This window comes from Rossellomorea sp. DUT-2 (genome assembly GCF_052665285.1).
This window is the reverse complement of the sequence record NZ_JBQPEO010000003.1, coordinates 801,344-859,014: the sequence shown is the minus strand read 5'-3', so window position 1 is coordinate 859,014 and position 57,671 is coordinate 801,344. Positions and strand designations below refer to the sequence as shown.

Here is a 57,671-nt window from a genome sequence, read left to right as displayed (position 1 = left end):
GGGACAGCCCGGTGACTACTAAGGTACAGGCGATCGACCAGGAAGCTGTTGCTTCAGCTTCTATAGGAGAAGTCTATAAGGCGACGCTGTCAGATGGTAAGCAAGCGGCTATCAAGGTGCAGCGCCCTGAGATTCCTTCCCTCGTGAAAACGGATTTCCGCTCCCTTGCCATCATTATTTGGTTTGCCAGACATTTCGCACCTGTTCCAAAAGGGTTCATTGATTTCAAAATGCTTTATCAGGAATTGAAGCAAGTCATCGAACAAGAGCTCGACTTTTCAAAGGAAATGAACACGGCTATTTCATTCAAGCAGCGGTTCAAGGCCCATCCTAACGTGAAGATTCCTGCTATGTACCCTGAACTTTGTACAGATAAAGTATTGGTGATGGAGTGGGTGGGTGGCGTTCGATTGAATGACAGAAAAGCGTTTGATTCTTATGGGTTGGACGGGCAGAAGTTAGCTCAGGAATTGTTTCGCCTCTTCCTTCCCCAATGGCTCGAGCCGGGCATCTTTCATGCCGACCCACATGCAGGGAATATACTTCTTCAGCCGAATGGTACCTTTGTTCTCCTGGATTACGGAATGATCGGGGAAATTTCCAAGAGAGATTCAACTCACTTTCAAGATCTTCTGGAAGGAATCCTCTTAAAAAATTTCCGGAAAGCAGCAGAAGCTCTGGCTCAATTAGGGTTCTTGCTTCCTGATGCCAGTCCGAAGACGATAGAACCCGTGCTGAAAGAATTTTTCACACTCGATATGGAGCACTTCAAACAGATGGATCTGATATCAGTGAAGAAAGAAATAAATGATATGGTGAAATCATTGCCTGTACAAGTCCCTACACGCTTCATCTTTTTAGGGCGCTCTTTTGCAACCATAGAGGGGCTTGTTCATACATTGAGTCCCGATGAGGAGACCCTCGATGTCATCAAACCAGCCTTCATGGATTGGGTAAAGGAGAGTAACACAAACAAGTGGGAGCTTCTTTTGAAATGGATAAGTGCTCAGCCGCTGTTTCAAACGGTGCAAAAATTCCGTCAGCTCCTGGACCTACCGGAAAAAGCACTCGAGCAAAAGGATCATCATCAGCAAAATGAGTTTCAGTTTGGGATTTTTGAAAACCAAAAGAAGCAGTCCTTCATCCTTCTACTCTCCGGTGGCGTTGGCGCGTTTACAGGATTGGGATTCGACGTGGATTTCATTTGGCAAAGTAGTTTCGTGGTATCTGGATTAAGTTTAGTTGGTTATTTGTTTATCAGCTCCCGACAAAAGCGTTGGCTGAAGAGACTGAGGAATGGACAGCTGAATTAACAAAAAAGGCAACCTTGAACAGGTTGCCTTTTTTACCATCATTGTATGTGTTCAGGCAAATACCGATACTCCTCTAACTCGATCCGATTGTTCCCTATAAAATCAACCCCTTCAGCCTCCAAAGATAGCCTTTGGGTCATCGCTTGCTCTTCATCCCCGAAGCCAATTTCCCCTTTGCTATTTAAAACCCGGTGCCAGGGAAGTTTATACTTTTCACTCATGGAATGAAGAATCCGTACGACCTGCCTTGCAGCTCTCGGACTGCCTGCCAGTGAAGCGATTTGACCGTACGTCATCACTTGTCCAGGAGGAATGCTCTGTATGATTTTCACCACTCGTTCAGTAAAAGGTTTCATGTTAGTTCACTTCCCTCATCAGGATGCTCCCCTATCCTTAACTGCTGTCTCGCAAAGTCACGGTATAAAGCATGGGATGTAAACAACTCCTCATGTGTACCGACTCCAGTCACCCTTCCTTTTTCTAAAAAGACGATTTGATCGGCATCCACGATAGTGGATAAGCGATGGGCAATCACGAGGGTGGTTCGTCCCTTCATTAAGTTCTTCAAGGCTTCCTGAACGACAATTTCCGATTGACTATCAAGGCTTGAAGTGGCTTCATCCAGCATTAGGATATCAGGGTCCCTCAATAGCGCTCTTGCAATGGCAAGTCGTTGTCGCTGACCACCTGAAAGCTTGATTCCTCTTTCTCCTACTTCTGTTTGATAACCGTTAGGGAGGTCCTTGATAAATTCATGGGCATAAGCCATTTTTGAAGCGGCTATCATCTTTTCCTCTGATATATCCCCATGGAGGCCGTAAGAGATATTGTCCCCGATCGTTCCCGAATAGATCGGACTATCCTGGGAGACGTAGCCAAGAAGTTCCCTCCATGATTTTAGCGAGTATGAACTGATCGTCTCTTCCCCCAATAGAATCTCTCCTTGCTGTGGCCTATAGAACTGCTCAATTAATGAAAATAGTGTCGTTTTCCCACTTCCACTCGGACCAACGATGGCCGTCACCTTCCCTTTTTCTGCCGTTATCGTCACATCCTTTAACACTTTCTCCCCCTCTTCATACCCAAACGTCACCCCATCAAGGACCAGGGAACGATCTGTTTGAGGGACGGACCTTCCATCCTCAAGGTTTTCTTCGTCTAAATTGAGAATCGATAACACTTTCTCTGTTGCTCCCACTGTTTTCTGGAATTGAGTTACAAATACGATGATCTGGGTGATCGGCATGATAATCTGAAAGAGGTAGATAAAGAAAGCAACAAGCTCCCCGGCCGTCATGGCTCCAGAGGTCACTCGAATACCGCCGAATCCAATAATGAGTACAAGCACGATGATAATTAAAGATGAAACGACCGGAGACATTAACGCTTGAATGATCCCTTCCTTTATTCCGAGGGCATAGAGCTTCTTGATTCCTGTTTGTCCTTTTTGAAATTCAATCTCTTCCGCATTGGATGACTTCACGAGACGGATTTCCGAAAGGACTCTCGTTAAGATAGCCGAAAAGCTTGCAGTCTCTGTTTGCAATCCCCTTGAGATGTCAGCCATCTTTTTGCCAATCGGAATAAGAAACAAGAGTGACAGTGGTATGATTGAAAACATCACCAGGGTAAGTGGCCAATCTAAATAAAACAGTACGATGATAGCACCTATTACAGAGATGATCCCTGTAATAAAGCCTGTCAGGTGCTCGGTGATCAGGTTTTTGATCACTCCCGTATCACTAGTCATACGGCTGACCGAGTCACCCGTTTCATGTGAATCATAATAAGGAACGGGCAGAACCAGCAACTTTCTCCAAAGCTTCTCTCTCAATGAGGCGATCACATGCTGCCCGACCCTCGCCAATATGTAAACAGACACTCCTCCTGCAATCGCTTGAACAAAAAAGGCAGCGATCATCCCTATGATGACCCCTTTGCTTAACGAATCTAAACTGAAGTCATCGATCAACTTACTTGTTAATAATGGTATAGCAAGTCCCGCAATCGTTGTAAGCAGGCTCAAGAATAAAGAAATGCCAAACAGGGTTTTCGGTGGATTGGTTTCCTTTATTAAAGTAATAAGCTGCTTCCACTTACCCTTTTCATATGTAGACTCCATTGTTCTCTTCCTCTCAAATATATACTCTTTTCTATTGTAATATGAAGTTCAGTACTTAGGAAATAATACCTTCATCAAGCCAGGTTCCTAGAAGATTTGCTCGAATTATATTACACTGGATATGAATGAATAGAAGGACGTGATAGGTAAAATGGATATTAAATTAATTGCCCTGGATATGGATGGAACACTGGTCAATCACGAAGGAGAAGTTTCTCCTGAAAACGCACTGGCCATTCAGCACGCAAAGGAGAAAGGTATTCATGTGGTGTTAAGTACTGGCCGCTCCCTTTTCACATGCCGGGACATTTCAGATGAGCTTGGGCGTTCATCTTACCTGGTGACCGTGAATGGCGGGGAAATTTACGATCATGAATATAATCTGGTAGATAGCATCCCACTTGATCTTGATCTTGTGAAACAGCTTTGGAAATTAAAAGAAGAGCATGATGTGTACTTCTGGTCTTCTACTTCCCAAGGACTTTTCAATACGAATAAGCCTTTTGATCAAGATATCGGTACCTATAACTGGTTGAAATTTGGTTTCGATATTCAGGATGATGACGTCCGCAAAGTCATGATGGACGAGCTGGTGAAAAATGAAGCTTTGGAAATCACTAACTCTTCGCCGACGAATATTGAAATCAATCCTGCAGGGGTCAATAAGGCAGCGGCTTTAGTGAAGGTATGCCAATGGCTGGACCTTTCCATGGATCAAGTCATGTCGGTCGGGGACAGTATGAATGATATAGCCATGATTCGTGAAGCCGGTTTCGGAGTGGCGATGGGTAACGCCCAGGAAGCTGTGAAAGAAGCCGCTGACTGGGTCACTGGTATCAATACAGATCATGGTGTTGCCCAAGCGATTGATAAAGTGCTGTCAGAAATGGAATAGATCCTCCAATTAAAGTGCCTGATTCAATGAGAATCAGGCACTTTATCTGTCCAGAATGTCTATTCTTTTTCTGTTACGTCCATACTGAATAACAAAAACAAGGATTGTTCCCATATGTACCTAATACTGGTAGTGGTTGTTTACCTGATTTTCGCCAAGCTTTTTATCGATTGGAACCGCTGGAGAGAGTATTATCCAACGGTTCAATACTATATTATTTGTAATCTCACATATAATTTTATTTTTTACAACCATACATTATGGGAGTACAGGGCTGTAACGGTAGACTGGCTCAATCATACCCTTATTGAACTTGTCTTCACTTTCTTCATCCTTCCGATTGTCATCATGATTTTTCTTCGTTATTTTCCATATCGAAAAAGGAAGTGGCTGTATCTTACGTGCTGGATTGCCTATTTCACGTTATTGGAATACTTATTTCATAAAAAAGGATTGTTCCTTTACGAAAATGACTGGAATTTAGGATGGTCTGCTATTTTTAATGTCATCATGTTTTCAATCTTAGGATTGCACCATAAAAGGCCGTTACTTGCCATCATTATTTCCTTACCTATCATTGCGATCCTATTATTCATTTTCCATCCATCTTTACAAGATTTAAAGTGAGGGTGTTTCTATGATTTCCTTTTCTACCCCTGTATTTATTGTCTTAGTTTTAGGCGTTTATTTAGCTATGGCAGTATATATCACTTTTTTGAAGAGGAAAGAATAGAAAAAGAAGCACCTCTAAGGATGCTTCTTTGCTTCTTTTCTTATTTGACGATGATTTCATCGTTTTCGAGTGAAATGACTACGTCGGTTATACCATCTTCATCAAGAAGGAAATCAGCGATTTTATCTTCCACTCTTTCCTGGATCACACGACGTAATGGTCGTGCACCGAATTCAGGATGATGTCCCAGTTCAACGAGTTTACTCTTCGCATCTTCATGGATGGTGACAGTAATCCCCTGCTCTTTAAGTTCAACCTGCAATTCGTTCAGCATAAGGTCAAGAATTTGAAGAAGCTCTTCTTTTTCAAGAGATTCAAATTCAATGATGCTGTCAAAACGGTTCAGGAACTCAGGCTTAAAGTAGGCACCCAGTGATTGAAGAATATTCGTTTCTTTAATAGCATCTGTGCCACCTGTGTTAAAACCGACCACTGCTTCCTTCTTGTCCGTCACCCCTGCGTTACTTGTCATGATAATCACAGTCTCTTTAAAGCTGACCGTTCTTCCATGACTATCGGTGAGACGTCCATCTTCAAGAATTTGAAGGAACATGTGCTGAACATCGGGATGGGCTTTCTCGATTTCATCCAGGAGTATGATTGAATAAGGGTTCCTTCTTACCTTTTCAGTCAATTGTCCGGATTCCTCATGACCTACATAGCCTGGAGGTGAACCGATCAGTTTAGATACTGAGTGTTTTTCCATGTACTCACTCATGTCTAATCGAAGCATCGAATCTTTAGATCCGAACAACTCTTCTGCCAGTGTTTTCGTTAATTCTGTTTTACCTACACCAGTTGGTCCTACAAAGAGGAATGTACCGATTGGACGGTGCTTCGCCTTCAATCCTGCACGGCTGCGGCGAATCGCTTTCGCTACTTTCTTTACTGCCTCTTCCTGTCCGATTACTTTACCCGCCAGGTTTTCTTCCAGTGCTTTCATTCGCTTACGATCATCGCTTTGCAGCTTCCCGACAGGAATACCCGTTTTCGATTCAACGATCGTCTGGATCAGTTCTTTTTCTACAAGTGCTTTGGAATCTGACCCACCTTCACCAACTTGTCTTTCTAATTCTGCTTCTTGATCGCGAAGGATGGCAGCTTGTTCATAGTTCTCTTCTTTTGTTGCCAGTTCCTTCTTCTCTCTTACATCGTTCAATTTTTTTAGGATGGCCGTCTTGTCTTTGCCCTCTGACTGAAGATTGACTTTAGAACCTGCTTCATCCATTAAATCAATGGCTTTATCAGGTAAGAATCGATCCTGAATATATCGATGGGATAGTTTCACACAAGCTTCAATGGCCTCGTCGGTAAACTCGACTTCATGATAGTCTTCATATTTATCTTTTAATCCTCTAAGGATTTCGATGGCTTCTTCAGGTGTCGGCTCATTGACCATCACCTGCTGAAAACGCCGCTCCAGTGCTGCATCTTTTTCAATTTGGCGGTACTCCTTCAATGTGGTAGCCCCGATCACTTGCAGTTCACCCCGGGCTAAAGCTGGTTTTAGAATGTTCCCTGCGTCCATAGAGCCTTCAGCAGAACCGGCACCAACCAGTTGATGGATTTCATCAATAAATAACATCACGTCTGGTCGATTCTGAAGTTCGTTGATGATGGCTTTTAAACGTTCTTCAAAAGAACCGCGAACCCCTGTACCGGCAGTTAGTGAAGCAACATCCATTACATACACTTCTTTATTTAATAACTTGGATGGAACATCACCTGCTACAATTTTAAGGGCCAGCCCTTCAGCGATAGCCGTTTTACCCACACCGGGCTCACCGATGAGTACCGGGTTATTCTTATTACGGCGATTTAAAATTTCAATGACGCGATTCACTTCTTTGTCCCTTCCGATAACAGGGTCAATCAATCCAGCTTTGGCCGCTCCAGTCACATTGCGTCCAAACTGATCGAGAACGCCATTTCCTCCATTTCCGCCTTGGGTTTGAGGAGATGATTGCTGATTGTGGAAGCCATCATTTGGATTTCCTCCCATGCTCATCCCTTTAAACAACTCATCAAACGGAAATCCTCCGTGTGTTCCAGAAGGCGTTTGTTGCTTTTGAAAGCAGGCTGAACACATCTTCATACTGGATTTATGACCATTGACTTGCTTATACACTTCAACCGTTGCTTGGTTGTGTTGACATACTTGGCATTTCATTAAACATGACCTCCTGTAGCAGAGTTTTTATATAAATATTTTTGTAGATTGTATTATGGATAAGGTCAGTCTGTCTGGTATTCACTTAGTTTGACTTTGACTTTCTTTGACCTTATAACCATAGTATACTTTGACCTTTTTTGACTTTCAAGATTTTTGTTTATGGGAATTTTTTCATTTTCAATGGCTGTTTGGCCTGTTGATGGAAAGAGTATAGTAGGTGCAGCGATGATTTGAACGATGTAAAAGTGGAATCTGGCTTGAGTTTCCACCGGATTGGGATTCAATGATTAAAAAAATGCCAGACCGTTCAATCAGGTCTGGCACTTCTCATATAGAAGAGAGAGTATTGTTCCCCTGTCTTCCTATTAAAATATATTTATACTAATTCGCGATCCCAATGACGATGTGCTGCGATAGCTTCTGTAAATTCTTTTGCAAATGACTTCATGTCTTCCCCGGTCACCACTCCAGAGCCACTGACACCTGCTTCTTCCAGCCAGTGGGTCCCTTCATGAGTGGCACCTATTGGTTTGAAGTGAGAATACGCTTCTTTGACAAAGTAGGTTGTATCTTGAGAGAACTTTTTATCTACATTCTCTCCGCCTACTACGTAAAGGCTATCAAATAATACAGATTCCCCTGTTAAGAAGGTATGGTCCACTTCAAGCTCCGTACCGTCATCCCCTTTTCTCATCCCCAGCTTGTCACTGATGATTTCCGGTTGGATGCCATCCTCTTTAAGAGCCGAAAGAACCATTTTCACTTCTTCCCCTTTAAAGCCGTTTCCTACGATGACCCCTACTTTACGAGTAGCAGGTTTCTTAATCGTATTTTCCTGGCTTAGGGCTGGAGAAGATTTGGTTACCTTCGATCCTTCACCACTAGGGACTTCCACATCAATTGCTTCGGCAAATCCTTTTGCCAGCTCCATGCTTACGTTTGCAAACATATCGACGACCTGCTTCTGAACAGATTTGCTCTTCACTTTTCCAAGCTCGAAACTGAAGGCTTGGATGATATGCTCTTTCTCAGGCTCACTCATGCTGTTCCAGAAAAGAGTCGCTTGTGAGAAGTGATCTTTGAAGCTTTCACTTCTTGAACGGACTTTACGCCCCTCCATTTTCTCCTGATAATGAGTGTAGCCTCCTTCTTCCTGACTAGCAGGAGCTGGTGTATTTTTAGCCAGTGAGTTGTTATGGTAGCTCACCTGGCCCTTGTTTATTGTATGACGGCCGTATCCATCACGCTGATTATTGTGAAATGGGCACACCGGTCGGTTAATAGGAAGCTCATGGAAGTTGGGTCCACCAAGGCGGATCAATTGTGTATCAGTATAGGAGAATAAGCGTCCTTGTAATAACGGATCATTTGAGAAATCGATCCCGGGAACAACGGAACCAGGATGGAAAGCCGCTTGCTCCGTTTCTGCAAACACATTGTCCACATTGCGATTAAGGGTCATCTTCCCAACGATTTTCACAGGGATTTCTTCTTCAGGCCATAGCTTGGTAGGATCAAGAACATCAAAGTCAAAGTTAAACTCATCTTCTTCCTTAATGAGCTGAACACCCAGTTCGTACTCTGGATAATCGCCATTTTCGATGGATTCATACAAATCACGGCGGTGGAAATCCGGGTCTTTCCCGTTGATCTTCTGAGCCTCATCCCAAACGAGAGAGTGAGTCCCCAATACCGGCTTCCAGTGGAACTTCACAAAATGGGCCTTCCCCTCCGCGTTTACCAGTCGGAATGTATGAACACCGAATCCTTCCATCATACGGAGACTGCGTGGAATGGCCCGATCGGACATTGCCCACATGACCATATGGGCAGACTCCTGGTTATTCGCTATAAAATCCCAGAACGTATCGTGGGCAGAAGCTGCTTGAGGCATTTCATTATGGGGTTCCGGTTTAAGAGCATGAACAAGATCCGGGAATTTAATCGCATCTTGAATGAAGAAAACAGGAATATTGTTTCCTACAAGATCATAATTGCCTTCTTCGGTATAAAATTTCGTAGCAAATCCCCGTGCATCACGCACGGTCTCAGCAGAACCCTTGGATCCGGCGACAGTAGAAAAGCGTACAAATACAGGGGTTTTCGTTGATGTGTCCTGAAGAAATTTAGCTCGAGTAAATTCTTTCATTGAATCATAGAGTTCGAACTCTCCATGTGCAGCAAAACCCCGGGCGTGAACAATCCTCTCCGGTATACGCTCATGGTCAAAGTGAGTCATTTTCTCACGGAAGTGGAAATCTTCCATTAAGGTAGGTCCGCGTTCTCCGGCTTTCAAGGAAAATTCATCTTCTGATACCTTCAATCCTTGATTGGTTGTAAGATGCTTACCTTCGTCCTCTACGCGATACTGTTCAAGCTGTTCATCCTTGCTTTTCTCATTCACTTTTGTACGACGGTCGTCTCCCATTCTTTCATCCCTCTCAACGCTTATTAATGTTTACTATGTAAAACATTTCTGTTTCTTTAGTACCCTTGATCCCCGCCTTCAAACATTTTCAGCCGGTTTGGAATGGGTCATTTTTAAAAATTTTCCAATAACCCCTTTACTAACGTAACATTGTTCTGTTAAACTAACTTTAAAGTAACGTAACAATGTTTTGTTACAGATAAGAGGTGATCCCTCATTGGAAACAGATCTTATTTCTAAGAAGGAAGTATTGGAACGGACCGGAATTTCGTATGGTCAGCTCTACCGTTGGAAACGAAAGAACATTATTCCTGAGAGTTGGTTTATTAAGAAAGCCAGCTTCACGGGTCAGGAAACGTTCTTCCCCAGGGAAAAAATGCTCTCACGTATCGATACAATCAAAGAGATGAAGGATGATTATTCACTGGATGAACTATCCGATTTCTTTTCACCAAATCCAACTAAGATGGAAGTCCCTGCAGATGAATTGCCTTCGTACAACATTCTATCGGAAGATACCTTATCCTTCTGTACAACACTTCTACCGGTAAGAAAGGTATTTGAGTTTCCAGATATATTAAATATGTTGATTATTGAGAAGGCGAAAAGGATACAAGTCCCAAGGGAAGAACTGCACACTTTATTTCTCTTTCTTCATGAGAAGTTCACTCCACTGAAAGATTCTGCCCTTGAACTTGTTGGTCTTCGTAAAGGAGAGGAATATATATGGATGCTCCTTCCTCTTCATTCCGAATTGCTTGTTGACCATTTAGCACAGGCAGTATTGAAATTCGATTTACAACAGATGATGGAAGAATTGAAAATCACGTTCACGAATACAAAAGGGGTATGACGTCCCTGAACTGGAGGAGAAAAGAATGAACACAGTGGAAAACAAAGAACTGCATGACTTGAAGATCAGTGGGTCCGGAACGTCCGGCGGAGGGAAATTCGATGCAGTAAAAATCAGTGGAAGTGGAAAGATCGTTGGCGACATCGACTGCCATGAGCTTAAAATTTCAGGTTCCGGTACGATTTCAGGTGACGTAAAAGCGGGATACATTAAAACGAGCGGTTCTTCCACCATTAAAGGGGATACAAAAGCAGAAACAATTACAACAAGTGGAAGCTCCAAAAATGAAGGCTCTGTAATGGCTGCTGAAATGAACACAAGTGGTTCCAGCATTGTTTTGAAAGACCTTATCTTTAAAACATTCAAGGTGAGCGGATCGTGTAAGGTTGGAGGAAGGATCCAAGGCGGATCGATTAAAGCAAGCGGATCTTTACGAGTAGAAAAGGATTGTGAGGTCGAAACCTTCACTTCTTCAGGCTCTGTCCATATCGAAGGGCTGTTGAATGCTGACCGTATTCAGATTGAAATCAATCATGAATCCTCCATTAAAGAAATCGGAGGCGAAACGATTTCAGTGAAACACCACAACTCGAACGGACTGATCAAACAAATGGTCAACTTCTTTCTCCAAAAGGAAGACTACTTATTTTCAGAACTGATCGAAGGTGATGAGGTTTACCTTGAGAACACGAAGGCGAAGCTGGTCCGTGGTAAAAATGTTGTAATCGGCGAGAATTGTGACATTGATACGGTTGAATATTCAGGCAGCCTGGATGTGAAGCAAGATAGTCGAATCGGGGAAAAAGTGAAGATTTAAAATATAGCTCAACTAAGGGCAGGGATGGGATACCATCTCTGTTTTTTTATATGTCTCTTCCTTCTTTACGGTCCCTTAACGTCAGCATAATCGAAATTTCATATTTTTATTCTGAATGTTCTGCTATATTAATAGGTATATAGTACAATCCTACGCGAAAGCTGGAGGCCATTATGACTCGACTTACAGATTACCTGATTGTCATATCTTTCGATTGTTTATCCGCTTTGGATTACCCCATTTTAAAAGGTCTTCCTCACTTTCAAGAACTGCTTGCCCATGGATCTTTTTGCAAAAATGTTGAGACCATTTATCCTTCTGTGACCTATCCCTGTCACACCACCATTGTCACCGGTAAGCTTCCTAATCGTCACGGTGTTGTGAATAATACACTCATTCAGCCTGGCCGGGTTTCTCCGGATTGGTATTGGCATCGACGACATGTCAAGAGTACTACATTGTATGACGAAGCCAAGAATGCAGGTATGACCACAGCCGCTTTACTCTGGCCTGTGACTGCTAAAGCAGACATTGATTACAACATGCCCGAGATCTTCGCGAATCGGCCGTGGCATAATCAAATCCTTGTTTCCCTTTTCAATGGAAGTCCTCTCTACCAATTACACATGAATCGTCTCTTTGGTCACATACGGAAAGGTCTGAATCAACCTGAACTTGATGATTTCGTTCTGGAATCCACCGTTGAAACGATCAAAAAGAAGCCAAACCTATTGCTTGTGCACTTTACCGATCTTGATACACAGCGTCATTACCATGGGTTTTCTTCCGAAGAAGCACATGCGGCCATACGCCGCCATGATGCCCGGTTGGGAAGAATCATTAATGCCTTGAAGGGTAACGGCATCTATGAAGAATCCACTATTGTCGCTCTTGGGGATCATAGTGCACTGGATGAATCAAAGGCTATTCAGCTAAACATTCTTTTAAAGGATAATGGGTTGATCACAGTGAATGACCATGGAAAAGTCATCGACTGGAAAGCATACTGCAATGGATGTGATGGTTCGGCCTATGTGTACGTGAAGGATTCTGAAACGAAACAAGCAGTTCAATCCCTATTGGAGCAATTGCAGATGGATCCTTCAAATGGAATTGAAGAGATACTCACAGGTGAAGAAGCCGGAAGAAAAGGGGCCGATGAATACTGTACCTTTATGCTCGAAGCAAGAATCGGTTTTTATTTTAAAGATACTCTTAAAGGATCCTTTATTCATACGATCACCCAGGAGGATGTAAAGGAAAAGCGTTATACGTATGGGTCTCACGGATATTCTCCTGAAAAAGAAGACTACTCCACGATCTTCATGTCTTCCGGGAAAGGGATCAGGTCAAATGTTGAAATTCCATTTATGCATTTAACAGATGAAGGTCCGACACTAGCACGCCTGCTCGGCCATAGCCTGGGGGCAACTGATGGAAAAGTGATCGAAGAAATGCTGGATATATAAAGAAGAGATTTTGTATCCTTAGGGGGAAAAACAATGAAGCGTTTTTCAAAGGAAGAAAGCAGCTGGATCTTTTATGACTGGGCAAATTCAGCCTATTCCATTATCATTTCGACCGCAGTCTTTCCGCTATTCTATAAGGCTGCCGCTACTAACGCGGGGGTCAGTGCCGCTAATTCCACTGCTTATTTAGGGTACACCATCGCGATTGCCACCTTTATCCTGGCTATGATTGGCCCGATTCTCGGAACGATTGCCGATTATGAAGGCTACAAGAAGAAATTCTTTACTTTCTTCTTTGCCCTCGGAGTTACATTCACTGCCCTCCTCGCTTTCGTTCCCAGTGATCAGTGGCTGCTCCTCTTAATTTTTTATACAGTGGCAGCCGTCGGTTCAGCTGGTTCTAATGTTTTCTATGATGCCTTTTTAACCGACGTAACGACAGAAGAACGGATGAATCGGGTGTCATCCCGTGGTTTTGGATTCGGGTACATCGGAAGCACGATTCCGTTTATCATAAGCATCGCCATCATCATATTATCTCAAAATGGGGTACTTCCCTTCTCCGTTACCATCGCCAGTAAAATTGCGTTCGTCATTACCGCTTTATGGTGGGGACTATTCTCCATCCCATTACTAAAAAATGTCCATCAGCGCTACTTTATCGAGCGTGAGAAGAACCCTGTTGCCAATAGCTTTAAGCGCCTTGGTAAAACGGTGAAAGAAATCCGGAAATACCGTGCATTATTTTTGTTTCTTCTTGCTTACTTCTTTTATATCGACGGAGTCGGCACCATCATTACGATGTCTACGGCTTACGGATCAGATCTTGGGATCACCTCCACTAACCTCTTGATCATCCTGTTTGTGACTCAGGTTGTGGCTGGACCGTTTGCTATTCTATACGGAAGATTGGCGGAGAAATTCACGGGGAAAAGGATGCTGTATGTAGGAATTTGCGTTTATATCATCGTTTGCATTTACGCTTATTTCCTGGAGACCACAATGGACTTCTGGATCCTCGCCATGTTGGTTGCTTCTTCCCAAGGAGGCATCCAGGCATTGAGTCGGGCATACTTTGCAAAATTAATTCCGAAGAAGAACGCCAATGAATTCTTCGGTTTTTACAATATCTTCGGTAAATTCGCCTCGATCCTCGGACCTTTGTTAGTCGCCGTCACCGCCCAAGTGACAGGCGAGTCTAATAGCGGTGTTTTCAGTCTCGTCGCCCTCTTTATCATCGGACTTGTCATTCTGGCTTTCGTCCCTGAGCCGAAAGGAAATGAGATGGAGAAGCCTGCCGTTTTATAAAAAGAGAGCCTGAACGCATATGTTCAGGCTCTTCTTAGTGGTTTAAAAGGTATGAGCAGCATCCTTCGCTCTTGCAATGGCATTCTCTTTAATCTCCTGGGCTTTTTCAGGCATCGCAGCATGTCCTTCCACAAATACACCCTCGAAGGAAGGGACACCGAAAAACTGCATGATGATGTCCAGGTAACGATGCCCCATTTCCATGCCGGCTGCAGGTCCCTCTGAGTAAATGCCACCTCGTGCCTGGATATGGATAGCTTTCTTGTCCGTCAGTAATCCAACCGGTCCCTGCTCTGTATACTTAAACGACTTACCGGCAACTGCTACAGAGTCAATATACGCTTTCATCACCGGTGGGAAGGAGAAGTTCCATAATGGTGTAACGAACACATACTTATCAGCAGAAATAAACTGTTCTGATAATTCATTGAGGCGATTCACTTTCGACTTTTCTTCCGATGAAAGCTCCTCAAACCCTTTTCCCGTTTGAAGCTTCCCCCATCCACTAAACACATCAGCGTCAATATGGGGAATATGCTCACGGTACAGATCAATGTGAACCACTTGATCGTCAGGGTTCACTTCTTTATACGTATCCATAAATGCTTTCGCCACCGCCATGCTGTACGATAGTGTATCATCATGGGGATGAGCTGTAATATATAATACTTGCGCCATTTTTCATCCATCCTTCACTCATATTTTCCGCTGTATTATTTTGTGAAAAAATGCTGGAATTATCCAAGGTTTGGTCATCTCAGAAAAAAAGAATGCTGTCACATAGACAACATCCGATTGTTCATAGATTTAGATCGATTCTTACTCTTCCTCCCCGGAAGCTTCAAAAGGGTTCCCCCCGATATTCTTTCTCATTTCGTCTGTTAGTTCAAATGAAGTGTTCTCTTGTGCTTCCCCTGTTGCGAAATAGTGACTGCCATCATAGTGAAATGGTTTACCTTCCAATGTTGACACCTCCGTTTTTACTGTAGTATTGCCTTTATGTACAGGTCTATTCAGTTCGTCCTGAGCATTCCGAGAACAGACCTTTTACCTAGTAGTATCTGCTTATTATATTATTTTTTCTTCCAGAAGATATCCTTTTTCCCAATTTTATATTGATATTTTTCATTTTCCAACACAACTACCTGCTCATGGGAAGCTTTGGCCACTTGTTTCGTTTCCGTAACGAGATAATAGATGAGATCGTGACATTGCTGTGCCCCTTTTACGAGAAGAGGAACGCCTATAGAATCGATTCCCAGCTCCCTGGACAGGAACCCCCCGGCTGTCATGAGGGGAGGAACAGTCGGCGAGGTGTTGGAAATGATGATTTTCTCCCTTTCTCCATATCTACTAAGCAGGATGTTACTCAAATCAGTTAGTGCAGGAACGACATACTTTGAAGATCTCCTTCCTATCGTATACACCGGGTTATTCTCTTCGTCCATCCCGCGAAAAAGGATTTGTCCTGCCTCTTTTTTCGTCAGCTGGTTAAAGTAAGGAATATTGAGGATGTCGTTCTTAGTTAATGGGCTGTGTGAAGGCTTTAGAATATGCAGGTGATATGCTGCTGCAAGAGATGTTGTATGAGTCCCACCAAAGTCATTGTAAATGTAAATCATCGCACCACCCCACCTTAGACTACTTTTCCTTTAAGTATGGGCAGAAAGAAAGAGGACTATCCGCAATGCCATTTGCAGGTCGTTTTATATTCCATTATGTCTACCGTATAAAAAAAACAGAGGCATCTACATCAGATGTCTCTGTTTTTCTTTTAGGAATCTCTTTTGTTTTCTTCTGATGACGATTTCTTCAAGCGTACCTGATCCGCATACTACTCCCAACACGATGAACACCAATCCGATCAGGTGATAGAACGTCACGGTTTCATTAAGAAAAATGGCGGCTCCTACGAGGGAGAAAAAGGTATTGAGATTCAGGAAAATCGATGTTTCGGCGGCTCCAATTTTCCCGATCGAATGATTGTATATCATGTGCCCTACGGCCGTTGCTAAAATGGCAGAAGCAAAGAACAGAAGCCAAATGGAACTTGAGGCATTTCCCAGTTCTTTTATTGCCCCCGGCTCTGTGAACAGACTAATCGCAAACAAGACAACGGAACCGAACACCAGCATATACCCCGTAAGTAATCGGGGGTCCAACGTTTTGGCTGCCCTACTGATGATAATGAAGCTTAAGGCTTGTGAAAAAATGGAGATAAAGATAAACAGATCCCCGGTCTTCAGTCCGCCTAATCCCTCTCCGCCTGACAAAACAATGATCACAACCCCTACACTACCAGACAGAAACCCGATGATTTTAATCACTGTCGGCCGGTTTCGCAGGATGATCGTCGCCATTAAAGCCGTCAACAATGGACCGGTTCCCAGGATCAGTCCCCCGTTAGTCGACGACGTTCCGGTCAGCCCAACTGATAAAAAATAATGATGACTGACGACATTCAATAAGCCACCCGAGATAATGAACAATAACTCTTTAGCCGTCGGTTTTCTTATTTTCCCCATGATACCAAGAATGATAAATACGGTAATCCCCGCCGTGAAGATGCGGAGGGATGTAATCGTTACTGGCGTAAATTCACTCACCAAAACCTTTAATGCAGGAACATTAAAGCCCCAAATCAACATGATGAACACAAGTATCAGATACGTTTGCCACTTTTTCAATTCTCCCTGAGGCCTTCTTTCTATATTTAGTATTCCCCCATCATAGCACCAGGTGGCGTTCCCTGCCAGAAAATGAATTCGATTCGTGAAACAATTTTAGTGTTTAAAACGTTACATAGATATAAGAGAAGAGGAGGTATTTATTAATGAGAAACTCAAGGGTGATGGCCCGGGTATTCTCTTTGGCTTCTTCGGAATTAGAACATCCGAAAACAAATGAAAGGGAAAGGATACCAATCATAACCCCATTACAATATATTACTTTACCTTCTCCGCCGATCAATTCAATGGCTTCTTCTAGTTCCATCCCTTTTGTCACACCGTTAAATTCGGGAAGAGCGGAAAAAAAGGAACCCCTTCCTACCAAATCGATATGGTGTGGGACGGTGAAACCGGTAACTCATTCGGACAGATTTCCTTTCAGAATAATAAAATGATGACGAAAATGCAGAAAGGATTGCAGTAGGGACGCAAATAAGTCCATTCTTTTACCAACCAAAGAATGGACTCACCTCTTACAATTGATCAATGCTGTTCAGAAAAGCATCTAATTCCTTTTCAGAAATAAACTTAAACGAGTATCCATATTGGATAGGCTGCTGTCCTGTATGCTGCTTCTTCGGAAATAACGTAAAAGCTGTACTATGGGTGATACCATTACTCCTATTTCGCAAGGGTTTACTATTCTCTACACGTTTTGGGTGGATGACGGCACATAAATCCTTCGTAGGCAGCAAATAAATGATATCTTCCTCTTTCTTGAATTCCACTGCTTTACTGTTTTCTTTCGATAGTATGTATTCATTTTGTATAAAGATTTTCTTTAGGTTTTCCATTTCACTACTCCCCTCAAAGATCTTTTCTTATTTTATCATGAGGGAATACCTGGGCATACTACTTCTTCGGTGCGCTCCTTGAAAGCAAAATATACTGATCAACATTCTTCCTTAACCCAGACTATGCTATAGTAAAGGTCGAAAGGGGTTTTTAAAATGACCAATCAACAACTGCCGCCAAAAACGTGTACGATCGACCGTCTGGTAACTAAAGCTAAGGACGTCGAGAAAGTGCTTAATGGTGAGAAAACGGCGACCCGCAGAAACGGACGATACGCTGATATTGGAGAAATCATGGAGCTTCAGGGAAAGAAATACATAGTAGAAAACGTCTACTCCCAATCACTTGGTGATCTAACAGATGATCATGCCAAGCAGGAAGGGTTTCATACTGTGGAGGAATATAAAGAAGCCATCCTCTCATATCACCCAGGCATGCCATGGCACCCTAGCATGAAAGTATGGGTGCACGAATTCACATTAGTGAACGAATAGAGTACGACGGATGGAGTATTTATTATACAGAACGCTTATCTATCTTCATGTGATCAGCGTCGTGGCCTCTATCGGCCCATTTTTCATACTATTGCCGCTGATGAAAAAATTACGGATCGCTTCTGAGTCCACGCTTCCTTCGTACCTGGACACGTTCCGCTTCACGGTCCGACTCTCCAAGCATGCGGGACACGTGCTCGTCGGAACAGGAATTCTCCTGGTTCTACTCGGACCTTGGACGTGGAGTACACCGTGGATCATCATGACCCTTGTCATTATGTTCTGCTCCCTGTTCTTTCTCGCAAGGGCGTTCTCACCGACACTACGGAAGTTTGCAGAGAAGGACGCCGACCGGGAATGGCTGGTCGGGAAATTGAATCGGACCGTTTGGATTTATCTCATCCTTCTACTGGCTATGCTGTGGTTTATGGTCGTGAAGCCGAATTTGTGGATGTAATGGAGTTGACTCATAGCGTGTACCAGGTACAATGGATGTCATTTGTACTTGGTACACGCTATTTTTGAGGATAAATGAACTAGTCCCCATGACTCGATCACCTTCAATCCCCCCGAACTGCTACAGTCCTTACCTTAAAAATAAAATAGTAATACTTATACACAATGATCAAACCCAGGATCACCTTTACCGTCAGAATATCCGATAAAATCAGCGGTAAGAATCATGATGTCTGAAAAAATCAGCAGCGTAACCTTCTGGCGCAGTGTCATGGATCGATGACGAATAAAACCCTCTAAATGCTTGTCATATACACTGGTTCCTTTAAACCAGACCTCAAATTGTTCGGATCCCCTTACAAAGAAAAAGGATGCTAACAACAAAAGTGGAGTCGTTGGTATGAGAGGCAGCACGATGCCTACAACCCCGATTCCCATAAATAGCAAACCTAATAATATATAAATCATTTTCTTAATTTTGTTTATTACGGCCACTCCTTTTTAACCCTTCATTTCCTCTCTATTCTATTCATGATGAAAGAAGCTGGCAAGGAACAAAAAGAACCTGACATTTGTGAAGTATACGCTCACACCAAAGTCAGATCCTCTCTTCTATTCATTCTCCTTATTCTCTTTTCCCTTCGATTCCAAAACCTTCATGAAATAGGCTGTCGGAAGCAGCAATCCTATGGCTGCCTCAAGCAGTGCAAAGAATCGGATATGTCCTGTTGGGATATAATCTCCGTACCCGACAGACAGGATCGTCACCCCACTATAATAGAGGTAATTGAGAAACGTATGCTCTACCGGCTTGCCGCTGGGTGAACTGACACGCAGCATCGGATTCTCAAACGACAGGGCATAATAGAGTACAGCAAATGCGATCATTATACTGAGAAGTACGAAAAACAGCTTATAAAAAAGCGTTGTACTAAAATAACTGTATTTGAAATGCTTATCCTTAAAGAAATAGATTAAGTTTACCAGGATGAAAATGATGGCTCCGATTGTAACGATGCTTGCCAAAACGTTTGAATCCTCCTCTTTCATGTACTATGTTTCATATACCACGTGTTGTATGTTTAAAACTCAACTATAGTAGATTCTCATCTCCCCTTGTACAAACCCATCAACTCTTTTATTCTAGTAATAATAGAATTTTCCGAAAAGAAGGAACCTGCAATGAAAAAGTTCTCACTTCAATCCAAGATTATCGTTATTGTATTAGCACTTCTTTCAATATTGATTTTATCCTTATCAATCATCTTTTTCAGGATGCTGTCCGATACATTAACGGACTTGAAAGGGAAACAAGCACTGGCAGTGGCACAATCTGTATCCAAGATGCCGGCTGTCATCGAGGCCTTTAATGCAAATCAGCCGGAAGACATCATCCAGCCACTGGTGGAAGATATTCGAAAAGAAACAGGGGCCACCTTTATTGTTGTCGGCAATCGAGACTCTGTGCGCTACTCTCATCCCATGCCTGAACGGCTCGGGAAAAAGATGGTCGGTGGAGACAATGAAAGGGCCCTAATAAAGGGTGAATCTTATGTTTCTCATGCAAGAGGATCATTAGGACCATCTGTTAGAGGAAAGGTTCCTATAAGAAACGCCCAAAACGAAATCATCGGGGTAGTCTCTGTCGGATTTCTTGAAGACAGTATCCACGACATCGTCATTCCCTATCGTACTAAGGTACTGATACTCGTCACCGTCATCCTATTAATTGGAGTCATAGGTTCATTTTTCATTGGGAAAGGAATCAAAAAGGCGATCTTCGGTTTGGAGCCTGCTGAAATTGCCATGCAGTTCAAGGAAAAGCGTGCCATCATCGAATCGGTCCGGGAAGGAATCATTGCAATCGACCAACATGGATCGATTACGGAAATCAATGCTAAAGCCCACAGTATCCTGGCTCTTGATCATCAATCCTCCAATAGGGGGAGACATATTCTAGAAGTCATTCCCGATACGAAAATGATGGATGTCCTGGAAACTCGAGAAAGCCAGCTCGATGATGAGATTTCATTAAATCATCATGACCTCATCGTCAACAGGCTCCCTATTTTTGAAGAGGAAAAAATCGTCGGGGTGGTAGCCAGTTTCAGGAGAAAAGATGAAATCGATCAGCTCACTAAAGAACTTTCTCAGGTTCAAGAATATGCAGGTATATTGCGCTCACAGACCCATGAATACAGAAACAAATTGAATACGATTGCAGGTCTCATTCAACTTCATCATCATGAAGAGGCATTAGCCCTCATACAGGAGGAGTCCTCTGGATATGAAGACTTAATTCAATTTCTACTGAAAGCGATTCCTGACCCTGTCCTGGCTGGCCTGATCATTGGAAAATATAATCGGTCTCAAGAGTTGAAGGTCTCGTTCTCGATTCATCCTGACAGCTCAATTACAACACCACTTATAGATGTGCAGCAGGAAAAATTGATTACCATCATTGGGAACATTCTTGATAATGCCTTTGAAGAGGTCTTATCCCAGCCACTACACAACAGGCGGGTTCAATTGTTTATGACTGATTTAGGTAATGATTTTATTTTTGAAATAGAAGACAGCGGTGCTGGAATCCGGGATATAGACTCAATTTTTGAAAGGGGCTATTCTACAAAAGCCGGCAAAGACAGGGGCATCGGCCTTCATCTGGTTCAAAGAAGTGTGGAGCATCTGAACGGGTACATAACAGTAGAAGAAAGTGAGCTTGGGGGCGCATGGTTTACGATTAGTATTCCAAAGCAACATTAGGGGGAGAAAGTATTGCGTAAGTGGAACGTATTCATTATAGAAGATGATATTCAAACAGCTGAAATCAACAGCCAGTACATCGCTCAAATGGAAAGATTTCAGGTAGGCGGGATCGCCACTACCATTGCAGAAGCCAAAAAAGTCTTACCTGTTGTCAAACCTGATTTAATCTTACTTGACATCTACTTTCCTGATGGAACCGGCAGTGAATTTCTATGGGAGATCAGAAAGCATTACCGGAGCACAGATGTCATCCTCGTCACAGCAGCAAAGGAAACCGAACATATTTCCAATGCCATCCGTGGAGGGGCATTCGATTATATCCTGAAACCCATTATCTTTAACCGATTTCAGGATACCCTATTAAAATATCAACAGTATAAAGAGAGAATGAATGATTCTCAAGTAGAAAATCAACTTGAAGTGGACACTTTATTTAATAGAAAGAAAAGTACGAGTAACATTAAAACCGTCCAGCCCCCTCCGAAAGGGATCGATACGATTACATTGGAATCCATACTCAAAAGGATAGGAACCGATCACAGTCGGGGATATACGGCTGAGGAAATGGCAGGGGAAGTCGGCGTGACCCGTACAACGGCCAGGCGCTATCTGGAGTATCTTGTTTCCCAAAAGAAAATCAAAGTTGAGCTTACCTATGGAGGTGTCGGGAGACCTCAGAGAAAATATTTCTTTCAAGAATAAGAAAAAAGCAGTGAGGCATTGGGGGCTTCACTGCTTTTCTATTAATCATGCTTCTTTCTTCAAATCTTGACTTTCCGTGGCCTTCCCTCTTCTCGTTAAACCTAAAATCGTAGGGAGCACAAGTGAAAGGAATGAAACGATCAGTAAACCTATGGTGATATTACTTTGAAAAAACACACTGTAAGATCCGTTTGAGATCGTCATCGCCTGTCTGAAGGATTGCTCCATCATCCCTCCCAATATAAACGCCAGAATAAATGGCGGAGCTGGGAATTTAAACATTTTCAATAAGTAGCCTAACACGCCAAATCCTACAAGCAAGTACAGATGGAACGTGTTGAAGCTGACTGCGTATACCCCTATTAAACAGAACACAATGATCAATGCGATCAACAGCTGCTTCGGAATATATAAGATTTTTGCCAGTACCGGGATGAGCGGTAAATTAAGAATCAGGAGAAATAGATTCCCGATATACATACTTGCTATGACTCCCCAGAATACGTCGGGGTGATCCTGAAGCATCAATGGTCCCGGCTGCACTCCTACAACTAGTAGAGCCCCAAGTAATACAGCAGTGGTTCCAGACCCTGGTATCCCTAATGTTAACAAGGGAACGAACGCCCCGCTTGTTGCCGCATTATTGGACGTTTCAGGAGCGGCCAGTCCCTTGATATTCCCTTTTCCAAAAGAAGATGGATCTTTGGATAAACGTTTTTCTGAAATATAGGAAAGGAATGAAGCGATCGTTGCCCCGGCTCCAGGCAGGACTCCCAAAATAAAGCCAAGGACGGAATGACGGCCAATCGGGCCTGCCATCTCCTTTAATTCCTGCTTCTCAAGCTTTAAACTGCCAACAGCACTCTTCCCTTTCAATGTATTTTCATTCCTTGAGATAATTAACTGACAAACCTCGGAAAGTGCAAATAATCCTAAAGCAATAATCAGAAAGTCGATCCCCTCTAATAACCCCGGGTTTCCAAATGTGAAACGCTGTGTACCTGTTTGCTGATCAATCCCGACAGTTGCGATGATCAGTCCAATCGTCGCCGAGATCAGTGCTTTATTGGTGGAGCCTTCAGATAAACTCGATATCGCTGTCAGGCCAAGAAGCATTAGAGCGAAATACTCAGTAGGGCCAAACGTAATGGCAAGCTTAGCCATATAAGGAGCGACCAGCATAAGTGCCACCACACTTATCGTTCCCCCTGCGAAAGAAGATATGGCGGCAATGGCGAGTGCTTTCCCTGCCTTCCCCTGCTTTGCCATGGGATATCCATCAAATGCTGTTGCGACAGTCCCTGAAATACCCGGCGCATTTAATAGAATCGAAGAAGTCGATCCGCCGAACACAGCACCATAATAAACCCCTGCCATCAGGATCAAGGCGGAAGCGGGAGACATCCCATAACTAAGGGGGATCATGATTGCAATGGCGCTGATCGGCCCCAATCCCGGCAGCATCCCGATAATCGTACCAGCCAATACCCCGATGAACGCGAAGAACAAGTTTTCCGGGGTAAAGGCTACTTGAAATCCATATAATATACTTTCAATCATGCCCGTCACCTCCTAAAAGGGTAGAATCCCCTGTGGTAATGTAATGTTGAGTAAATAGTTAAATGAATAATACATGATGCCTGAGAATAGAAAGGCCACTAATACCGTAGTGAGCTTCTTTTTAAATCCCAATACAAACGGGATGACTAACAAGAATAGAATAGTGGATAATAAAAATCCGATCGGCTCCAGTAAAAAAATATATACGAGCAGTGCTCCTAATACCGATAACAGAATGATGACATCTTCTTTTTTTACATAACGTCTTTTCCTATCTTCTTCCGTATCATCCTTCGCCTGGAAGAACAAAACAACCGCTAAAATAATGAGCAGGAATCCAAGCCCTTTCGGAAGGACGTCACTATCGATAATGGCGTATGGAAAGGCGGGAAGCTGAAAGCTGAGAGCTAAATAGATTCCTGCAAAAACAAGTAAAATTATTGAGATGATCCGATCTGGTTTTGTTTTCATGTGATTCACTCCTAATCATGAAAAGGAAGGAGCAGATGTTTCTGCTCCAGACCCCATTATTTTTTCAAGCCGATTTCCTCCATTAATACTTCAATTTCTTTGTACTCTTCATCCAGGAAGGTACTGAACTCTTCTGAAGACATGTAGTTGTCCGTCCAGCCAAACTTGTCCCGCATTTCCTCCCACTGATCCGTTTCGATCATGTCTTTAAACGCTTTCTCATAATAAGCAACGGCATCGGGATCCATATCCTTTGGACCTAAGAATCCACGCCACACAACAAATTCATCATCAATTCCTTGTTCTTTTAACGTAGGGAACCCTGAAACCGTTTCTCCTTCCAAACGCTCGGGAGCTGTAATTGCCAGAACCTTCACCTTGCCTGCACGGGCTTGTTCAGAGGCTTCTGCAAGGCCCGTCGAGTACACATCCACTTTTCCTCCGAGTAGCATGCTCATTCCAGATCCGTCTTGAGCGGAAACATATTTCAGCTTTTTAACATCTACCCCTGCTGCTTTAACCGCTTTTACGAACTGCATATGATCCATGCTTCCCGGTGAAGAAACCCCCACAATGGATACTGATGTCGGATCTTTTTTTAATGCATCGACAAGATCATTCATCGTATCGTAAGGTGAATCCGCGTCTACAACAAAGGCTGCATAGTCAGCGATCACCCCGGCTATAGGTGTGAAATCATTGTGAGAAAGGGTCGACTGTCCATTAAGGGGAACAAAGAACATCGGTGGAGACGTGACGAACATAGTGTGGTTATCTCCTTTTTTACTATCAATATATGACCAGCCGACAGAGCCCCCTCCACCTGGTTTATTGACTACAGCCATGCGCTCTTCAATGATTTTCTGTTCTTCCATTACCTTTGAAACGGTCCTGGCCGTCGTATCCCAACCTCCACCGGCACCTGCTGGAGCAACTACCTCAATTGGTTTAGACGGGCTCCATTCCCCATCACTTTCAGTATTACTTGCAGAATTCGACCCTCCGCATGCCGTGGTGACAACTAGTAAACTTGATAAAATAATAGCCATGATGCCTGTTTTCATTTTCATCAAACATTTCCCCCTCTGAATATTATTGATAACGCTTTCATTATAGAAAATTCAGAAACTTAATAAAATAAATCGTAAATAAACGGCAAAAGGAACTTTGTGGGTATATTGTTTATAAAGTTCACGGAATTGACTTCTGTCTTATTTATCATCTAAAAAACCCTTTCGAAAAATCCACATATGATAAAGCAACTTCTTTATATTGAGAAAGGTGAGAGCAATGTTTAATCAACCATTCAGTATGTACAGACCGATACACGGAGGCGGAGGGCATGCAAGCTGGGGCAATGGACACGGGCACGCCACTTGGGGACACGGAACAAGTTGGAACCAGGGAGGAAATTGGAATCACGGAGGCAACTGGGGTTATCACGGTGGTGGCTACTATCCTGGATTTGCGGCAGGAACGGTGACTGGCTTAGCTGTGGGGGCTGCTGCTTCACCGGGTCCTTACCCTGTACCGGTCCCAGCTTATCCTTACCCATATCCGTACCCATATCCACCTCCCTACCCGCAATCTTATTAAAAGAAATATGTCAAAAAACAAAGTCCCATCTCCTAGTAAAAGAGAGATGGGTCTTTTCTATCATTTAGGAATACTGATCCTTCATTGATTATTTAGTACCATTTGGAAATATTCACCTTAGAAATAATAGCAGTTCAAAATTCCATCAATTGTGATACTATAGATTAGTTAGTGTTTCGTTCATAGTTTAGTAGAATCAAGGAGGAACTGAATATGGATTTCTTATTTCCACTTGGACTTGCCATCTCATCCGGAGCCATCATTGCACTATTAAAAATCATTGCAATCGATATTATATTATCCGGGGATAACGCGATTGTCATCGCTATGGCAACGAGAGGGTTACCGAAAGAACATCAAAACAGAGCGATTTTCTGGGGAACAGCAGGAGCTGTCATCCTGCGCATTTTCTTTGCTGCCATTATTGTTTACTTATTAAAAATTCCTTATGTTCATTTGATCGGCGGGGTCCTTCTTTTATGGATCGCCTATAAAGTATTGGTTGAAGGTGAAGAAGAAGCCAATATTAAATCTCACACCGGCCTTAGACAAGCGATCACGACTATCATTATCGCAGATGCCGTCATGAGCCTTGACAATGTGGTGGCCGTTGCGGGTGCAGCACATGGACATATGGGTATGATTGCCCTGGGCGTATTCATCTCAATTCCGATTATGATATTCGGATCAAAGGCGATTGTCAGAGTACTTGAAAAATATCGTTGGATTGCCTATATGGGTGCAGGAATTCTTGCATTTACAGCAGGTGAAATGATTGTTAGAGACGAGAAATTCTTACATTTACTTAATATCCAACATGGTCCTGTTACGTATTTGATCACAATCGGTCTTACAGTTGGGGTTTTACTCATAGGATACTTAGTAAATAAGAAATCTGTTTCACCCCAAAATAAAAACGTTGAACAATATAATGCTTAAATCCAAAAGATGCTTACATTTGTAGGCATCTTTTTTGTTTTGTGGAGGAATCTTTTGGAGATACTAATTGGCAGTTGATCGAAGTGAGGACGTGTTCGTTTGGATTTTTTTATGAGTCAGGAATCGTTGACTAGCCTGGAATGGATTTTGCGCGCTATTTTCGGCTTCATCTTTCTAATTATCATAGCTAAATTAATGGGACAACGATCGATTTCACAGTTAAGATTCCTTGATTTTGTTATGGCCCTCCTAATAGGGAACATCATGGCTCACCCATTGTCTGACGAAGGACTGGGATTGAAAGGCTCTATGCTCACCATGGGCACATTGGTGGCACTCTATCTGATTGGGGTATACCTCAGTCTGCATTCAACCTTCATACGAAAAATACTCGACCCCGCCCCCATACCATTGATCGATAACGGGGAAATCCTATATCAAAATCTCAAGAAAGCACGTGTACCCATAGACAGTCTTTTGTCTGAATTAAGAAAGCAGCAGACCGAAGAAGTTGAGAATGTGGCATTGGCCCTGTGGGAAACTGGCGGAGAAATCTCCATATTTCTCAAACCACAATACCAGCCTGTGACTCAAAAGGATCTGTCCCTGTCTCCAAAAGGGTTCGATCTCCCCATGCCCGTTATTGAAGATCGGAAAATCAATCAATCTCTATTAATGAAACTGGGAAAGGATGAACATTGGCTGCATGATCAGCTAAAGACCACTTACAATGTCACCGTGCACGATGTATTACTTGCCACCATCGATAAACAAGAGCACATTAAGATCTATTTGTATAAATAAAGCTCTCTCCGCATTCGGAGAGAGCTTTATTCATTACTTCATCATCTGCCTGACCAGTTCTTTATTTCTCTTCTTGAATACTTCGTTATGGGAAGAGACCATGGCGAATTTATTTGCTTCAGGCTGAATGAATTGCTTCGCTTTATTGACTGCGTTGGCAGCGTCCTGGAATGCTCCTGCAATCAAGTTCACCTTTCCGTCGTGTTTCAAGATATCACCCGCTGCGTAAAGACCTTCTATTGATGATTCACTGGTAGTCGTACCGGCTATGTAATACTGATCGATCATGTCGATATTCAGTGAACTATTCTTAAGCAGAGAAGTATCTATTTCATACCCATGATTGATGATTACTTCATCAATGGGTAAATAGGAAACCTCTCCTGTCTGATGATTGGTCAGTTGCACCTTTTCAATGGTTTCATGATTGGCGGATGCAATCAGCTTGGTAATCGATGTGTTGAGCAGGCAGGATGCCGAACTGTTCATGAGCTGGGCACATTGAGCTTCGTGACCGTTCAATGCTTCCTTTCGATAGGCAACATACACTTTCTTCGCTACGGGTTCTAATTCATTTGCCCAATCGATGGCTGAGTTACCACCACCCGAAATGATGACCGTCTTATCTTTAAACCTTTTTAATGATTTGACTGTATAGTTTAAATTAGAAACTTCAAATCGTTCTGCCCCTTCGATATCAAGCTTTTGAGGGTTGATGATTCCGCTTCCCACTGCGATGATGACGGTTTTCGAGTAGTGCTTTTCCCCTGATGAACCCCCTAATATAAAGATACCTTCTTCATTACGTGTAATGGATTCAACTTTTTCGTTCAAGACGACAGTCGGATCGAACGTCAATCCTTGTTGAACAAGCTGTTCAATTAATTTCGCCCCGGGAATTGGAGTGAGTCCCCCTACATCCCAAATCATTTTCTCAGGATACACATGTATCTTTCCACCTAATGATGGTTGAAACTCGATGATCTTTGTTTTCATTTCTCTAAGTCCACTATAGAAAGCTGAGTAAAGTCCCGCTGGACCTCCCCCAATGACTGTCACATCAAATAGTTCATGATTGTCCATTACCGTCCACTCCTTGAGTAACCAAGATATAATTGATTATCATTCTCAATTACATCCTACATCTTTATTAATGATTTGACAATATAAATTTCTATTGACATTAGTAAAAAAGGATTATAGTATTTAAATTGTTCGAGATTGAGAATCATTATCACTAAATTAATCTATAAACGGAGGTCTTAAAATGGTTCGCCTCTACACAAACGAATTAAACATTGGCTACGGTGAACGCCTCATCGTGAAAAACTTAAGTGTGGATATCCCTGATAAAAAGATTACAACGATCATAGGTTCTAATGGTTGTGGAAAATCGACTTTACTGAAAGCGATTACCCGTATCATCCCCCACCACTCTGGTAACGTCCTGTTAGATGGTGAAAACATTTCTAAAGGAAACACAAAGGAATTAGCGAAGAAGATGGCGATTCTTCCGCAAACCCCTGAGAGTGCCAGTGGACTGACGGTAGGGGAATTGGTTTCATATGGTCGTTTCCCTCATCAAAAAGGAATGGGCCGTCTATCGAAGAAAGATTATGACGTCATCAACTGGGCGCTTGAAGTGACAGGGACCCTGGAGTTTAAGTACAGGGAAGTCGATGCCTTATCAGGAGGTCAAAGGCAACGCGTCTGGATTGCCATGGCTCTTGCCCAGGAAACAGATATCATCTTTCTAGATGAACCGACTACATATTTAGATATGGCTCACCAGCTGGAAGTACTGGAACTTCTACAGAAGCTGAATAGAGAACAGGAACGCACCATTGTGATGGTCCTCCATGATCTAAATCAAGCTGCACGATTTGCCGACTATATCGTTGCTTTAAAAGAAGGGGAAATCGTGAAAGCCGGAAATTGTGAGGAAGTCATCACCCATGAGGTCCTGAAAAAAGTATTTCAAATCGATGCTGAGATAGGAAGAGATCCTCGAACAAACAAGCCAATGTGTTACACATATAATCTACTAAAAGGAGAAGATCAACATGAAGAAATGGCTCATCCCGTTTACTCTGCTGTTAGTGCTGCTCGTTAGTGCCTGCAGCAACAGTTCTACTAAAGAAGAAGGTTCGGATTCAAAAGAAAAGGAAAACAAATCTTCTGATACCATCACCTATCAATCAGAAAATGGACCGGTTGAAGTACCGGCAGATCCACAGCGTGTAGTCGTACTTTCCTCATTTGCCGGAAACGTCATGGCGTTGGATGTGAATGTTGTAGGTGTGGACTCATGGTCTAAAATGAATCCCCGTTGGGATAAGGAATTAAAAGATGTGGAAGAAGTAACCGACGAAAGCCTGGAGAAAATCATTGAGCTTGACCCTGATCTAATCATCGGTCTATCCAATATTAAAAATGTCGATAAGTTAAATGAAATTGCCCCTACTGTTACATACACTTATGGAAAAGTAGACTATTTAACACAGCACATCGAAATTGGAAAACTACTAAATAAAGAAAAAGAAGCGACAGAATGGGTGGATGACTTCAAGAAGCGTGCCCAGAATGCCGGAAATGACATCAAAGCAAAAATCGGGGAAGATACAACCGTCTCCGTAATTGAAAGCTTCAATAAGCAATTATACGTATATGGAAACAACTGGGGTCGCGGGACAGAGATCCTGTATCAGGAAATGGACCTGAAGATGCCTGAAAAAGTAAAAGAACAAGCGTTGGAGCCTGGATATTTCGCTCTTTCAACGGAGGTCATGCCTGATTATGCCGGAGATTATCTGATTATAAGCAAAGATCCAAAAGCAGATAACTCATTTATGGAAACAGAAACATACAAAAACATTCCTGCTGTCAAGAACAACCAAGTATATGAAGTGAATATGATGGAATTCTACTTTAATGATCCATTAACACTGGATTACCAGTTGGATTTCTTCAAAGAGAAATTTCTAGGCAACTAATTCGTAAAGGGGATTCTTATCACAAGAATTCCCTTTCTTTCTACTCCATTAAAGAAAAGATGATTGATTATGAAAACTCAAAATCAGCGATTTCCATTTTTCTATAAATTGATTGGGTCCCTTCTCGTATTTGGTGCTGCTTTTCTGGTATCTGTCGTGTTTGGTGCTGCAGAGACAACAGTGAAGGACGTATGGCTCGCATTGACTCCAGCCGGTGCCGGAGATAAGGTGACCATCCTGCGGGAGATACGCTTCCCTAGAGAAGTTGCCGCCATTGTGGTAGGAGCTTCTTTAGCCGTCTCAGGAGCCATCATGCAGGGCATGACGCGAAATCCCCTTGCAGATCCGGGGTTGCTCGGATTGACAGCGGGAGCAAACGCTGCATTGGCCGTTGCTCTCGCCTTTTCACCTTCAATCAGCTACTATGGCATTATGATTGCCTGCTTCATCGGCTCTGCTGTAGGAGCATTGTTGGTATTCGGCATCAGCTCTATGAAACGGGGCGGATTCTCTCCCTTTAGGATTGTTTTGGCCGGTGCTGCCGTTTCCGCCTTTTTATTTGCCATTTCTGAAGGAATCGGTCTTTACTTTAAGCTTTCAAAAGATGTGTCAATGTGGACGGCCGGTGGAATGATCGGGACAACGTGGAACCAGCTTCAAGTGATTGTTCCATTTATATTAATCGGTATCGTGGTTTCAATCTTTTTATCCAGACAACTAACCATACTAAGTTTAAATGAGGAAGTTGCCGTCGGATTGGGTCAACGTACGGCTTTTGTGAAAACCATCCTGTTCATCGTGATTGTTTTACTTGCAGGCGCTGCCGTTGCCCTCGTCGGGAATATGGTATTTATCGGCTTGATGATCCCCCATATTGTCCGGGCTGTGGTTGGGACGGATTACCGCTTCATCATTCCCATCTCCACTCTGTTTGGAGCAACATTCATGCTCCTCGCAGATACGCTCGGCCGAACAATCAATGCCCCTTACGAAACACCAGTGGCAGCGATTGTCGCGATGATGGGCTTACCTTTCTTCCTATTTATCATACATAAAGGAGGGAAAGGCTTCTGATGATACATCCGGATTTGATCAAAAAACAACGATTACTTCTTATTGGACTGCTGATCCTTATCGCAGCCACAACATTTTTTAGTATTGGACTGGGCTATTCTTCTGTTTCCTATGATCGTCTACTCCCTACTATTTTAGGTGAAGGGTCATTTAAAGAAGAATTCATACTATTTTCCATTCGTTTACCAAGAATCATCATTACGATTTTGGCAGGGATGGCCCTGGCGCTTTCCGGTTCCATTTTACAAAGTATCACACGTAATGACTTAGCTGATCCAGGTATCATCGGAATCAATTCCGGGGCAGGGGTTTCCATTGCCATCTTCTTTTTATTTTTCCCGATAGATGCCGGTTCCTTTGCGTATCTGCTGCCGGTTGTGGCTTTCGCAGGTGCTCTTCTTACAGCCTGTCTCATCTATATGTTTTCGTATAGTAAGCGGAATGGGATTCAGCCTGTCAGATTAGTCTTAGTAGGGGTCGGATTCTCCATGGCACTGTCTGGGCTCATGATCATTCTCATCTCAAGTGCCGAACGGGCAAAAGTGGATTTCATTGCCATGTGGCTGGCAGGGAATATCTGGGGGTCAGACTGGCCGTTTATCTGGGCGCTTCTACCATGGCTCGTGATTCTGATTCCGTTTGCAATCTATAAATCTCAGATGCTGAATCTTCTGGGATTGAGTGAACCTGTCTCTGTTGGTGTAGGAGTTTCCATCAATCGTGAACGTTTCATCATGCTGATGGTTGCTGTTGCCTTAGCCGCATCCGCTGTTTCCGTCACAGGTGGAATCGCCTTTATCGGATTAATGGCTCCCCACATCGCCAAAGCGTTGGTCGGACCACGCAATCAAATGTTCATCCCGATTGCCATACTTCTGGGAGGCTGGCTATTACTACTCGCTGACACAGTCGGTCGTAATATCCTGGAACCCGATGGCATTCCAGCAGGGATCATGATTGCTTTGATCGGGGCTCCTTATTTCATGTATTTGTTATTGAAAAAATAAGAACGAAATAAAGAAAGGTACCGGACTCTCCGGTACCTTTCTCCGTTCCATTACCTTGCAGTGGGATTAACGGCATCTGTTACAAATTCCTCCTCTTTCTCTTCCTTCACAGGTTTCTTACTCCAGAACGTCGCAAGAATCGGGCCTGAGATATTATGCCACACGGCTGCTATGACACTCGGTAAAGCAGCCAGTGGTCCAAAATGGGCAGTGGCAAGCGCAACTCCAAGTCCAGAATTTTGCATCCCGACTTCAATCGAAATCGCCCTTCGCTTACTTTCATCTAACTTCATAAGGACTCCCGTTCCATACCCCAGTCCAAGTCCAAATAGATTATGCAGAATCACAGCCGTAAAAATGATCACTCCCGAGGTTGCAATATTTTCAACATTTGCAGAAACAACAGCCGATACAATGATAATGATGGCCAATACTGAAATCAACGGAATGACATTTAAACTTTTTTCCACTGTGCTCGGGAATAGTTTTCGAATGACTAACCCAAGAGTGATGGGTACGATGATCACTTGAACGATGGAAAGAAACATGGCGATTGGATCGACAGGAAGCCATTGGCCCGCTAATGCTAGTAAAATCAGTGGAGTCGCGATTGGGGCCAATAATGTTGAAAGTGATGTCATGGCCACGGATAACGCCAGATTCCCTTTTGCCAAATACACCATGACATTGGATGCCGTCCCACCGGGAACCGACCCCAGTAATACTAATCCAGCAGCTAATTCATTCGGTAGATTCAGTATGTACGCTATCAACAGGGCACCTAACGGCATGATGATGAATTGCGCCAGGACTCCAGTGATGACTGGCAAGGGCTTCTTCAGAACCAACTGAAAGTCCACGGGCTTTAATGTAAGTCCCATACCGAACATCACGACACCTAATAGTATTGTTATATAGCCTCCCAATGGCAGGAATGGAGCAGGAACAAAATAGGCTACCGCCGCTACGAGGATGACCCAAATAGCGAAATACTTACCTGCCAGATTGCTGATGGTTTCGAGTAGTTTCATTTCTGCTCCTCCTTCTTTTTATGTACTAGTTTGTGAGGATTAAAGAGTTCATTTGGATCAAGTGCCAGCTTGATTTTCTCCATTACTTGAAGGGCACCACCGTGTTCCCGCAGTTGATATTTCATCTTTCCGACTCCTACACCATGTTCACCCGTACATGTGCCATTTCGTTCAAGGGCATACTCCACAATTTGTTCGTTATATATTTCCGCTCTCTTCACCTCTTCAGGGTCGTTTAAATCAATCATGAGTGATGTATGGTAATTCCCATCTCCGACATGTCCGAGGATCCCCCCTATCAACTCTAATTCTTCCAGCCTTTTTCGTGCATACTGCACGGCACCGGACAGTTCTGAAATGGGTACGCACACGTCTGTCACCATGAGCTTCCTTCCTGGGTTTCCATGTACATAAGCATAGGCAAGATTATGTCTCGCTTCCCACAATCTATTCCTACCTGCAGTGTCTTCTTCAAACACAATCTCTTCACAGTCATGATCAGACATAATCTCTTTGGTGAATTCTACATCTTGTTGGAGACCTGCTTCATTACCATGAAACTCAAGAAAAAGAGTAGGTTTTTCTTTATAATCCGTCTCACTGAATCGATTCACTTGTATCATCGATGGTTCATCCACCAGCTCCACCCTCGCAATCGGAATGCCTGCTTGTAAAATGGACACGACCGCTTCCACTGCATCATTTATATGATTGAACGATGCACGTGCCGCCACGATATGCTCAGGGATGCCATATACGCGTAGGGTCAACTCCGTAATACACCCCAACGTGCCCTCTGAACCTACGAATAAACTGTTTAAGTGATAGCCCGACGACGATTTCTGAGCCATGTTTCCTGTGTGAATCACTTCTCCATCGGGAAGCACCACTTCTAAATCCCGGACTTGATCCCGCATGACTCCATATTTTACAGAAGTCGTCCCGCTCGCATTCGTGGCAGCCATGCCTCCAAGGGTCGCATCAGCACCGGGATCAACTGAAAAAAAGAGACCATACTTCTTCAATTCTTTATTTAACTGAGAACGTGTAACACCAGGTTGGACCTTTACAAGAAAGTCCTTCTCCCTTACCTCGAGTACTTTATTCATCCGGGAAAAATCAATGGTAATTCCCTTATCGTATGGAATCACATGACCTTCAAGGCTTGTACCAAGACCAAATGGAATAATGGGTGTGTGATGGGCAGCTGCCAACTTCACAATCGCACTCACTTCCCCGGCACTCTCAGGGAACACCACTATATCGGGAGAGCTCGGCCTATGATAGGATTCATCCTTCCCATGCTGCTCTAAAATCGTTTCATTCACCGTCACTTGATGACTGCTTACGATTTCACTTAATTCATCGAACAAACCACTACTCTTCACACTCATACGCCTTCTCCCCTTCTAAAAAAATGTATAATGTATCGAATTATACCTAATAATCAGAATATTTCAATAGTAAAAAAGATATTTCTTTCTCCGAAGAGGGACGCACCTCTGTTTGTATTAGAAGAATGTTATAGGGATGGGACTCAATACTGAATAAAGTGACGGGTGTGAGGTCCGTCCCTCCCCAAAAAGCGGCACCGTAAATTGAGGGACGGACCTCCCAAATAGTGATTTATGAGAAGAATGCTGTAAAGGAAAGGATTCTGTATTGGTGAGAGGTCCGTCCCTCAAGAAAAAAGTGGCACCGGAATCATCCGGTACCACAATACAATGGTTTAATTCTCTATCAATCTTTTCAATTTCTCTTCCAACACCACAAATAGCTTACTCAATTCTTGTTTCGAAACGTTCTCGTATTGATCTCCTACACTTACTTCATACGCACACTCATCTTCACTCACTTTTTTCACATACCCCGTTAAACCAATGCCTGTCTCGTCATACACATCCATTAAAATAGTTTCCATATCTTTTTGTGGATAGTGGAAGAAGACATGAAACATATTGGAAACAGGCTTTTCAGGAAGAGTTGATACACCCCGGCAGCCGTTAAAAAGACCTGCAAGTTCTTTTGCTCCTTCGTAATACTGATCCATTTTGTGGATTCGTTGGTCAAAATAGTGATTTGCACTCAGGATGTATGGATAGAGACTGATGAGATCACCTCCATGACGTCTTTTCCATACTTTTGATTCTTTCGTAAACTCCTCGCTTCCTGCCAGGATCGCACCTGCAATTCCACCGATCCCCTTATAGAATGAAAGATAGACACTATCGAAAAGAGTACAGACTTCCTCTGCTGTTTTCCCATAATGGGGCAGAATTTCATAAAGCCTGGCACCGTCTAAATGGATCCTGATACCTCTATCCCGGCAGTATTCAGAGATGGCTTCTAGAGTCTCGTAGTCTGGCAGTTGACCGCCGATTTCCCTTTGAGGCAGCTCTAACAGTAAGCATGCAATGTCCTCTTTAAGACCAGTCACATCTTCCAGTCCAATTACACGCTCCTTCTCAGCTAGTAGAATCGGTTCAATTCCATGTAATTTCTTCAGCCCATCTTCTTCATGAATCTCTAAATGACATAAAGGATGGTATGCCACTCTGTGCAAATCTTTTTGATCACACCAAATACGAAGGGCGATCTGCTGAGCCATCGTTCCACTTGGGAAGAAAACGGCACTTTCTTTTCCCAGATAGGCTGCCATCTTGTTTTGGAAGTCTTCTATTATTTTTCCTGATCCGTAAATATCGCTTTCAACGTCCCCATCTACATCCACTAAAGCACCTTTAAGGACATCCAGATTTCGTTTCCCATGTCCCTGAAGTTGATTAGCAGTTTGTTTATACGCTTCAAATAAAGTCTTTTCTCCCATCGATTTGCTCCCTTTTATGAGTTCATCACTTTTTCAATGAATCCCTTCACTCGTTTCTTGTATTCCTCTTCTTCTACCGTAAAGCCTTCTGTGTGACCGGCGCCTGGTACAATCCATAATTCTTTCATGGTATTCGTTGCTTCGTACAGGCGATTAGCCATTTCGGTTGGAACAAGTTCGTCCTGATCTCCATGAATGATGAATAGAGGTAATTTGTTTTTCTTCACCTGATCGAGTGCCGAGGCTTCTCTGAAGGTATAGCCTGCTCGCAACTTCGTCACCACACTCGTTACCTCCATAATCGGAAATGCCGGCAAGCGGTAAAGATATTTTAATTGATGAGTCAGTTCTTCTTCCAAAGAGGTGTATCCGCTGTCGGCAATGATTCCTTTCACCTCTTCGGGAAGGTCCTCACCACTTGTCATCAATACGGTTGCTGCCCCCATGGAAAAGCCGTGCAAAAAAATGGATTCTTCACTTTTTTCATTGATTAAGAGATTGATCCATTCTTTATAATCCAATCGATCGTCCCAGCCATAACCGATATAATCCCCTTCACTTTTTCCATGCCCTCTCGCATCGGGTTTGAGAATATTGTATCCTTCCTCGTAATAAAATCTTGTGATTTCTGGCATCTGCTCGCTGGTCCCTTTATACCCATGGGCGAGGATAACGGATTTCCCATTCGGTGACTCATTTTCAAGGTATTGAGCTCTAAGGGTCAAACCGTCCTCTGTTTCTACCTCAACCGATTCGAAGTTCCGCTTACTTGTCCAGTTCCTTAATTCTTCTAATCTTTTTTGTTCTTCCTCCAAAGCACTGACGGCTTCAACCGCTTCTTCCGTCCCGCCATATAATTCTATTGCCTCATTACTTCTATTAATTGCAACTTCATAAAAATAGTTTCCGGCTACAATAAGACCTACCACCAATAACAACAACAAACTGCTCATGATCCATGCGATACGTTTTTTCATGACACGGCCCCTTCGTACAAGTAGTTAAGTCTATTTTACTTGAAGCCGGTATGAGTTTCATAGAATAAGGCATATTCATATGTGCTATTTAGCTGATGTTTTTCCACATTCAAAACCACCCATGTACTCTTGCGCTACATATGAATTCTAAACCATGACGTCACTACTTTCCTTCCACCTGGTCATATAAGATTTCTCGATAAAATCCTTCCGGTCCCCATAAATCCGGATCACATCGCGGATTTCTTCCGCCAGGTATTTTTCATTCCGGTTATGGGCGAGGGATTCATAGCCGGATCCTCTTTGCAAATAATCAGATGAGGCAACGGAATACCACTTCTCATCTTCCAGAGGAGCATTCCCGATGAGGATTTCCGATATTCTTTTACCATCATGAGTAATCTCTGCTCCAGAAACATGGAGCCTTCCAACGAATTTCCCCCGGAATCCCGGGCCTCTTCCATCAGCTAAACAAACTCCAGCATCCAGAGACTGCTGGATGGCCGTACGAATATGCTTTCCTTGAATGTCAAAAGACGTTGGATTCAAGGGAGATGGACAGATTTCAATCAATTTTTTATTGCTGATATGATCAAATGCACCAGCGTTCACTATCCCACTATTGATCAAGCCAAGATCACATTCCAACATGTCCTGCAGCCCGTCGGCGATTAAATTCGTGATTGGATTCTCCGCAATCACATCATGCCAGAGGGACTGGTCGAGTTTATATAATGGCCTGCTTAATACGTCAATCGCTTTCTCTTTATTTTCTTTTAAAATGGCAACGACCTCTTTATCGATAGGAGAAGAATCCGTAGCAATCGTTTCCCCCCGGAGTAACTTGACACCATCTTTTGTTACATCCACTTCCACAATTCCAATGTACTCCCCATAACAACCGGCACTATTCATCACGGTCCCGTTCATAACTTTAGCTTGTGGATAAAGCTTGTGGTCATGAGCAGATAGGATGATATCGACTCCATCCAGTTCATTCGCCAGCTCATCATCTGCTGGTGTCCCTACATGATTGAGAAGAATGCAAACATCATAGTTTCCACTATTACGTTTCATTTCCTCAACGATTGCATTTTTATAATCGGTTATATGCACACCCAGACCGTCATTGAAACCCTCTAAGTCCGGGGACGAGCCTGTAATCAAGATGCGCAAACCGTTTTTTTCCAGTATGACGCTTGATTTTACCCCATTGGCCACCGTTTTATCTTTCCTATAAAGGTTATTACTGATAAACGGTACGGGAGTACTGCTTGCCATATGCTCAAGCGTATCGAATCCATTGAACATTTCATTGTTTCCAATTGTTAACGCATCATAGCCGACAGATTCCAACAGTTCGATAGCTGCCATTCCTCTCGTTCCTTGAAGCTCGACACTTCTAAAATCAGCAAAGTCCCCCCCATCAAGAATAAGTGTGTTCTCGTCTTTATGCGCTTTAATCAAGGACGCTGCTCTCGAGAACTCATCAAAATGGCTGTGTAGATCATTAGTATGAATAATTTTTAATTTCATTTTTACCTCCAAAATGTTTTTCAGAACACTCTCTCTATTAATATTAAGGGAAATCAGCTATGTGTAAAGGATTTTTATGGAAATAAAAGAGCTTATCTTCCACGTAATGGGAGATAAGCTCTTCAGATACCTTTATTCTCTTCGACCAGTTCTGTATAGACAACCAATCTTTCTACATAATTATGGATTTCCCTGTCAAAATAACCCGTGCACGTAATCAGATTAAGCATGCGTTTTTCACTGGGACCAAATATGCTTCTAAGAGGCGCGTCATCTTTTTGATAAGCGACTTTTTCCCTCACTACAAATGTCAGGATAGCTCCATCTTCATCTTGTAAATGGATCTCATCCCCAGGCTCAAGTTCATTTAATTCAAAAAAAACAGCAGGTTTTTTCTCATCATCTACATGTCCCGCAAGGACGGCATTCCCTTTTTCCCCCGGTTGAAAGCCCGGTTCAAACCATGCAACTTCCTTTCCGTTATCCGGAAGCTCCATATTCCCTTCGTTATCCAGTCCGAATTCCTTGATAGGTGCTTCGAGGTCAAGCTTCGGTATGGAAAGAATAGCCGGTGTCATGCTGTATCCTTCTTTTTGCGGTTCAGGAGTAACGGGTTGAACAGGTTGTTCAATGGTGGATGATTGAACCTCACTTTCCGTAACCGATTGTGGCTCTTCGGCAGCACATGCCGCCAGAAGAGCCATCAAAGGGATAGACAAAAGAAGTCGTTTCATTATTTTTGCAGTTTTCTGCGGGTAACAAATAGTAGTGCTGCTCCACCTAAAACTGCCGACGCAAGTACGATTGGAAGAGTGGAAGACGATTCAGTTGCTGCTCCACCCATACCTGTTTCAGGCATGCTACCAGGCATTAATGTATAATCCTTCAGAACAAGTACTTCCAATTGATCTGCTGTATTGACTGCGAACACGCTGTATACTGTATTTTCTTCAAGCATCGTTCCAGACAGATCCAACACTTGATCTCCTTCTGGTGTTCTGATTTCCAGGTCATATGTTCCTGCATCTAATTCCTGATAATCAGTAATCGCTTTGAATTCAGCTCCACTGAATAACGCATCTCCACCTACAAGACCAACATCCACAGTAGGTGCATCCGGGGAAAGATGCCCAACGCGTACCTTAGTCATACCTTCTGTTACTTCCATTGAATCCTGTGCTACGACTAATTCAAGGTTTTCAACTGTATTAGCAGCCGCGACAGTGTAAGCCATTCCTGCTTCAACCGTTAAATCTTGAGAAATGACAGGGTCTTCGCTTCCCATTGTGCCTGCTGCATAAATTTCTACTTTATGGTCCCCTGCAGGAAGATTCATGTAATCTGTTGCTGCTTTAAACTCTGCGCCTTCAACCACTGCGTTTCCGTCCACATACACATCGACAGCCGGAGCATCAGGAGAAGCATGGACAATACGCACCATCGCATCATTCTCAGCCGCAAATGCACCTCCAGCCAGTGATAACATTAACATGACAGTTGCCAAAATAGAGAAAATCTTTTTCATTTCTTCCACTCCTTTATATTTTGTACAAGTTTTGTATTTTACTTGTATATAAAATGTATAACTAATAGAGAAATATATCAATTAATAAACTGTCCTGTTAGCACATTCAACTCTCTGAGGACATTTTCAATCACAAAAGGAATACTATTTTCAATAAAGCACTTAAACTGATTACCATTGACACCTTCCATCAGATGCAGATAAAATGTGAAATAATCATTTCAACAAATAATCTTATCCACATACTCGTATAATATTGGAAATATGGTCCAAAAGTTTCTACCAAACTACCGTAAATGGTTTGACTACGAGAGGGAGCAGGGGCAGGAGTCCCTTCTCTTCTCTCTCTATGTCAAACCCTGGGTGAATCCCGGGGTTTTTTATTTAGATAAGGAGAGGATTTCATGGATACAAAAAAAGCTATACTGAAAAAAAGAATTGCAGCTGCGAATAAAGACAACCTTGCAGATCTTGTCATAAAAAATGGGAAAATAATAGATGTGTTTAATCTTGAAATCATGGATGGAGATGTCGCGATTACGGGTGGAATGTTCGTTGGAATTGGGGAATTTGAAGGGAAACAGGTCATCGACGCCAAGGGGAGATATATTAGTCCGTCCTTTATCGATGCCCATGTTCATATTGAATCCTCCATGGTCACACCATCCGAATTTGCAAAAGTCGTTCTTCCTCATGGTGTCACGACCGTGATTACAGACCCACATGAAATCGGGAATGTATCCGGAGAAGAAGGAATTGGATTCATGCTCGATGATTCAGGGAACAATCCATTAGATGTGTTTACCATGCTTCCATCCTGCGTGCCGGCAACACCATTTGAAAATGCTGGAGCGACACTGACATCCAAAGAACTGGAACCTTTCTATACGCATGAGCGTGTCCTTGGACTTGCAGAGGTCATGGACTACCCTTCCCTCCAAAAAGGAGATGATTCCATTGTTGATAAAATCACTGTTACCTCGGAGTATAGTCATAATATGGACGGTCATTTAGCGGGGCTTGATACAAATGCGATCAATGTTTATAAATCCGCAGGTATTCGAACCGATCATGAATGCACCACCGTTCCTGAAGCATTGGAACGAATACGAAGGGGTATGTATGTTCTGATTCGCGAAGGATCCGTGGCCAAAGATTTGAAGGCACTTATAGGTGTAGTGAACGAAAGAAATGCCCGGCGCTGTCTATTCTGTACAGATGATAAGCACTTAGATGACTTAATCGAGGAAGGCAGCATCGATCACAATATCCGCTTAGCAATCAAGGAAGGTCTCGATCCTCTATTGTCGATTAGCATCGCCTCTTTAAATGCTGCTGAATGTTATGGATTACACACTAAAGGAGCAATTGCACCTGGATATGATGCGGATTTTGTCTTACTGGATGATTTAAAAACGGTCTCTATATCAGAGGTCTACAAAGAAGGGAAACAGGTAGCTGCTCATGGTCAGTTTGTCGGTGAACCCATCGTAAAACCGGTGGCAAAACCATCTCTGACTTCAACGGTCCATATTCCTGAACTCAATGAAAAACATCTTCAAATTGAAATCGGCGCTACAAAAGAAGCACATATTATAGAAATCATCCCTAACCACCTTAGAACCCATAAACAGATTGAAAAGGTCCAAGTAGAAAATGGATTCTTTATCCCTTCCATTCAACAGGATCAACTTAAAATGGCTGTCGTTGAAAGACATAAAGGTACAGGAAACATCGGCTTGGGCATTGTGAAAGGATTCGGATTGAAAAAAGGAGCAATCGCTACCACCATCGCTCATGATTCCCACAATATTGTCGCAACTGGTACAAATGATCGTGATATCCTTCAAGCGATCGAGGCACTTAACGATATGAATGGAGGCCTGGTAATGGTGAGAGACGGAAATGTCTTAGCTTATCTTCCATTACCGATTGCAGGGTTGATGTCCGATCAGGGATTTGAAGAAGTGGTATCAGGGCTCCGCGAGTTGAAAAATGCGTTTGTAGAATTAGGATTCTCCGGGGACTTCAATCCATTTCTGACTCTCTCTTTTCTCACTTTGCCTGTGATCCCAGAGTTGAAGCTGACAGATTTAGGATTATTTGATGTTAATCGTTCCCGGCATATTGAGGTTGGGATACAAGGTTGATGAGTTTGTATGACTGTTGAATTTCAGTGTTTATTTGACTGTTAAATATTGCAGTTTATTTTACTGCTTAATTTCTTCGGATATTTGACTGTTGAATTTTTCAAGAATTTTAACAGGCAAATTCCCCGTTGATTTCAACTGTTAAAAATCTTCCTATATTCAGCTGCTGATTTTTCGATTTTATTCAGCAGCTGAACCCCAAACAACACTAACACTTTGTACCAGGTACATTCATTCAATAGGTGCCAGGTTCAGATAGTCTGGCACTCCTTTATTGGAATCGATTAGGCTACATAAGAAAAGAGATGTCTCCATTGTTGAGACATCTCTTTTCTCATTATTTACTTTCTTCTTGTAACTCTTTTTCTTCGGTCGTCACAGCAACTTCCTTGTCAGCCGACTCTGAAATTGCTGGCTGGTAAGGTCTTTCATGGCTTCTGTTTGCATACGACTTCAGTAATTCACCTACATCGATGCCTGTCATTTCGCGTAACGGTTCCTGCATATCAAGCATCGTTCTGGTGATGCTTTTCCCAAAGGAAGGAACTCCCTGGCCATTACCGGAATCAATGATTTTAACAGAGTCAATATTGTTAAGAGGCTGTGCAATTTTCTCTGCGAAAACCGGCAGCATTTCAATTAGTTTCTCGGTAATGATGACATCGCCATGTTTCTCCATTGCTTCTGCAAGCAGTTTACGGGATTCAGCTTCCGCTTTACCACGCTCTCTGATAACATCGGCTTCTGCAGAACCTTCTTCTCTGCGGATCTTGGCTTTCGCTTCCCCGTCAATCTCAGACTTGCGTGCTTCCGCTTCCGCTTTACGAGTGGTTTCGTAGTATTCGGCATCGGCTTTCGTTTTACGAACTTTTGATTCTTCTGCTTCAAGCTTCACGGCACGTTCACGTTCAAGGAATTGAAGGGTTAACTCTTCTTCTTTCACTTCCTTGGTAAGTTTGGCTTTTTCCAACTCATAGGACTGTTCGGATTTCGCTCTTGCCCGTTCTGTTTCTTCCTTGAAGGCTGCGTCTTTGATGTCCTTTTCTTTTTTCGATTGGGCAATGGTAATTTGACGCTTGTATTCTTCTTCTTTCGCTTCCTGATCCGTTTGGGCCCGGTGAATACGGGTTTCACGCTCGGTGTTTGCTTCTGCAATTTCAGCTTGCTTGCGAACCTCGGCGATACGTGGACGACCAAGATTTTTTAAGTATCCATTTTCTTCGTCTGCATCTCTTATGTCAGTTAACCCGAGTGACGTAATTTTGAAGCCCATAAGATCCAGCTGCTTCTGGGCAATTTCTGATACGTCAGCGTTAAATTTTTCACGGTTGCTGTTAATGTCTTCAACAGTCATTTTAGAAAGAATCGCACGAAGATTACTTCCCAGTACCTCGATGATTTCATCTTCAATTTCTTTTTGATCCTTACCAAGGAACTGCTCGGCATAGTTCGCAATCCCGTTTAATGTGTCGGCCACCTTCACCATCGCCACTGCATCTGCAACGATTGGTACTCCGCCATTTGTGTACACTCTAGGTGTCGATAGTTTTAATTGGAAGGATGTCAGATTAACAGGTGTGGATGTTTGGAAACGTCTTAATCTGTATCCTCCACCCCTGATGATTTTCATGGAACGTCCTTCCTGGTCGGTGAAAATATTCGTTTCCTTCTCAGGATCCCCCAGTTTCGGTCCGGTAATGATCAGCGCCTGGTTGGATCTCGCTGTACGATAACGGAACCTCATCCAGAAATAATAGGCAATTCCTACAATAGCTGCAATAACCAGAACAGGAATCAGGAACATAAAAAATCCGATGATACTTAATGATTCTAGCATTCTGACAACCCCTCTCAACATTTTCTATAAATCAGTCGAGCAACTGACTTATTAATTAATAAAATGGCTAGCTACAATATTATCTACGGAAGAGTGCTAGAAAAGTTTCAATAATTTAGGTGAATCTCCTAATTTTATATAAAAAAAGGCTCGAACCTTTAAATAGTTCGAGCTTACAATCTATAACAACCAGCCGTGTACAGCCCCTATCAGGGTAAATATGATGAGATGATCTCCAATTGCGATAAGAAACATCCGTTTTGTCATAAGACCAAATAAAGTATTTTTCAAGTAGACAATGGAAATAAGAATCCCAATGAATACACCTGTCAAAGCTCCTTGGACTAGTCCATTGGAACCGGTGGCTTGAACGAAAATCCCAACAAGAAGTGAGCTGATAAATGCAACAATAACAGCCACTGCATATTTAATCGGTCCAGTACTATCCTGTTCCTTCTTTCCTAGTAAAATAGAATAATAAATTCCGCCGTATACCATATACACCACAGCCCCCACTAAAACCGCGAGTAAATTCACATTTAATTCCATCCCTATTCCTCCATTAATTCGGCTCAATGGCTAAAGCGATCGCTTTAATGTTACATCCAATATCGAGAGTTCCTTGTAGATTGATCATTTCCACAAGTTCAATCGGATTCCCAAGGTATCTGTATCCGCTTTTCGGCAGCCAATAGCTGTAAAGTTCAGAATAGCATTCGATTAACTTCCCTCTTTCCCGGTAGTCGACAGGTTCATCGAATTCATAAACCACATGCTTACTGCCTCGAAATAGATAGAGTTCCTCATCCTCCGCGTCATTTTTATTTTCGATGGCCATGCGACACTCATACCTGCTTTTTTCAGGTGGGGTAATATAAGGGTTGCTCTTTGGAACTCCGAATATCAAAGGACTCTTCTCTATGAGGTTTCTGGCATTCCCCCATCTGTATAGATCTTGCCAGGCTTCTGTAATGCCTTCGATATATGACCCGATATGAAATCTATTGACGGTTGAACACTCTGGAAAATGAGCGATCTTTACTTTCGATAAATCCAGCCATTTAAACTCATTATAGGATTCTTCATCCTGGAATGCTTTCGCTTTTGTGCTGAAAAGTTTAGATTTCTTGCTATTAAGATATTCCCGCGGAAAACGCTCTAAATAGGCACCTTCCCGCCAGCTTTTGGGGCTGGTTTTAAAGTAAGCATTAAAAGAATAGGTGAAATAGGATAACGATGAAAAACCACATATGAACGCAATTTGTGTGATAGGAAGCTGTGGCTCGTAAATGAGCATATGCGCTGCATTTTCCAAGCGCATTCTTTTCACATAACCTGCTGGTGTTTCACCGATCAGCCTTTTAAACATCCTCTGAAAGTGATAAGGGGAATAGGTTGATACTTTGGCTAACTGTTCTAAGGATAAATCTTCACTTAGATGTTGATCGATATACTCTACTACTTTATCGATTTGGTTCCTTTGTATTTTGTCTTGTGGCATTTTTCAGACCTCACTACCTTTTTGAAAAGCACTTGTTTATAAATTTTACCATAATCCTTCTCCTCACTCACTAAGGGTTATGGTAAAATAATAGCGTTCACAATTTGATCATTGCTCATTGGTGAAGATGATCTATAGTTCATTTTCTTAAAAGGGAAGTTGGTGAAAGTCCAACGCGGTCCCGCCACTGTAAAGCTGAGAATTCGTATGGATCCACTGTTTCGAATCGAAATGGGAAGGAATACGAAATCGCTGACGCTGAGCCAGGAGACCTGCCAAATGGGAAGAACACAGAAGTTCCTACGGGAGATAGGAGGGTGTTGCGCTAATGAGACGTCACCAGTGGAATCACTGTACTCTGAACGTTCGCCTGGAATAGCCGCATCTTCTTTTTCAAAAGAAGATGCTTTTTTGTTTCATACTACAAACGGGGAGATGAGGAAATGGAACAAGCTTATTCAGTTGAACGTTCACGAACCATACAAACAAAATTGGTATTGCCGCCTGACACCAATCATATGCAAACCATATTTGGAGGGAAGGTTTTATCCTATATTGATGAGATTGCGGCACTATCCGCCATGAAACACTCCAGTTCAGTCGTCGTCACGGCATCGATCGACTCCGTCGACTTCTTATCATCCGCCACGGTCGGCGACGCTTTAAGTCTTGAGGCATACGTCACTTCCACAGGCAGAACATCAATGGAAGTGTATGTAAAGGTGTACTCTACGAATCTCGTAACGAGTGTCAAAACCCTGACGACAGAATCTTTCCTTACAATGGTCGCTGTTGATGAAAAGGGAACACCGAAGCCGGTGCCAATGGTCATTCCTCAAACGGAAGAAGAAACGAGACTATTCAAAACGGCTCCTTTGCGAAAAGAGCATAGAAAGAATCGCGCGCTAATTTTATAATCAATCTCTGATTCACTGACTAACTAATATAATAATACTCAGAGTTTTCTAAGCTCTGAGTGTTTTTAAAAGAATTATCATCTAACTTTCAAATGAGAATTGGGACTCATTTGGAAAGAAAACTCATATTGTGAAACTTCTTCCCCTTTTGTCCGTATGAAAAGTAACAGTAAAAAGAAGGAAGAGGGATAAAGTTGAAAAGGAATTTTGTCTTATTGGACTTGTTGATTTATGTGGCACTACCTCTTTTCGCATGGAACATATTGAGGGATTACATTGGAGATTACTATGCCATGCTCCTTTCCTCTGTTCCAGGAATCATCTATACGGTTTATCGATTTATCGAAATGAAGAAAGTAAATACGTTTGGCTTGTTCATTTTAGTCACATTGGTTGTCGGTACTCTGATTGACGTACTGGCTGGTTCCTCCATCCAACTCCTATGGAATAATGTATACTATGCCGCTGCTTTAAGTCTGTTTTTCTTCATCACCATGTTGTTCAGAAAACCGATTTCCCTTTTCTTTGGACTTGACTTTGCAGAGCTTCAAGGATACGACCGAACCTTTAGTAAGCGACTCTACTACAAAAAGCCTCTCTTTCGAATCTTTCAATTAATCACCCTGTGTTTTGCCTTAAGAAGCGGGATTCAGGCAATTGTTAATGCATGGCTTATCGTGGAGTACGGGGTTGAAGCATTCGATAAAGGGATCATTCTCCGCCAAGCCTTCAGCTGGATCATGACCGGGATTACCGTGGCTGGTTTCATTTATATAGGGAAGATCATACAGGATTCTCCTCAATTGGTGAAAAAAGTGCGGACTGAATTGGATGAAGAAGAGAGAAAATCAGTTTAGTAACAGAGCTAGTATTAAATTTGGATGTTTTTGCCTTCAGACCTCCGTCTTGTCCCCCATCTATAGAACAAACAAAGATATTTCCCTATAATGATAAATAAACTGTCACTCGGGGTGTACTATGATTGAAGGTAAATTAATTAAATTTCATCGCGAAGATTCGGGTTTGACTCAAGAGCAGCTCGCACAGGGGATCTGTTCCACCACCCATCTAAGTAAAATCGAAAGAGGCATCACAGAGTATTCTAGTGAAATTACTGATTTACTTGCAAAAAAACTTGGAATCAATCTGGATGTTGAACGTTCCCGCTATCATTCCTTACAGGTTAAATTATCAGAATGGAACGATGCGATCATTATGATTCGAACCAATGAAATCCATCAATTCAAAGGGGAAATTGAAAAAGAACCTTTAAGGTATCTATCTGATTTCATTGTTCAATACAATCTTTTCTTAGCAAGATATTATTTATTTTTGAATAAACATGGAAAAGCACAAGAAATACTGTCCATGTTCGAACATAAAAACTACACGCTTTCCCCCTTTGAACAAAATTTATTGCTCCATGTCAAGGGGATCTATTATCATTCGACAAGGCAGTTTAACTCTTGCATCAAAGTATTAAAACAGATCGACGAGGAATATCCGAACTCCGAATATTATTTTCATTTGGCATTAGCCTATCATTCGATTCATTCAAACACCTTTGCTTATTATTATGGGCAAAGAGCACTGCACTTTTTCCAAAAAACATTAAATATCCTGAGGGTCATCGATTCAGAAACACTGATTCTAATTCAATTGAATGCCAAAGAACCCTTTGATATGGAAGAAACAAAACAACAGTACGATAAGCTCCTCAGGGTCTGTGAATCCGTCAATTCAAACGATCGGGCGCATAAGATACATAATAATCTTGGATTCGAATATTTCAGGAGAAAACGATATTCTGAATCAAAGGCATCCTATGAAGAAGCATTAAATCTTATCAATGACGAAACCCCGGCATCGCATTATTTAGTTACGCTCAGTGGATATATACTTGCTTGTATGAAAGGGAATCTACTATCTTCCCGGGAACTCAATCACTTAGCGACAAAAGGACTGAAAATGGCAACTGAGCATCAGGATCCCACTTACGTATTCTTTGAGATTTACTTGCTGACCATAAAGGGAAATGAAAAAGAACTATATGAGTATATTGAAAATACAGCTCTCCCCCATTTCAAAGAAACGGGGAGTCAATTGATGTATCAGCATTATGAAAGACAACTATTTTTGTACTATGTAAAAACCGGACAGAGAGAGAAAGGGTTCCAACTTGCATCCGATAAGATGTCCAATGAGATAAGTTATTACGAATTAGAGTAAGGAATGGACCCAATATTACCAGGGTTCATTCCTTTCTTCGTAAAAATACTACAAACCACCCTTACTACATACAAATGAATGGATACCCTATAAATTTCATTATGAAGGAGAGTGCCTCATGTATAGCTATTATCACCCTTATAATCGTAACCAGGGCACGAATGTAAATACTTCGTATACCACGTTGATTGATCCATTCGTCGTCAGCAGACTGCAGTCCGTTATGGGAAAAATGCTCATTGTGGAGACAACGAAAGATACGATTCGAGGCGACTTGATCGAGGTTCAACCAGATCACATCAGCTTAAAAGCTGGTGACTCTGTCTTTTTCGTAAGGATTCAACAAATCGTCTCCATAATGCCTGTGTAAATAGGCCATCTGTTAGTAAGTAAAACCGATAATCTTGGGTTCAACTTCCCCTTCCCTCCGACATATACTATCCTGAGAGGAGGCATGACAGAATGGATCGTTTTATCCTTTTATTAGTAGCAGGTATTTTATCCGGATTTGCATTGTTGAAAGCTCCTTTAGCAGGTACTTTTTTAGCGAGCATTGCCCCGGTAACGAACATCATTGGCATATTGGCAATTCTCATATTCTCTCTTTTCCTTATATATAAAGGCGTTATGGAAATACTCGGCAAGTAAAGATATTGACTCAGATTTTTTCTGAGTCTTTTTTTATGCTCATTATTCAAACCAGATGTTCAGTAGTTTTTGATATCTTTCATGATCGATTTCCTCTTTCTCCATCTCTCCATCCTTCCATTGTGTAAAGGACGTATCGGTTAACGTTACATTTCCGTTATCAGTCCGTTTTGTCAGCAATGGATGCTTGTTAAAAGGGGAACCTGAATGTGTGGAAATAATTGTTTGAATGTCATTCAATTGAGTGACATCCTTTATGAGGTCCCCCGAATCGAAAGCATATCCGGTTCTCCATTCCGAATGCTTATGCTTTAATTTCATTTCAAAGATATAATCTCCATGGGGACTGTCGGCCTCTTTAACTCTAAACTCCCCATTTGAAGAAACGACCGCTTTTCCCGATAATGGTACTGGTTTTAACGGGAGATTTCCTCCAAACCCCGTATCAATCACATATGCTGTATCTTTATGAGTGACTAAAATGACCACATGGGTTCTTCCTAACGTCTGGTACTGCTCTTTATCATGATCGTAAACGACTCCACGAACGAGAGATGCATCAAATTGATTTTCGATCAAAAATAAATAAAACAATGAATTCAATTCATAACATAGGCCCCCTTCGTTCTTCACGAGCATTTTATTCATTAGATTTTCTTTGGTAAGATCGTTGAATGTATTTCCGATCACGCATAGATTTTCGAATGGGATGCTTTTAGCTGTTTCTTCTAAAATGGTATCTAGTTGTTGAAAGGTTATTTTCGCGGTGGTTGGATAATGTATTCTTTTGCGAAATAATGTATTTAGATCGGTGATGGTGAGCCCTCCATTTCATAAGTATCATTCTCCATTAGGGTGTAACTGTTTATTATTTACTTTATTAGAAAAACACCACGTATGCCATTGTCACAACTGAATTCGCAACTTCCCAGACTGTGCACGGGATACACATGACAAAATCGAGCGATGTCCACTCCGTTCTTCCTCACTCAAAAAAGAATCAGCATGATCGACTTTTCCCTCTAACACTATTACTTCACACGTTCCGCACCGTCCAGCCCGGCAGGAATAGGGAGCCTTGATCCCTGACTTAAGCAGTGCCTCTAACAAAGTCTCTTTTTCTGAAACAGGAACGATTTGACCATTCGTTAATTCCACTTGAAATCTTCTACGTATTAATGACCGTGGAGGGGTGAATCGCTCGTAATGAATACTCGATGAAGGATATCCGATCTCAAGGGCACTTCTGGTAAACTCTTCGATGAATGAAGGTGGACCACAGAAGTATACGTGGGTTCCCACTCTGTGTTCCCAAAGACTTGCATCTGTTAATCTCTTTTCTTTTGAAAAATAAAAGTGAGTCTGCTCAGGATAGGTTTCCGATAGAAAGGGGTAAAAAGGGCAAGCCTCTTTCGATTTCACTGCATAATGGAGTTCGAAGGTCCGTCCCTCCTCCTTAAGCTCTGCCATCATGGACATGTAAGGGGTGATGCCGATTCCCGCGGCATAGAATACATGATGTTTTGCTTTAAAACTCAGTGGGAAATGATTTTGTGGAAAACCTACTCGTAAGGTATCTCCCACCTTCACCCGTTCATGCCAATACAGAGATCCTCCCTGGGAAGATTCATTTAGACGGATGGCGATTTGATAGGCGGCTGTTTGACCAGGTGGGTTCGTTAAGGAATACGACCTGGCAATGGTTTGTCCATCCAGCTCAACATATGTAGTGATATGGGATCCCCCGCTAAAATAAGGAAGGGGCTCGTCATGTTTATGAACAAGCGTAAACCTTTTAACGTGAGTGGTTTCCTGATGAATGGACCTGACTTGGACGGGGATGGTTTTATGTAGATTCACCTATGATCACTCCCTGTTTCTAAGGTAGCGTAACCGAGGTATGACCCTCGTAATGTAGAGTAATGATCGGAAACGGACAGCTTTAAGTGACAATGGAAACAGGTCGTCGGGAGTTTACCCAAACCCTCGCTATTCATCTTTGTTTTCTGATGACATTTGCAACAGAATACATCGATCATTCTGACACCGTGTCCAATAAACTGCGCTTCCTCTTCAGAAAAACCACATTCCACAGCCAGGTGTTTAACATCTTCGAGCTTACTCCACTCCATTGCTACATATAGAAAACTGCCCATCCTCTGATTTCGCAACCACAGTGAGATATCGGTTTCTTCCTTTTCACCAAGATACACCACTTCAAGGGAGATATTCTCCTTCTTCACTTTTTTTATGATGGGAGTCAGTCGTTCCAACCCCTTATTATCACCACAAAATAAATACTTTCGTTTGTTCGTGACGAAGACTGGCTGTTTCTCGGTCTTCATTTCATCACCCGCTTATCATTCAAGTATTCGACAACCTCTTTTTTAAAAAGGGAAATCCCCTTGTAATCAGAGATATGTGGAGGAAGCTCCTGTAGGATTTGATAAAACTCCTCGGTCCACTCTGGATTCCGAGTGAACTTTTCCAGTGAGAGGAGGTGGGTATGAATCGTGAATAGTAATCCGTTCGAGCCCGGTAAACGGAACAGTTTCTGCACTTCTACCCTCAAATGAACGAATCCGCCTACATTTTCTCCCGTAACCGCCCTTCTATCCTTCCCCCACTGATCGAAGGTTTCAAGAGATGTATCCAAACGATCCCCCGCCATTAACGACCAGTTCCGCCTGACCCAAGGGTCTCCTGCTTCCATACGCATTAAAAACGTCAGAATTCGCTGATCTAATCCCACTTCCTTAAATTCCGGGATTGGCTTATGAATTTCCTTGAAATTCATTCCTGCATTAAAAGCAAGGGACCAATTGGCAGGGAAACAAAGCTGCCCCGCATCCAAATATAAATCCCCGTCCCGCTGCATCATCAAAATCAGGTCCTCTTGCACATGCCGACCGATAAAATCGAGTGGCTCCATGGATAAAGTGGATTCATCCCGGAGTATAAAAGTTGTTTGTTCATTTAGAATGTGATTGTGGAACGTCCATTTCCCCTCATTTTTTTCAAGGGAAAACTGTTGAGGATAATACGTAGTGAGATGTTGAATGACCATTTCTGTTATTTCCCATTGAGCTTTCAAGGTATGCTGCTGAGATTGAAAGCACCGCTCAGGATGTTGCGTAAGCAGTTCCCGTTTATGCCTGATTTCTTTTTGATAAGACGATGTAACCTCCACACTACTCTGCTCCTCTAAAGGAACCGAATTATTCGAGTATCGATACACATCCCCCTTAAAGGGATAAGGAAACGAATCCACTCTCACCATACAACCACACCTTTATCTGAAAATTCTTACTTTTATTTTATCCCATGGAGGGACGGACCTCAAGAGGTCCGTCCCTCACCCGTATTTCTCCTTGTACCGGCTGAGTGTGATCAGGGGCCAAATCGACCTGTAGCTATGGTAATGTATATAGAAATTTCCTGGAAGACCGACTCCTGTGGGGTACGTTTTGGATGAGTCATCCTCTTCTCCGTTCATTAATTCGAGAAGCGCCATGATCCCCAAGTCAATAGCAGGGGTTGGTTTGTCTTCGATACAGATGAGAGATTCCAGTGCCCATGCTGTTTGTGAAGGGGTACTGAAAGAAAGAGGCACGTATTTCTTCTCCTCATCACTGTAACAGGATTCCCCCCAGCCACCGTCTTTGTGTTGAATGCTTTCCAGCCAAGCTTTTGCTCTTTGGATATGTTTATCAGAAGAGGGTACTCCCGTTGCTTTCATTCCCGTGATGGCCACCCATGTTCCATAGATGTAGCAGACACCCCAGCGCCCGTACCAGGATCCATCGTCCTTTTGCATCAGCTTCAGCCATTGAAGCCCTCTTTTCACCTGTGGATGATCCTTGGTCATTCCTGCCCGGCTGCCCAGGAATTCCAATGTTCTTCCTGTTAGATCAGGGGTGGAAGGATCGATTGCCGCTGCCTCTGCCCCGTCCATTGGAAAGGAGGTTAGAATGCCTTTTGTTTTGTTTTTTTCAAAAGCCGGCCAGCCCCCATCACGATTCTGCATGCCAAGTGTCCATTCGAGCCCACGATCCCATGATTGTCGGACAAGTGGATTCTCAGCAGCGGAGTAAGTTATCGCCCTGAGCGCAGCTGTCGTATCGTCCACATCAGGGTGAATGCTGTTGCTCTCTGAAAAGCCCCAGCCACCAGGCTTCATAGCGCTCTCCATCGCCCAATCTCCATACCGAAAATGTTGTTTCTTTAGAAGGTACTCCACCGCTTTCTCTATGGAGTGGTCTCGTGCATCCACCCCCGCTTCCTGAAGGGTATAGCTGATTAGAGCTGTATCCCAGATGGTTGAAGGAGAGTTTTGAATATGGTGCCCCCTCTTTGTTTCACAGGCCATCTCTTTTAATCCACTCATTGCCTTAACAATTATAGGGTCACTCTTTTTGCATCCCAAAGCCATCAGGGCATATACCATATAAAAAGTCGTGCTGAAGTAACTAAGATAAGTTCCATCTGATTCGATTCGTTGCAGCATATACTGCTGGGCAAATTGCTTTGCCTGTTGATGCAGATGAGACGGAATACTTATTAAGGACTGCAAGCCCTCGTTGATTTTCGAAAATAATTTCAGCTCCCTATCACTGTATCTTACTTCATGTGGTGCCCGGGACAGATGGTGTATTTGTGGAATGCTGTTTGATTTTAACGAGAATCCCTGATCCTTCAGCAACAGTAATGGTACCAAATGAGCTCGTGCATAGCTGCTGAAATCCCAGAAATTCAAGGGGAATTGCTTGGGAATCATTAAAAATTCGATGGGAACCGGAAGCAAATGCCTCCAATCATATTGTCCATGGATGGCAAGCATGAATTTCGTAATCGAATGCGCCTCGTGAATGCCCCCCTTTTTCTCTATGAAACGCTGGGCTTTCTCCAGTCTCTTGTCTTCCTTCTCCACCAATCCACTAAACAATAGGGCAAAGTAAGCATCAATTGTTGAAGACAGATTTCCTTCCTTCTCATCCTCAAAAAGCTTCCATGTCCCTTCCCTTGTTTGCACTTTCCAAAGGCGTTTCACCAGCCGTTCCACAAGCTCTTCATCATTCACCTCAAGGGAACGTAGAAGAATAATCATATACGCATCGGTCATCACGCTATTTTCAAAGCAGAAGAACCAGCTTCCGTCTGCATTTTGTTTATGCTGAAGATCACTAACCATTTTATGAATCGTGTTCTCAATCTTCTTTCTCATACATTTATCCTCCCGATATCTGGTCTGATGTAATGTATATGTGAAGAATGCGGGTACTAGTAGTGAGATGCAAAGAAGAGCCTGCTCTCCGGTTGCGGAGGGCAGGCTCTTTCTATTGTTCTTCTATTTTCTTTGAGTAATAGCTTACAAGTTCGGGATACTTCTCAAGCTCTTTTTTTCCTTGCTCCGTTATCTGGTAAACTCCCCTTTTCACCCGCTCAAACCATCGGTAATAATTCTTCTGAAGAATGGATGGAGTTTTCGCACCCGTGCCTAACTTGGCTAAGTTCCTCGGTGACATGGGACCATGTTTTTCCAGGTAACAGGCGATTTGAATGCAGTTTTCTTTGTAAGCTGTCATGATTTTCGTTTTATTGCTGCCACCTACATTGTAATCTGCACTGCGCCCTTCGATTTCTTTTACAAGAGCCGCCCGTTTCCGCTTGCTGTTCTTCATACTCTTACTCCGGTCAAAGGTTTCCGGATGTATGACAAAATCAAGCTTTGGCGTTTTCGTTGTAAACGAAACGGTGATCAGACCGAGCTCTAATCTGCGGACCAAGTGACAGACATCATTCCACCGCTTTGACCGGGGGCGCTTTGGTTTCGGGATCGCAATGTACACAAGGTCTGTGAGTCTCTGCCGCTTTGTCGCTTGAATAAGAAGCTCGACATTCAATGACAGCTTTAATTCTACAATCACAAGTTCGTCTTCTTTAAAGGCAGTTACATCACAATCGTTCACTTCACCGTTCACCTGATAACCCTGTTTATGAAAATGTTTTTGGATCGGTTGATAAAGATCCATTTCTTTAAGTTTCTTCATGGTAAAAACCTTTCTAGGAAAGAATTCTATAGGGTAAAGTATAGACTATTCGAGAGATTTTTGCAGTTTGGGAGAAAAAGAGACCCCAACTCATGGTACGGGAGTTGGGGTGGAAGGCTTTTGGTTTCGTTTATCTGCCATTTCGATGATTTATCTGCCATTTGAGAAATATATCTGCCAAAATCATCTTTTATCTGCCATTCTGCAGATTCCGACACATTTTTCCAGCTTTCACATGATACAATCCCTACCCTCGAATCCTCTCAATCTCATCAGCCACAAACTGCACCGACGTCCCGACGATCACTTGAATGCTATTTTGCCCAACCACATGAATACCCGGAACCCCTGTCGCTTTGATTCGCGCCTGATCCACGGCATCCATGTCCTTCACTTCCACTCTCAATCTTGTAATACAGTTATCAACGGATGTTACATTTTCATCTCCGCCGAGTCCTGCATAGATCTCCGAGGCCATCACAGCAAACTTATCGCTTTGAGTATGCACAGATGCACTCTCCACTACTGCATCTTCATTATCCTCTTCACGGCCCGGAGTCATAAGATTGAATTTCGCGATCATGAAACGGAACAAGAAATAGTAGAGAAGGGCAAATACGACACCTTGTATGAGCAGCATGTACGGAAGATTCGCTAGCGGGAGCCTTGAGCTCAGGACAAAATCGACGAACCCTGCGCTGAAACCGAACCCGGCCGTCCATTGAAAGAAGGAAGCCATGGCCAGGGATAATCCTGTCAACACAGCATGTGCTACATAAAGGGCAGGTGCCACAAACATGAAGGCAAACTCCAGAGGCTCTGTCACTCCTGTGAAAAAGGAAGCAAAACCGGCTGCCAGCATAAGTGACGCCACCTGCTTCTTCTTACTTGGCTTTGCAGCATGATAGATGGCAAGCCCCGCTGCAGGAAGACCAAACATCATAACCGGGAAGAACCCAGCCTGATACATACCCGTCACACCTTTTTCACCCTTACCCGACCAGAAGTTCCCGATATCATTAATACCGGCAACGTCGAACCAGAACACGGAATTCAAGGCATGATGTAATCCAGTAGGAATTAATAATCGATTAAAGAATCCATATAAACCAGCACCAGTGAAGCCGAGCCCACTGATTTCCTTCCCGAATGATACCAGAGCAGTATAGATGACCGGCCAAACGAACAGCATCACGCCTGATACTACCAGCATGGCAACTGCCGACATGATCGGAACCAATCGTTTTCCGCTAAAAAAGGCAAGTGCATCCGGAAGCTTCACGTGACTGAATCGATTGTACATACTCGCGGCCACTATCCCTGACAGTATCCCGACAAACTGATTCCCGATTTTCTCAAATGCCGGATTGACCGCCGCGGCATCGACTCCTTGAAGCAGAGCCACTGAATCCGTTGAAAGGAGTGTCGTAATCACGAGATAAGCGACCAACCCGCTCAGTGCTGCAGAACCATCCTTCGTTTTGGCCATACCCAGTGCTACACCGACTGCAAACAGAATCGACATATTATCAATGATTGAAGCGCCCGCCTTAATTAGGAAAGCGGCAATCGGACTATCCGCGCCCCAGCCAGTCGGATCGATCCAATACCCAATCCCCATCAGAATCGCAGCAGCCGGCAAAACGGCAACCGGCAGCATCAACGAACGACCAATGCGCTGAAGATATTTCATCATTTTGTTTTCCCCCTATCAGTCTATTTTTCACTTCAAGATGCTTTGTCCAGAAAATAGGACAGAACCTCTCCCATAAAAACTATTCCGGTTCCTACCTGTTTAGAAGTGAATATGGAGGAATATTCAATCCCTTTAATAGGATTTTTCCAAATGTCTGACCGTCAAATTGACCAACAGGATCAATAACGAATAAGCCATTACAGGAAAAAACACGATATACGGCTCCAACAACAATTCTCCGTATCGA

Annotated in this window: 58 protein-coding genes and 2 riboswitches (2 of these 60 running past the window's edge); of the genes, 24 read left to right on the top strand and 34 right to left on the bottom strand. The window is 42.8% G+C overall.

The genetic code is table 11. From position 1 onward, the window contains the following. Positions 1 to 1,313, top strand: partial view of an ABC1 kinase family protein gene (locus ACOSV2_RS15215; protein WP_428975848.1) — the 3' portion only. The gene continues 310 nt to the left of window position 1, outside the view; only the last 1,313 of its 1,623 coding nucleotides appear in the window; its start codon lies off the left edge, out of view; it ends in the stop codon at positions 1,311 to 1,313. 38 nt (positions 1,314 to 1,351) lie between these two features. Here ACOSV2_RS15215 and ACOSV2_RS15210 read toward each other — a convergent pair whose 3' ends face one another. Both ACOSV2_RS15210 and ACOSV2_RS15205 read right to left on the bottom strand, forming a co-directional pair. Then, complete coding sequence (locus tag ACOSV2_RS15210; protein WP_428975847.1) at positions 1,352 to 1,669, bottom strand: MGMT family protein; 318 nt, start codon at positions 1,667 to 1,669, stop codon at positions 1,352 to 1,354. Beyond that, positions 1,666 to 3,435, bottom strand: coding sequence for an ABC transporter ATP-binding protein (locus ACOSV2_RS15205; RefSeq protein ID WP_428975846.1), 1,770 nt, complete (start codon positions 3,433 to 3,435; stop codon positions 1,666 to 1,668). The genes ACOSV2_RS15210 and ACOSV2_RS15205 overlap by 4 nt, the downstream gene beginning before the upstream one ends. A 151-nt stretch (positions 3,436 to 3,586) precedes the next feature. On the opposite strand from ACOSV2_RS15205, the gene ACOSV2_RS15200 reads away from it, so the two are divergent. After that, a complete protein-coding gene (locus tag ACOSV2_RS15200) occupies positions 3,587 to 4,330 on the top strand; it encodes a Cof-type HAD-IIB family hydrolase (RefSeq protein WP_428975845.1) in 744 nt (247 codons plus the stop codon). A gap of 114 nt (positions 4,331 to 4,444) precedes the next feature. Then, positions 4,445 to 4,957, top strand: coding sequence for a CBO0543 family protein (locus ACOSV2_RS15195; RefSeq protein ID WP_428975844.1), 513 nt, complete (start codon positions 4,445 to 4,447; stop codon positions 4,955 to 4,957). A 146-nt stretch (positions 4,958 to 5,103) separates the two neighbouring features. Here ACOSV2_RS15195 and ACOSV2_RS15190 read toward each other — a convergent pair whose 3' ends face one another. Together ACOSV2_RS15190 and ACOSV2_RS15185 are read right to left on the bottom strand one after the other, a co-directional pair. Next, entirely contained in the window at positions 5,104 to 7,233 is a 2,130-nt protein-coding gene (locus ACOSV2_RS15190) for an ATP-dependent Clp protease ATP-binding subunit (RefSeq protein WP_428975843.1), read from the bottom strand. A 379-nt stretch (positions 7,234 to 7,612) separates the two neighbouring features. Beyond that, a complete protein-coding gene (locus tag ACOSV2_RS15185; protein WP_428975842.1) occupies positions 7,613 to 9,664 on the bottom strand; it encodes a catalase in 2,052 nt (683 codons plus the stop codon). 217 nt (positions 9,665 to 9,881) lie between these two features. Between ACOSV2_RS15185 and ACOSV2_RS15180 the strand changes: the two genes are divergently transcribed. The 4 genes from ACOSV2_RS15180 to ACOSV2_RS15165 all read left to right on the top strand — a co-directional run bounded on the left by ACOSV2_RS15180 (position 9,882) and on the right by ACOSV2_RS15165 (position 14,111). After that, positions 9,882 to 10,517, top strand: coding sequence for a DUF4004 family protein (locus ACOSV2_RS15180; RefSeq protein ID WP_428975841.1), 636 nt, complete (start codon positions 9,882 to 9,884; stop codon positions 10,515 to 10,517). 25 nt (positions 10,518 to 10,542) lie between these two features. Continuing rightward, on the top strand, positions 10,543 to 11,334 hold the full coding sequence (locus ACOSV2_RS15175; protein ID WP_428975840.1) for a polymer-forming cytoskeletal protein: 792 nt from the start codon (positions 10,543 to 10,545) through the stop codon (positions 11,332 to 11,334). A 173-nt stretch (positions 11,335 to 11,507) separates the two neighbouring features. Beyond that, a complete protein-coding gene (locus tag ACOSV2_RS15170) occupies positions 11,508 to 12,803 on the top strand; it encodes an alkaline phosphatase family protein (RefSeq protein WP_428975839.1) in 1,296 nt (431 codons plus the stop codon). 33 nt (positions 12,804 to 12,836) lie between these two features. Further along, positions 12,837 to 14,111: an MFS transporter gene (locus ACOSV2_RS15165; protein WP_428975838.1), complete on the top strand. Its 1,275-nt coding sequence runs from the start codon at positions 12,837 to 12,839 to the stop codon at positions 14,109 to 14,111. Between the two features lie 42 nt (positions 14,112 to 14,153). On the opposite strand, the gene ACOSV2_RS15160 is transcribed toward ACOSV2_RS15165, so the two are convergent. The 6 genes from ACOSV2_RS15160 to ACOSV2_RS15135 all read right to left on the bottom strand — a co-directional run bounded on the left by ACOSV2_RS15160 (position 14,154) and on the right by ACOSV2_RS15135 (position 17,634). Beyond that, on the bottom strand, positions 14,154 to 14,789 hold the full coding sequence (locus ACOSV2_RS15160; RefSeq protein WP_428975837.1) for an FMN-dependent NADH-azoreductase: 636 nt from the start codon (positions 14,787 to 14,789) through the stop codon (positions 14,154 to 14,156). Positions 14,790 to 14,930: 141 nt separating this feature from the next. Beyond that, positions 14,931 to 15,074: a hypothetical protein gene (locus ACOSV2_RS15155; protein WP_428975836.1), complete on the bottom strand. Its 144-nt coding sequence runs from the start codon at positions 15,072 to 15,074 to the stop codon at positions 14,931 to 14,933. A gap of 110 nt (positions 15,075 to 15,184) precedes the next feature. Beyond that, positions 15,185 to 15,733 (bottom strand): DUF3189 family protein, encoded by a 549-nt coding sequence (locus tag ACOSV2_RS15150; RefSeq protein WP_428975835.1) that lies wholly within the window; start codon positions 15,731 to 15,733, stop codon positions 15,185 to 15,187. 126 nt (positions 15,734 to 15,859) lie between these two features. Continuing rightward, positions 15,860 to 16,798 carry a DMT family transporter gene (locus ACOSV2_RS15145; RefSeq protein WP_428975834.1) on the bottom strand — a complete coding sequence of 313 codons (939 nt, stop codon included), beginning with the start codon at positions 16,796 to 16,798 and terminating at the stop codon, positions 15,860 to 15,862. Positions 16,799 to 16,901: 103 nt separating this feature from the next. Continuing rightward, the gene (locus ACOSV2_RS15140) at positions 16,902 to 17,105 is read right to left on the bottom strand and encodes a hypothetical protein (protein WP_428975833.1); all 204 of its coding nucleotides are present in this window, start codon (positions 17,103 to 17,105) and stop codon (positions 16,902 to 16,904) included. A 208-nt stretch (positions 17,106 to 17,313) separates the two neighbouring features. Beyond that, on the bottom strand, positions 17,314 to 17,634 hold the full coding sequence (locus ACOSV2_RS15135; RefSeq protein ID WP_428975832.1) for a hypothetical protein: 321 nt from the start codon (positions 17,632 to 17,634) through the stop codon (positions 17,314 to 17,316). Between the two features lie 156 nt (positions 17,635 to 17,790). Here ACOSV2_RS15135 and ACOSV2_RS15130 point away from each other — a divergent pair, with 156 nt between their 5' ends. Then, positions 17,791 to 18,129 carry an ASCH domain-containing protein gene (locus ACOSV2_RS15130; protein WP_428975831.1) on the top strand — a complete coding sequence of 113 codons (339 nt, stop codon included), beginning with the start codon at positions 17,791 to 17,793 and terminating at the stop codon, positions 18,127 to 18,129. A gap of 10 nt (positions 18,130 to 18,139) precedes the next feature. Further along, entirely contained in the window at positions 18,140 to 18,586 is a 447-nt protein-coding gene (locus tag ACOSV2_RS15125) for a hypothetical protein (protein WP_428975830.1), read from the top strand. 155 nt (positions 18,587 to 18,741) lie between these two features. Here the strand turns inward: ACOSV2_RS15125 and ACOSV2_RS15120 are convergent, their stop codons facing one another. Next, a complete protein-coding gene (locus ACOSV2_RS15120) occupies positions 18,742 to 19,080 on the bottom strand; it encodes a DUF454 family protein (RefSeq protein ID WP_428975829.1) in 339 nt (112 codons plus the stop codon). A 117-nt stretch (positions 19,081 to 19,197) separates the two neighbouring features. Beyond that, positions 19,198 to 19,611 (bottom strand): potassium channel family protein, encoded by a 414-nt coding sequence (locus ACOSV2_RS15115; protein ID WP_148968084.1) that lies wholly within the window; start codon positions 19,609 to 19,611, stop codon positions 19,198 to 19,200. Between the two features lie 156 nt (positions 19,612 to 19,767). On the opposite strand from ACOSV2_RS15115, the gene ACOSV2_RS15110 reads away from it, so the two are divergent. Continuing rightward, positions 19,768 to 21,351, top strand: coding sequence for an ATP-binding protein (locus ACOSV2_RS15110; protein WP_428975828.1), 1,584 nt, complete (start codon positions 19,768 to 19,770; stop codon positions 21,349 to 21,351). A gap of 12 nt (positions 21,352 to 21,363) precedes the next feature. Further along, positions 21,364 to 22,056 carry a response regulator gene (locus ACOSV2_RS15105; RefSeq protein WP_428975827.1) on the top strand — a complete coding sequence of 231 codons (693 nt, stop codon included), beginning with the start codon at positions 21,364 to 21,366 and terminating at the stop codon, positions 22,054 to 22,056. 45 nt (positions 22,057 to 22,101) lie between these two features. Here the strand turns inward: ACOSV2_RS15105 and ACOSV2_RS15100 are convergent, their stop codons facing one another. The 3 genes from ACOSV2_RS15100 to ACOSV2_RS15090 are packed head-to-tail and all read right to left on the bottom strand — an operon-like array spanning position 22,102 to position 25,151. Next, positions 22,102 to 23,616 (bottom strand): tripartite tricarboxylate transporter permease, encoded by a 1,515-nt coding sequence (locus ACOSV2_RS15100; protein WP_428975826.1) that lies wholly within the window; start codon positions 23,614 to 23,616, stop codon positions 22,102 to 22,104. A 12-nt stretch (positions 23,617 to 23,628) separates the two neighbouring features. After that, positions 23,629 to 24,087, bottom strand: coding sequence for a tripartite tricarboxylate transporter TctB family protein (locus ACOSV2_RS15095; protein ID WP_428975825.1), 459 nt, complete (start codon positions 24,085 to 24,087; stop codon positions 23,629 to 23,631). A gap of 56 nt (positions 24,088 to 24,143) precedes the next feature. Continuing rightward, positions 24,144 to 25,151, bottom strand: a complete 1,008-nt coding sequence (locus ACOSV2_RS15090; protein ID WP_428975902.1) for a tripartite tricarboxylate transporter substrate binding protein — start codon at positions 25,149 to 25,151, stop codon at positions 24,144 to 24,146. Between the two features lie 226 nt (positions 25,152 to 25,377). On the opposite strand from ACOSV2_RS15090, the gene ACOSV2_RS15085 reads away from it, so the two are divergent. From ACOSV2_RS15085 to ACOSV2_RS15075, 3 genes are all read left to right on the top strand, one after another. After that, positions 25,378 to 25,683 carry a hypothetical protein gene (locus ACOSV2_RS15085; protein WP_428975824.1) on the top strand — a complete coding sequence of 102 codons (306 nt, stop codon included), beginning with the start codon at positions 25,378 to 25,380 and terminating at the stop codon, positions 25,681 to 25,683. A gap of 213 nt (positions 25,684 to 25,896) precedes the next feature. Beyond that, on the top strand, positions 25,897 to 26,622 hold the full coding sequence (locus ACOSV2_RS15080) for a TerC family protein (RefSeq protein WP_428975823.1): 726 nt from the start codon (positions 25,897 to 25,899) through the stop codon (positions 26,620 to 26,622). Positions 26,623 to 26,721: 99 nt separating this feature from the next. Continuing rightward, positions 26,722 to 27,426, top strand: coding sequence for a DUF421 domain-containing protein (locus ACOSV2_RS15075; RefSeq protein WP_428975822.1), 705 nt, complete (start codon positions 26,722 to 26,724; stop codon positions 27,424 to 27,426). Between the two features lie 33 nt (positions 27,427 to 27,459). Here the strand turns inward: ACOSV2_RS15075 and ACOSV2_RS15070 are convergent, their stop codons facing one another. Further along, positions 27,460 to 28,509, bottom strand: coding sequence for an NAD(P)/FAD-dependent oxidoreductase (locus ACOSV2_RS15070; protein ID WP_428975821.1), 1,050 nt, complete (start codon positions 28,507 to 28,509; stop codon positions 27,460 to 27,462). 184 nt (positions 28,510 to 28,693) lie between these two features. Here ACOSV2_RS15070 and ACOSV2_RS15065 point away from each other — a divergent pair, with 184 nt between their 5' ends. From ACOSV2_RS15065 to ACOSV2_RS15050, 4 genes are all read left to right on the top strand, one after another. Continuing rightward, positions 28,694 to 29,539 (top strand): ABC transporter ATP-binding protein, encoded by an 846-nt coding sequence (locus ACOSV2_RS15065; protein WP_428975820.1) that lies wholly within the window; start codon positions 28,694 to 28,696, stop codon positions 29,537 to 29,539. Continuing rightward, positions 29,490 to 30,419 (top strand): iron-hydroxamate ABC transporter substrate-binding protein, encoded by a 930-nt coding sequence (locus ACOSV2_RS15060; protein ID WP_428975819.1) that lies wholly within the window; start codon positions 29,490 to 29,492, stop codon positions 30,417 to 30,419. The genes ACOSV2_RS15065 and ACOSV2_RS15060 overlap by 50 nt, the downstream gene beginning before the upstream one ends. A 69-nt stretch (positions 30,420 to 30,488) precedes the next feature. Continuing rightward, positions 30,489 to 31,493 (top strand): FecCD family ABC transporter permease, encoded by a 1,005-nt coding sequence (locus ACOSV2_RS15055; RefSeq protein WP_428975818.1) that lies wholly within the window; start codon positions 30,489 to 30,491, stop codon positions 31,491 to 31,493. Continuing rightward, a complete protein-coding gene (locus ACOSV2_RS15050) occupies positions 31,493 to 32,500 on the top strand; it encodes a FecCD family ABC transporter permease (RefSeq protein ID WP_428975817.1) in 1,008 nt (335 codons plus the stop codon). Before ACOSV2_RS15055 ends, ACOSV2_RS15050 begins: the two co-directional genes overlap by 1 nt. Before the next feature lie 50 nt (positions 32,501 to 32,550). On the opposite strand, the gene ACOSV2_RS15045 is transcribed toward ACOSV2_RS15050, so the two are convergent. The 7 genes from ACOSV2_RS15045 to ACOSV2_RS15015 all read right to left on the bottom strand — a co-directional run bounded on the left by ACOSV2_RS15045 (position 32,551) and on the right by ACOSV2_RS15015 (position 40,396). After that, positions 32,551 to 33,531 carry a bile acid:sodium symporter family protein gene (locus ACOSV2_RS15045; RefSeq protein ID WP_428975816.1) on the bottom strand — a complete coding sequence of 327 codons (981 nt, stop codon included), beginning with the start codon at positions 33,529 to 33,531 and terminating at the stop codon, positions 32,551 to 32,553. Next, positions 33,528 to 34,925 carry an FAD-binding oxidoreductase gene (locus tag ACOSV2_RS15040; RefSeq protein WP_428975815.1) on the bottom strand — a complete coding sequence of 466 codons (1,398 nt, stop codon included), beginning with the start codon at positions 34,923 to 34,925 and terminating at the stop codon, positions 33,528 to 33,530. Before ACOSV2_RS15040 ends, ACOSV2_RS15045 begins: the two co-directional genes overlap by 4 nt. Before the next feature lie 335 nt (positions 34,926 to 35,260). Further along, positions 35,261 to 36,358 (bottom strand): threonine aldolase family protein, encoded by a 1,098-nt coding sequence (locus ACOSV2_RS15035; protein ID WP_428975814.1) that lies wholly within the window; start codon positions 36,356 to 36,358, stop codon positions 35,261 to 35,263. A gap of 14 nt (positions 36,359 to 36,372) precedes the next feature. After that, positions 36,373 to 37,335, bottom strand: a complete 963-nt coding sequence (locus ACOSV2_RS15030) for an alpha/beta hydrolase (protein WP_428975813.1) — start codon at positions 37,333 to 37,335, stop codon at positions 36,373 to 36,375. Between the two features lie 147 nt (positions 37,336 to 37,482). Then, positions 37,483 to 38,871, bottom strand: coding sequence for a bifunctional metallophosphatase/5'-nucleotidase (locus ACOSV2_RS15025; RefSeq protein ID WP_428975812.1), 1,389 nt, complete (start codon positions 38,869 to 38,871; stop codon positions 37,483 to 37,485). 122 nt (positions 38,872 to 38,993) lie between these two features. Beyond that, positions 38,994 to 39,605, bottom strand: a complete 612-nt coding sequence (locus ACOSV2_RS15020) for a class F sortase (protein ID WP_428975811.1) — start codon at positions 39,603 to 39,605, stop codon at positions 38,994 to 38,996. Continuing rightward, entirely contained in the window at positions 39,605 to 40,396 is a 792-nt protein-coding gene (locus ACOSV2_RS15015) for a DUF4397 domain-containing protein (protein WP_428975810.1), read from the bottom strand. The genes ACOSV2_RS15020 and ACOSV2_RS15015 overlap by 1 nt, the downstream gene beginning before the upstream one ends. Before the next feature lie 226 nt (positions 40,397 to 40,622). Next, a riboswitch (purine riboswitch) is annotated at positions 40,623 to 40,724 on the top strand. 76 nt (positions 40,725 to 40,800) lie between these two features. Between ACOSV2_RS15015 and ade the strand changes: the two genes are divergently transcribed. Further along, positions 40,801 to 42,546, top strand: a complete 1,746-nt coding sequence (gene ade / locus ACOSV2_RS15010; protein WP_428975809.1) for an adenine deaminase — start codon at positions 40,801 to 40,803, stop codon at positions 42,544 to 42,546. A gap of 337 nt (positions 42,547 to 42,883) precedes the next feature. Here the strand turns inward: ade and ACOSV2_RS15005 are convergent, their stop codons facing one another. From ACOSV2_RS15005 to ACOSV2_RS14995, 3 genes are all read right to left on the bottom strand, one after another. Further along, positions 42,884 to 44,383, bottom strand: a complete 1,500-nt coding sequence (locus tag ACOSV2_RS15005) for a flotillin family protein (RefSeq protein WP_428975808.1) — start codon at positions 44,381 to 44,383, stop codon at positions 42,884 to 42,886. A gap of 180 nt (positions 44,384 to 44,563) precedes the next feature. Next, complete coding sequence (locus tag ACOSV2_RS15000) at positions 44,564 to 44,932, bottom strand: DUF1761 domain-containing protein (protein ID WP_428975807.1); 369 nt, start codon at positions 44,930 to 44,932, stop codon at positions 44,564 to 44,566. 13 nt (positions 44,933 to 44,945) lie between these two features. Then, entirely contained in the window at positions 44,946 to 45,884 is a 939-nt protein-coding gene (locus tag ACOSV2_RS14995) for an AraC family transcriptional regulator (RefSeq protein WP_428975806.1), read from the bottom strand. A 103-nt stretch (positions 45,885 to 45,987) separates the two neighbouring features. Continuing rightward, positions 45,988 to 46,178, top strand: a riboswitch (cobalamin riboswitch). A gap of 149 nt (positions 46,179 to 46,327) precedes the next feature. On the opposite strand from ACOSV2_RS14995, the gene ACOSV2_RS14990 reads away from it, so the two are divergent. The 5 genes from ACOSV2_RS14990 (at position 46,328) to ACOSV2_RS14970 (ending at position 49,678) form a co-directional block, all read left to right on the top strand. Further along, a complete protein-coding gene (locus tag ACOSV2_RS14990) occupies positions 46,328 to 46,801 on the top strand; it encodes an acyl-CoA thioesterase (protein ID WP_428975805.1) in 474 nt (157 codons plus the stop codon). A 194-nt stretch (positions 46,802 to 46,995) separates the two neighbouring features. Beyond that, entirely contained in the window at positions 46,996 to 47,658 is a 663-nt protein-coding gene (locus ACOSV2_RS14985; RefSeq protein ID WP_428975804.1) for a VC0807 family protein, read from the top strand. Positions 47,659 to 47,779: 121 nt separating this feature from the next. Further along, a complete protein-coding gene (locus tag ACOSV2_RS14980) occupies positions 47,780 to 49,030 on the top strand; it encodes a helix-turn-helix domain-containing protein (RefSeq protein ID WP_428975803.1) in 1,251 nt (416 codons plus the stop codon). Positions 49,031 to 49,148: 118 nt separating this feature from the next. After that, on the top strand, positions 49,149 to 49,400 hold the full coding sequence (locus ACOSV2_RS14975) for a YuzF family protein (protein WP_428975802.1): 252 nt from the start codon (positions 49,149 to 49,151) through the stop codon (positions 49,398 to 49,400). Positions 49,401 to 49,492: 92 nt separating this feature from the next. Continuing rightward, complete coding sequence (locus tag ACOSV2_RS14970) at positions 49,493 to 49,678, top strand: hypothetical protein (protein ID WP_113970100.1); 186 nt, start codon at positions 49,493 to 49,495, stop codon at positions 49,676 to 49,678. A gap of 42 nt (positions 49,679 to 49,720) precedes the next feature. On the opposite strand, the gene ACOSV2_RS14965 is transcribed toward ACOSV2_RS14970, so the two are convergent. The 8 genes from ACOSV2_RS14965 to ACOSV2_RS14930 all read right to left on the bottom strand — a co-directional run. Beyond that, positions 49,721 to 50,437, bottom strand: coding sequence for an arylamine N-acetyltransferase family protein (locus ACOSV2_RS14965; RefSeq protein ID WP_428975901.1), 717 nt, complete (start codon positions 50,435 to 50,437; stop codon positions 49,721 to 49,723). A 147-nt stretch (positions 50,438 to 50,584) separates the two neighbouring features. Beyond that, positions 50,585 to 51,538, bottom strand: a complete 954-nt coding sequence (locus tag ACOSV2_RS14960; RefSeq protein WP_428975801.1) for a PDR/VanB family oxidoreductase — start codon at positions 51,536 to 51,538, stop codon at positions 50,585 to 50,587. Beyond that, complete coding sequence (locus tag ACOSV2_RS14955) at positions 51,535 to 52,023, bottom strand: dimethylamine monooxygenase subunit DmmA family protein (RefSeq protein ID WP_428975800.1); 489 nt, start codon at positions 52,021 to 52,023, stop codon at positions 51,535 to 51,537. Before ACOSV2_RS14955 ends, ACOSV2_RS14960 begins: the two co-directional genes overlap by 4 nt. Further along, complete coding sequence (locus ACOSV2_RS14950) at positions 52,020 to 52,958, bottom strand: heme-dependent oxidative N-demethylase family protein (RefSeq protein ID WP_428975799.1); 939 nt, start codon at positions 52,956 to 52,958, stop codon at positions 52,020 to 52,022. The genes ACOSV2_RS14955 and ACOSV2_RS14950 overlap by 4 nt, the downstream gene beginning before the upstream one ends. Before the next feature lie 75 nt (positions 52,959 to 53,033). Next, a complete protein-coding gene (shc, locus tag ACOSV2_RS14945; RefSeq protein ID WP_428975798.1) occupies positions 53,034 to 54,902 on the bottom strand; it encodes a squalene--hopene cyclase in 1,869 nt (622 codons plus the stop codon). Positions 54,903 to 55,014: 112 nt separating this feature from the next. After that, positions 55,015 to 55,728, bottom strand: a complete 714-nt coding sequence (locus ACOSV2_RS14940) for a DUF2161 domain-containing phosphodiesterase (protein ID WP_428975797.1) — start codon at positions 55,726 to 55,728, stop codon at positions 55,015 to 55,017. A gap of 247 nt (positions 55,729 to 55,975) precedes the next feature. Continuing rightward, on the bottom strand, positions 55,976 to 57,424 hold the full coding sequence (nagE, locus tag ACOSV2_RS14935; protein ID WP_428975796.1) for an N-acetylglucosamine-specific PTS transporter subunit IIBC: 1,449 nt from the start codon (positions 57,422 to 57,424) through the stop codon (positions 55,976 to 55,978). Positions 57,425 to 57,556: 132 nt separating this feature from the next. Beyond that, positions 57,557 to 57,671 carry the end of an ABC transporter permease subunit gene (locus tag ACOSV2_RS14930; protein ID WP_428975795.1) on the bottom strand. 779 nt of this gene lie beyond the right edge of the window, so only the last 115 of its 894 coding nucleotides appear in the window; its start codon lies beyond the right edge, outside the window — the gene reads right to left on this strand; its stop codon occupies positions 57,557 to 57,559.

Coding starts and splice junctions, on each gene's coding strand:
- ACOSV2_RS14995 (WP_428975806.1), bottom strand. CDS start 45,884: ATGCCACAAGACAAAATACAAAGGAACCAAATCGATAAAGTAGTAGAG.
- ACOSV2_RS15085 (WP_428975824.1), top strand. CDS start 25,378: ATGTTTAATCAACCATTCAGTATGTACAGACCGATACACGGAGGCGGA.
- ACOSV2_RS15185 (WP_428975842.1), bottom strand. CDS start 9,664: ATGGGAGACGACCGTCGTACAAAAGTGAATGAGAAAAGCAAGGATGAA.
- ACOSV2_RS15170 (WP_428975839.1), top strand. CDS start 11,508: ATGACTCGACTTACAGATTACCTGATTGTCATATCTTTCGATTGTTTA.
- ACOSV2_RS15025 (WP_428975812.1), bottom strand. CDS start 38,871: ATGAAATTAAAAATTATTCATACTAATGATCTACACAGCCATTTTGAT.
- ACOSV2_RS15135 (WP_428975832.1), bottom strand. CDS start 17,634: ATGGAAAACCTAAAGAAAATCTTTATACAAAATGAATACATACTATCG.
- ACOSV2_RS14955 (WP_428975800.1), bottom strand. CDS start 52,023: ATGAAGACCGAGAAACAGCCAGTCTTCGTCACGAACAAACGAAAGTAT.
- ACOSV2_RS15160 (WP_428975837.1), bottom strand. CDS start 14,789: ATGGCGCAAGTATTATATATTACAGCTCATCCCCATGATGATACACTA.
- ACOSV2_RS15005 (WP_428975808.1), bottom strand. CDS start 44,383: ATGCTAGAATCATTAAGTATCATCGGATTTTTTATGTTCCTGATTCCT.
- shc (WP_428975798.1), bottom strand. CDS start 54,902: ATGAGAAAGAAGATTGAGAACACGATTCATAAAATGGTTAGTGATCTT.
- ACOSV2_RS15110 (WP_428975828.1), top strand. CDS start 19,768: ATGAAAAAGTTCTCACTTCAATCCAAGATTATCGTTATTGTATTAGCA.
- ACOSV2_RS15015 (WP_428975810.1), bottom strand. CDS start 40,396: ATGAAAAAGATTTTCTCTATTTTGGCAACTGTCATGTTAATGTTATCA.
- ACOSV2_RS15165 (WP_428975838.1), top strand. CDS start 12,837: ATGAAGCGTTTTTCAAAGGAAGAAAGCAGCTGGATCTTTTATGACTGG.
- ACOSV2_RS15195 (WP_428975844.1), top strand. CDS start 4,445: ATGTACCTAATACTGGTAGTGGTTGTTTACCTGATTTTCGCCAAGCTT.
- ACOSV2_RS15190 (WP_428975843.1), bottom strand. CDS start 7,233: ATGAAATGCCAAGTATGTCAACACAACCAAGCAACGGTTGAAGTGTAT.
- ACOSV2_RS15020 (WP_428975811.1), bottom strand. CDS start 39,605: ATGAAACGACTTCTTTTGTCTATCCCTTTGATGGCTCTTCTGGCGGCA.
- ACOSV2_RS15125 (WP_428975830.1), top strand. CDS start 18,140: ATGGAGTATTTATTATACAGAACGCTTATCTATCTTCATGTGATCAGC.
- ACOSV2_RS15210 (WP_428975847.1), bottom strand. CDS start 1,669: ATGAAACCTTTTACTGAACGAGTGGTGAAAATCATACAGAGCATTCCT.
- ACOSV2_RS15130 (WP_428975831.1), top strand. CDS start 17,791: ATGACCAATCAACAACTGCCGCCAAAAACGTGTACGATCGACCGTCTG.
- ACOSV2_RS14975 (WP_428975802.1), top strand. CDS start 49,149: ATGTATAGCTATTATCACCCTTATAATCGTAACCAGGGCACGAATGTA.
- ACOSV2_RS14980 (WP_428975803.1), top strand. CDS start 47,780: ATGATTGAAGGTAAATTAATTAAATTTCATCGCGAAGATTCGGGTTTG.
- ACOSV2_RS15060 (WP_428975819.1), top strand. CDS start 29,490: ATGAAGAAATGGCTCATCCCGTTTACTCTGCTGTTAGTGCTGCTCGTT.
- ACOSV2_RS15070 (WP_428975821.1), bottom strand. CDS start 28,509: ATGGACAATCATGAACTATTTGATGTGACAGTCATTGGGGGAGGTCCA.
- ACOSV2_RS15030 (WP_428975813.1), bottom strand. CDS start 37,335: ATGAAAAAACGTATCGCATGGATCATGAGCAGTTTGTTGTTGTTATTG.
- ACOSV2_RS15205 (WP_428975846.1), bottom strand. CDS start 3,435: ATGGAGTCTACATATGAAAAGGGTAAGTGGAAGCAGCTTATTACTTTA.
- ACOSV2_RS15045 (WP_428975816.1), bottom strand. CDS start 33,531: ATGAAACTACTCGAAACCATCAGCAATCTGGCAGGTAAGTATTTCGCT.
- ACOSV2_RS15090 (WP_428975902.1), bottom strand. CDS start 25,151: ATGAAAACAGGCATCATGGCTATTATTTTATCAAGTTTACTAGTTGTC.
- ACOSV2_RS15050 (WP_428975817.1), top strand. CDS start 31,493: ATGATACATCCGGATTTGATCAAAAAACAACGATTACTTCTTATTGGA.
- ACOSV2_RS15040 (WP_428975815.1), bottom strand. CDS start 34,925: ATGAGTGTGAAGAGTAGTGGTTTGTTCGATGAATTAAGTGAAATCGTA.
- ACOSV2_RS15035 (WP_428975814.1), bottom strand. CDS start 36,358: ATGGGAGAAAAGACTTTATTTGAAGCGTATAAACAAACTGCTAATCAA.
- ACOSV2_RS14940 (WP_428975797.1), bottom strand. CDS start 55,728: ATGAAGAAACTTAAAGAAATGGATCTTTATCAACCGATCCAAAAACAT.
- ACOSV2_RS15175 (WP_428975840.1), top strand. CDS start 10,543: ATGAACACAGTGGAAAACAAAGAACTGCATGACTTGAAGATCAGTGGG.
- ACOSV2_RS15055 (WP_428975818.1), top strand. CDS start 30,489: ATGAAAACTCAAAATCAGCGATTTCCATTTTTCTATAAATTGATTGGG.
- ACOSV2_RS14970 (WP_113970100.1), top strand. CDS start 49,493: ATGGATCGTTTTATCCTTTTATTAGTAGCAGGTATTTTATCCGGATTT.
- ACOSV2_RS15140 (WP_428975833.1), bottom strand. CDS start 17,105: ATGGAACTAGAAGAAGCCATTGAATTGATCGGCGGAGAAGGTAAAGTA.
- ACOSV2_RS15100 (WP_428975826.1), bottom strand. CDS start 23,616: ATGATTGAAAGTATATTATATGGATTTCAAGTAGCCTTTACCCCGGAA.
- ACOSV2_RS15000 (WP_428975807.1), bottom strand. CDS start 44,932: ATGGAATTAAATGTGAATTTACTCGCGGTTTTAGTGGGGGCTGTGGTG.
- ade (WP_428975809.1), top strand. CDS start 40,801: ATGGATACAAAAAAAGCTATACTGAAAAAAAGAATTGCAGCTGCGAAT.
- ACOSV2_RS15095 (WP_428975825.1), bottom strand. CDS start 24,087: ATGAAAACAAAACCAGATCGGATCATCTCAATAATTTTACTTGTTTTT.
- ACOSV2_RS15080 (WP_428975823.1), top strand. CDS start 25,897: ATGGATTTCTTATTTCCACTTGGACTTGCCATCTCATCCGGAGCCATC.
- ACOSV2_RS14950 (WP_428975799.1), bottom strand. CDS start 52,958: ATGGTGAGAGTGGATTCGTTTCCTTATCCCTTTAAGGGGGATGTGTAT.
- nagE (WP_428975796.1), bottom strand. CDS start 57,424: ATGATGAAATATCTTCAGCGCATTGGTCGTTCGTTGATGCTGCCGGTT.
- ACOSV2_RS15200 (WP_428975845.1), top strand. CDS start 3,587: ATGGATATTAAATTAATTGCCCTGGATATGGATGGAACACTGGTCAAT.
- ACOSV2_RS15150 (WP_428975835.1), bottom strand. CDS start 15,733: ATGATTTACATTTACAATGACTTTGGTGGGACTCATACAACATCTCTT.
- ACOSV2_RS14990 (WP_428975805.1), top strand. CDS start 46,328: ATGGAACAAGCTTATTCAGTTGAACGTTCACGAACCATACAAACAAAA.
- ACOSV2_RS15065 (WP_428975820.1), top strand. CDS start 28,694: ATGGTTCGCCTCTACACAAACGAATTAAACATTGGCTACGGTGAACGC.